General features: G+C 39.9%; 54 protein-coding genes, 1 tRNA gene and 3 rRNA genes (2 of these 58 cut by a window edge). 50 read left to right on the forward strand and 8 right to left on the reverse strand.

Features of this window, described 5'->3' with window-relative positions:
- From HII32_RS04280 to HII32_RS04325, 12 genes are all read left to right on the forward strand, one after another.
- Nucleotides 1-1,249: ribosomal RNA gene (locus tag HII32_RS04280) — 16S ribosomal RNA — on the forward strand; it begins 363 nt to the left of the window's first position.
- Nucleotides 1,250-1,490: 241 nt separating this feature from the next.
- A 23S ribosomal RNA gene (locus HII32_RS04285) occupies nt 1,491-4,408 on the forward strand.
- A 77-nt stretch (nt 4,409-4,485) separates the two neighbouring features.
- Nucleotides 4,486-4,602, forward strand: a 5S ribosomal RNA gene (gene rrf / locus HII32_RS04290).
- Together the 16S, 23S and 5S rRNA genes form the textbook arrangement of a ribosomal RNA operon.
- Nucleotides 4,603-4,738: 136 nt before the next feature.
- A complete protein-coding gene (locus HII32_RS04295) occupies nt 4,739-5,179 on the forward strand; it encodes an Rrf2 family transcriptional regulator (protein WP_172188609.1) in 441 nt (146 codons plus the stop codon).
- 1 nt (nt 5,180) lies between these two features.
- Entirely contained in the window at nt 5,181-5,321 is a 141-nt protein-coding gene (locus HII32_RS07905; RefSeq protein ID WP_343034650.1) for an SDR family oxidoreductase, read from the forward strand.
- Between the two features lie 24 nt (nt 5,322-5,345).
- The gene (locus tag HII32_RS07910; protein ID WP_343034652.1) at nt 5,346-5,702 is read left to right on the forward strand and encodes a Rossmann-fold NAD(P)-binding domain-containing protein; all 357 of its coding nucleotides are present in this window, start codon (nt 5,346-5,348) and stop codon (nt 5,700-5,702) included.
- Nucleotides 5,699-6,052, forward strand: a complete 354-nt coding sequence (locus tag HII32_RS07915; protein WP_343034653.1) for a Rossmann-fold NAD(P)-binding domain-containing protein — start codon at nt 5,699-5,701, stop codon at nt 6,050-6,052. The genes HII32_RS07910 and HII32_RS07915 overlap by 4 nt, the downstream gene beginning before the upstream one ends.
- A 21-nt stretch (nt 6,053-6,073) precedes the next feature.
- Nucleotides 6,074-7,603 carry an ABC transporter permease/substrate-binding protein gene (locus HII32_RS04305; RefSeq protein ID WP_172188610.1) on the forward strand — a complete coding sequence of 510 codons (1,530 nt, stop codon included), beginning with the start codon at nt 6,074-6,076 and terminating at the stop codon, nt 7,601-7,603.
- Nucleotides 7,604-8,569: an ABC transporter ATP-binding protein gene (locus tag HII32_RS04310; protein ID WP_172188611.1), complete on the forward strand. Its 966-nt coding sequence runs from the start codon at nt 7,604-7,606 to the stop codon at nt 8,567-8,569.
- Between the two features lie 12 nt (nt 8,570-8,581).
- Nucleotides 8,582-9,919 (forward strand): dihydrolipoyl dehydrogenase family protein, encoded by a 1,338-nt coding sequence (locus HII32_RS04315; protein WP_172188613.1) that lies wholly within the window; start codon nt 8,582-8,584, stop codon nt 9,917-9,919.
- 267 nt (nt 9,920-10,186) lie between these two features.
- A complete protein-coding gene (locus HII32_RS04320) occupies nt 10,187-11,173 on the forward strand; it encodes a GMP reductase (RefSeq protein ID WP_172188615.1) in 987 nt (328 codons plus the stop codon).
- 63 nt (nt 11,174-11,236) lie between these two features.
- Nucleotides 11,237-11,309: transfer RNA gene (locus HII32_RS04325), tRNA-Thr, on the forward strand.
- A 44-nt stretch (nt 11,310-11,353) separates the two neighbouring features.
- Here the strand turns inward: HII32_RS04325 and helD are convergent.
- The gene (gene helD / locus HII32_RS04330) at nt 11,354-13,666 is read right to left on the reverse strand and encodes an RNA polymerase recycling motor HelD (RefSeq protein ID WP_172188617.1); all 2,313 of its coding nucleotides are present in this window, start codon (nt 13,664-13,666) and stop codon (nt 11,354-11,356) included.
- A 328-nt stretch (nt 13,667-13,994) separates the two neighbouring features.
- On the opposite strand from helD, the gene trpS reads away from it, so the two are divergent.
- From trpS to HII32_RS04420, 18 genes are all read left to right on the forward strand, one after another.
- On the forward strand, nt 13,995-15,011 hold the full coding sequence (trpS, locus tag HII32_RS04335; RefSeq protein ID WP_172188619.1) for a tryptophan--tRNA ligase: 1,017 nt from the start codon (nt 13,995-13,997) through the stop codon (nt 15,009-15,011).
- 26 nt (nt 15,012-15,037) lie between these two features.
- The gene (locus HII32_RS04340) at nt 15,038-15,976 is read left to right on the forward strand and encodes a Ppx/GppA family phosphatase (protein WP_172188621.1); all 939 of its coding nucleotides are present in this window, start codon (nt 15,038-15,040) and stop codon (nt 15,974-15,976) included.
- Nucleotides 15,977-16,040: 64 nt separating this feature from the next.
- Nucleotides 16,041-17,297, forward strand: coding sequence for a hydroxymethylglutaryl-CoA reductase, degradative (locus HII32_RS04345; RefSeq protein WP_172188623.1), 1,257 nt, complete (start codon nt 16,041-16,043; stop codon nt 17,295-17,297).
- Between the two features lies 1 nt (nt 17,298).
- Nucleotides 17,299-18,267: an IpaB/EvcA family protein gene (locus HII32_RS04350; protein WP_172188625.1), complete on the forward strand. Its 969-nt coding sequence runs from the start codon at nt 17,299-17,301 to the stop codon at nt 18,265-18,267.
- A 15-nt stretch (nt 18,268-18,282) separates the two neighbouring features.
- On the forward strand, nt 18,283-19,002 hold the full coding sequence (locus tag HII32_RS04355; RefSeq protein ID WP_172188809.1) for an NAD-dependent protein deacylase: 720 nt from the start codon (nt 18,283-18,285) through the stop codon (nt 19,000-19,002).
- Between the two features lies 1 nt (nt 19,003).
- Entirely contained in the window at nt 19,004-19,852 is an 849-nt protein-coding gene (locus tag HII32_RS04360) for a DUF72 domain-containing protein (protein ID WP_172188627.1), read from the forward strand.
- Between the two features lie 87 nt (nt 19,853-19,939).
- Nucleotides 19,940-21,988: a methionine--tRNA ligase gene (gene metG, locus HII32_RS04365; protein WP_172188629.1), complete on the forward strand. Its 2,049-nt coding sequence runs from the start codon at nt 19,940-19,942 to the stop codon at nt 21,986-21,988.
- A gap of 51 nt (nt 21,989-22,039) precedes the next feature.
- Nucleotides 22,040-22,813: a TatD family hydrolase gene (locus HII32_RS04370; RefSeq protein ID WP_172188631.1), complete on the forward strand. Its 774-nt coding sequence runs from the start codon at nt 22,040-22,042 to the stop codon at nt 22,811-22,813.
- On the forward strand, nt 22,813-23,376 hold the full coding sequence (rnmV, locus tag HII32_RS04375) for a ribonuclease M5 (RefSeq protein ID WP_172188633.1): 564 nt from the start codon (nt 22,813-22,815) through the stop codon (nt 23,374-23,376). Before HII32_RS04370 ends, rnmV begins: the two co-directional genes overlap by 1 nt.
- Complete coding sequence (gene rsmA / locus HII32_RS04380; protein ID WP_172188635.1) at nt 23,369-24,259, forward strand: 16S rRNA (adenine(1518)-N(6)/adenine(1519)-N(6))-dimethyltransferase RsmA; 891 nt, start codon at nt 23,369-23,371, stop codon at nt 24,257-24,259. Before rnmV ends, rsmA begins: the two co-directional genes overlap by 8 nt.
- A 110-nt stretch (nt 24,260-24,369) precedes the next feature.
- Nucleotides 24,370-24,603: a Veg family protein gene (locus tag HII32_RS04385; RefSeq protein WP_172188637.1), complete on the forward strand. Its 234-nt coding sequence runs from the start codon at nt 24,370-24,372 to the stop codon at nt 24,601-24,603.
- Between the two features lie 127 nt (nt 24,604-24,730).
- Entirely contained in the window at nt 24,731-25,585 is an 855-nt protein-coding gene (ispE, locus tag HII32_RS04390) for a 4-(cytidine 5'-diphospho)-2-C-methyl-D-erythritol kinase (RefSeq protein WP_172188639.1), read from the forward strand.
- A 125-nt stretch (nt 25,586-25,710) separates the two neighbouring features.
- Nucleotides 25,711-26,397, forward strand: coding sequence for a metal ABC transporter ATP-binding protein (locus HII32_RS04395; RefSeq protein ID WP_246224820.1), 687 nt, complete (start codon nt 25,711-25,713; stop codon nt 26,395-26,397).
- Nucleotides 26,390-27,196 carry a metal ABC transporter permease gene (locus HII32_RS04400; RefSeq protein WP_172188641.1) on the forward strand — a complete coding sequence of 269 codons (807 nt, stop codon included), beginning with the start codon at nt 26,390-26,392 and terminating at the stop codon, nt 27,194-27,196. Before HII32_RS04395 ends, HII32_RS04400 begins: the two co-directional genes overlap by 8 nt.
- Nucleotides 27,197-27,355: 159 nt before the next feature.
- Nucleotides 27,356-28,174 (forward strand): pur operon repressor, encoded by an 819-nt coding sequence (gene purR, locus HII32_RS04405; RefSeq protein WP_343034654.1) that lies wholly within the window; start codon nt 27,356-27,358, stop codon nt 28,172-28,174.
- 27 nt (nt 28,175-28,201) lie between these two features.
- The gene (glmU, locus tag HII32_RS04410; RefSeq protein WP_172188645.1) at nt 28,202-29,578 is read left to right on the forward strand and encodes a bifunctional UDP-N-acetylglucosamine diphosphorylase/glucosamine-1-phosphate N-acetyltransferase GlmU; all 1,377 of its coding nucleotides are present in this window, start codon (nt 28,202-28,204) and stop codon (nt 29,576-29,578) included.
- Between the two features lie 61 nt (nt 29,579-29,639).
- Complete coding sequence (locus HII32_RS04415) at nt 29,640-30,629, forward strand: ribose-phosphate diphosphokinase (RefSeq protein ID WP_172188647.1); 990 nt, start codon at nt 29,640-29,642, stop codon at nt 30,627-30,629.
- 65 nt (nt 30,630-30,694) lie between these two features.
- Nucleotides 30,695-31,390: a YoaK family protein gene (locus HII32_RS04420; protein WP_246224823.1), complete on the forward strand. Its 696-nt coding sequence runs from the start codon at nt 30,695-30,697 to the stop codon at nt 31,388-31,390.
- A gap of 49 nt (nt 31,391-31,439) precedes the next feature.
- On the opposite strand, the gene yidA is transcribed toward HII32_RS04420, so the two are convergent.
- From yidA to HII32_RS04435, 3 genes are read right to left on the reverse strand one after another with little or no spacing between them, the layout of a single operon-like run.
- A complete protein-coding gene (gene yidA, locus HII32_RS04425) occupies nt 31,440-32,249 on the reverse strand; it encodes a sugar-phosphatase (protein WP_172188649.1) in 810 nt (269 codons plus the stop codon).
- A 7-nt stretch (nt 32,250-32,256) separates the two neighbouring features.
- Nucleotides 32,257-33,600, reverse strand: coding sequence for an HD domain-containing protein (locus HII32_RS04430; RefSeq protein WP_172188651.1), 1,344 nt, complete (start codon nt 33,598-33,600; stop codon nt 32,257-32,259).
- Nucleotides 33,600-34,427 (reverse strand): lipoate--protein ligase family protein, encoded by an 828-nt coding sequence (locus HII32_RS04435; RefSeq protein WP_172188653.1) that lies wholly within the window; start codon nt 34,425-34,427, stop codon nt 33,600-33,602. Before HII32_RS04435 ends, HII32_RS04430 begins: the two co-directional genes overlap by 1 nt.
- A 147-nt stretch (nt 34,428-34,574) precedes the next feature.
- On the opposite strand from HII32_RS04435, the gene HII32_RS04440 reads away from it, so the two are divergent.
- The 5 genes from HII32_RS04440 (at nt 34,575) to HII32_RS04460 (ending at nt 39,215) form a co-directional block, all read left to right on the forward strand.
- Entirely contained in the window at nt 34,575-35,012 is a 438-nt protein-coding gene (locus HII32_RS04440; protein WP_172188655.1) for a YwiB family protein, read from the forward strand.
- A 44-nt stretch (nt 35,013-35,056) separates the two neighbouring features.
- Nucleotides 35,057-35,680: a DNA-directed RNA polymerase subunit delta gene (rpoE, locus tag HII32_RS04445; protein ID WP_172188657.1), complete on the forward strand. Its 624-nt coding sequence runs from the start codon at nt 35,057-35,059 to the stop codon at nt 35,678-35,680.
- Between the two features lie 156 nt (nt 35,681-35,836).
- Entirely contained in the window at nt 35,837-37,444 is a 1,608-nt protein-coding gene (pyrG, locus tag HII32_RS04450; RefSeq protein ID WP_172188659.1) for a CTP synthase, read from the forward strand.
- 144 nt (nt 37,445-37,588) lie between these two features.
- A complete protein-coding gene (locus tag HII32_RS04455) occupies nt 37,589-38,860 on the forward strand; it encodes a UDP-N-acetylglucosamine 1-carboxyvinyltransferase (protein ID WP_172188661.1) in 1,272 nt (423 codons plus the stop codon).
- A gap of 109 nt (nt 38,861-38,969) precedes the next feature.
- Nucleotides 38,970-39,215, forward strand: coding sequence for a type B 50S ribosomal protein L31 (locus HII32_RS04460; RefSeq protein WP_172188663.1), 246 nt, complete (start codon nt 38,970-38,972; stop codon nt 39,213-39,215).
- Nucleotides 39,216-39,335: 120 nt separating this feature from the next.
- Here HII32_RS04460 and HII32_RS04465 read toward each other — a convergent pair whose 3' ends face one another.
- Nucleotides 39,336-40,556: a multidrug efflux MFS transporter gene (locus HII32_RS04465; protein ID WP_172188665.1), complete on the reverse strand. Its 1,221-nt coding sequence runs from the start codon at nt 40,554-40,556 to the stop codon at nt 39,336-39,338.
- A gap of 60 nt (nt 40,557-40,616) precedes the next feature.
- Here HII32_RS04465 and HII32_RS04470 point away from each other — a divergent pair, with 60 nt between their 5' ends.
- Complete coding sequence (locus HII32_RS04470; protein ID WP_172188667.1) at nt 40,617-41,309, forward strand: class A sortase; 693 nt, start codon at nt 40,617-40,619, stop codon at nt 41,307-41,309.
- Here the strand turns inward: HII32_RS04470 and HII32_RS04475 are convergent.
- Nucleotides 41,306-41,776 (reverse strand): low molecular weight protein-tyrosine-phosphatase, encoded by a 471-nt coding sequence (locus HII32_RS04475; RefSeq protein ID WP_172188669.1) that lies wholly within the window; start codon nt 41,774-41,776, stop codon nt 41,306-41,308. The genes HII32_RS04470 and HII32_RS04475 overlap by 4 nt on opposite strands.
- Nucleotides 41,777-41,943: 167 nt before the next feature.
- On the opposite strand from HII32_RS04475, the gene HII32_RS04480 reads away from it, so the two are divergent.
- The 7 genes from HII32_RS04480 to HII32_RS04510 all read left to right on the forward strand — a co-directional run bounded on the left by HII32_RS04480 (nt 41,944) and on the right by HII32_RS04510 (nt 48,241).
- Nucleotides 41,944-42,702 carry a hypothetical protein gene (locus tag HII32_RS04480; protein WP_172188671.1) on the forward strand — a complete coding sequence of 253 codons (759 nt, stop codon included), beginning with the start codon at nt 41,944-41,946 and terminating at the stop codon, nt 42,700-42,702.
- Nucleotides 42,703-42,744: 42 nt separating this feature from the next.
- Nucleotides 42,745-44,127, forward strand: a complete 1,383-nt coding sequence (locus HII32_RS04485) for a UDP-N-acetylmuramoyl-tripeptide--D-alanyl-D-alanine ligase (RefSeq protein WP_172188673.1) — start codon at nt 42,745-42,747, stop codon at nt 44,125-44,127.
- A gap of 211 nt (nt 44,128-44,338) precedes the next feature.
- Entirely contained in the window at nt 44,339-45,895 is a 1,557-nt protein-coding gene (gene cshA, locus HII32_RS04490; protein WP_172188675.1) for a degradosome RNA helicase CshA, read from the forward strand.
- 114 nt (nt 45,896-46,009) lie between these two features.
- The gene (gene acpS / locus HII32_RS04495; protein WP_172188677.1) at nt 46,010-46,369 is read left to right on the forward strand and encodes a holo-ACP synthase; all 360 of its coding nucleotides are present in this window, start codon (nt 46,010-46,012) and stop codon (nt 46,367-46,369) included.
- A gap of 8 nt (nt 46,370-46,377) precedes the next feature.
- Nucleotides 46,378-47,505 (forward strand): alanine racemase, encoded by a 1,128-nt coding sequence (gene alr, locus HII32_RS04500; RefSeq protein WP_172188679.1) that lies wholly within the window; start codon nt 46,378-46,380, stop codon nt 47,503-47,505.
- Nucleotides 47,506-47,562: 57 nt separating this feature from the next.
- Nucleotides 47,563-47,835: an antitoxin gene (locus HII32_RS04505; protein ID WP_172188681.1), complete on the forward strand. Its 273-nt coding sequence runs from the start codon at nt 47,563-47,565 to the stop codon at nt 47,833-47,835.
- Between the two features lie 34 nt (nt 47,836-47,869).
- The gene (locus HII32_RS04510) at nt 47,870-48,241 is read left to right on the forward strand and encodes a type II toxin-antitoxin system PemK/MazF family toxin (protein ID WP_172188683.1); all 372 of its coding nucleotides are present in this window, start codon (nt 47,870-47,872) and stop codon (nt 48,239-48,241) included.
- Nucleotides 48,242-48,342: 101 nt separating this feature from the next.
- Here the strand turns inward: HII32_RS04510 and cbpA are convergent, their stop codons facing one another.
- Together cbpA and HII32_RS04520 are read right to left on the reverse strand one after the other, a co-directional pair.
- Entirely contained in the window at nt 48,343-48,987 is a 645-nt protein-coding gene (gene cbpA / locus HII32_RS04515; protein WP_172188685.1) for a cyclic di-AMP binding protein CbpA, read from the reverse strand.
- A 180-nt stretch (nt 48,988-49,167) separates the two neighbouring features.
- The gene (locus HII32_RS04520) at nt 49,168-50,115 is read right to left on the reverse strand and encodes an L-lactate dehydrogenase (protein WP_172188687.1); all 948 of its coding nucleotides are present in this window, start codon (nt 50,113-50,115) and stop codon (nt 49,168-49,170) included.
- Between the two features lie 206 nt (nt 50,116-50,321).
- Here HII32_RS04520 and pth point away from each other — a divergent pair, with 206 nt between their 5' ends.
- From pth to tilS, 7 genes are all read left to right on the forward strand, one after another.
- On the forward strand, nt 50,322-50,879 hold the full coding sequence (pth, locus tag HII32_RS04525; protein WP_172188689.1) for an aminoacyl-tRNA hydrolase: 558 nt from the start codon (nt 50,322-50,324) through the stop codon (nt 50,877-50,879).
- A 27-nt stretch (nt 50,880-50,906) separates the two neighbouring features.
- Nucleotides 50,907-54,425 carry a transcription-repair coupling factor gene (gene mfd, locus HII32_RS04530; RefSeq protein WP_281355378.1) on the forward strand — a complete coding sequence of 1,173 codons (3,519 nt, stop codon included), beginning with the start codon at nt 50,907-50,909 and terminating at the stop codon, nt 54,423-54,425.
- A 4-nt stretch (nt 54,426-54,429) separates the two neighbouring features.
- A complete protein-coding gene (locus HII32_RS04535; RefSeq protein WP_172188691.1) occupies nt 54,430-56,001 on the forward strand; it encodes a putative polysaccharide biosynthesis protein in 1,572 nt (523 codons plus the stop codon).
- A 1-nt stretch (nt 56,002) separates the two neighbouring features.
- A complete protein-coding gene (locus HII32_RS04540; RefSeq protein WP_172188693.1) occupies nt 56,003-56,275 on the forward strand; it encodes an RNA-binding S4 domain-containing protein in 273 nt (90 codons plus the stop codon).
- Between the two features lie 113 nt (nt 56,276-56,388).
- Nucleotides 56,389-56,784 carry an FtsB family cell division protein gene (locus HII32_RS04545; protein ID WP_172188695.1) on the forward strand — a complete coding sequence of 132 codons (396 nt, stop codon included), beginning with the start codon at nt 56,389-56,391 and terminating at the stop codon, nt 56,782-56,784.
- Between the two features lie 156 nt (nt 56,785-56,940).
- Nucleotides 56,941-57,426, forward strand: a complete 486-nt coding sequence (locus HII32_RS04550) for a S1 domain-containing RNA-binding protein (RefSeq protein ID WP_172188697.1) — start codon at nt 56,941-56,943, stop codon at nt 57,424-57,426.
- A protein-coding gene (gene tilS, locus HII32_RS04555; RefSeq protein WP_172188699.1) for a tRNA lysidine(34) synthetase TilS crosses the window boundary here: on the forward strand, nt 57,401-57,671 show its 5' end (the start). Its footprint extends 1,208 nt past the window's final position; only the first 271 of its 1,479 coding nucleotides appear in the window; the start codon lies at nt 57,401-57,403; its stop codon lies off the right edge, out of view. The genes HII32_RS04550 and tilS overlap by 26 nt, the downstream gene beginning before the upstream one ends.

Genomic DNA, 57,671 nt, shown 5'->3' on the forward strand with positions numbered 1-57,671 from the left:
CTGAGAGGGTAATCGGCCACATTGGGACTGAGACACGGCCCAAACTCCTACGGGAGGCAGCAGTAGGGAATCTTCCACAATGGACGAAAGTCTGATGGAGCAACGCCGCGTGAGTGAAGAAGGGTTTCGGCTCGTAAAACTCTGTTGTTGAAGAAGAACGTGGGTGAGAGTAACTGTTCATCCAGTGACGGTATTCAACCAGAAAGCCACGGCTAACTACGTGCCAGCAGCCGCGGTAATACGTAGGTGGCAAGCGTTGTCCGGATTTATTGGGCGTAAAGAGAGCGCAGGCGGTTTCTTAAGTCTGATGTGAAAGCCTTCGGCTTAACCGGAGAAGAGCATCGGAAACTGGGGGGCTTGAGTGCAGAAAAGGACAGTGGAACTCCATGTGTAGCGGTGAAATGCGTAGATATATGGAAGAACACCAGTGGCGAAGGCGGCTGTCTGGTCTGTAACTGACGCTGAGGCTCGAAAGCATGGGTAGCGAACAGGATTAGATACCCTGGTAGTCCATGCCGTAAACGATGAGTGCTAGGTGTTGGAGGGTTTCCGCCCTTCAGTGCCGCAGCTAACGCATTAAGCACTCCGCCTGGGGAGTACGACCGCAAGGTTGAAACTCAAAGGAATTGACGGGGGCCCGCACAAGCGGTGGAGCATGTGGTTTAATTCGATGCAACGCGAAGAACCTTACCAGGTCTTGACATCTTCTGCCAATCTTAGAGATAAGACGTTCCCTTCGGGGACAGAATGACAGGTGGTGCATGGCTGTCGTCAGCTCGTGTCGTGAGATGTTGGGTTAAGTCCCGCAACGAGCGCAACCCTTATTGTTAGTTGCCAGCATTTAGTTGGGCACTCTAGCAAGACTGCCGGTGACAAACCGGAGGAAGGTGGGGATGACGTCAAGTCCTCATGCCCCTTATGACCTGGGCTACACACGTGCTACAATGGACGGTACAACGAGTCGCGAAACCGCGAGGTCAAGCTAATCTCTTAAAGCCGTTCTCAGTTCGGATTGCAGGCTGCAACTCGCCTGCATGAAGTCGGAATCGCTAGTAATCGTGGATCAGCATGCCACGGTGAATACGTTCCCGGGCCTTGTACACACCGCCCGTCACACCATGAGAGTTTGTAACACCCAAAGCCGGTGGGGTAACCTTTTAGGAGCCAGCCGTCTAAGGTGGGACAGATGATTAGGGTGAAGTCGTAACAAGGTAGCCGTAGGAGAACCTGCGGCTGGATCACCTCCTTTCTAAGGAATAAAGGAAGCCAGCACATTAATCGAAGTTTTGTTTAGTTTTGAGGGGTCTACCCTCAAACCCAAAGTACATTGGTACTTTGACTTGGTTCTTTGAAAACTAGATAATATTAATTTCTGTAGTGAATTATATTTTAAATATAATTTCAACCGAGAACACCGCGTATTAAATTGAGTTTTTTAAAAGAAGTATCGCAATACTCAATAACTTTAACGCAGCACGAAAGTGCTGTGAGGTTAAGTTATCAAGGGCGCATGGTGGATGCCTTGGCACTAGGAGCCGATGAAGGACGGGACTAACACCGATATGCTTCGGGGAGCTGTACGTAAGCTTTGATCCGGAGATTTCCGAATGGGGAAACCCAGCAATCTTAGTCGATTGTTACTTTTCAGTGAATACATAGCTGATTAGAGGTAGACGTGGGGAACTGAAACATCTCAGTACCCACAGGAAGAGAAAGAAAATTCGATTCCCTCAGTAGCGGCGAGCGAACGGGGAACAGCCCAAACCAACGAGCTTGCTTGTTGGGGTTGTAGGACTGAACATTTGAGTTACCAAAGATATTGATAATTGAATGACCTGGGAAGGTCAGCGAGACAGGGTGATAGCCCCGTAGATGAAATCGATATCTCTCAGTTCAGGATCCTGAGTACGGCGGAACACGTGAAACTCCGTCGGAATCCGGGAGGACCATCTCCCAAGGCTAAATACTCCCTAGTGACCGATAGTGAACCAGTACCGTGAGGGAAAGGTGAAAAGCACCCCGGGAGGGGAGTGAAACAGTTCCTGAAACCATGTGCCTACAAGCAGTTAGAGCCCATTAACGGGTGATAGCGTGCCTTTTGTAGAATGAACCGGCGAGTTACGGTTGCATGCAAGGTTAAGGTGAAAAGCCGGAGCCGTAGCGAAAGCGAGTCTGAAATGGGCGTTTAAGTATGTAGCTGTAGACCCGAAACCAGGTGATCTACCCATGTCCAGGTTGAAGGTGCGGTAAAACGCACTGGAGGACCGAACCCGTGTACGTTGAAAAGTGCTGGGATGAGGTGTGGGTAGCGGTGAAATTCCAAACGAACTTGGAGATAGCTGGTTCTCTCCGAAATAGCTTTAGGGCTAGCCTCGGAATTAGAATCATGGAGGTAGAGCCACTGTTTGGACAAGGGGCCCGTCATGGGTTACTAAGTTCAGATAAACTCCGAATACCATTGATTTATGTCCGGGAGTCAGACGGTGAGTGATAAGATCCATCGTCGAAAGGGGAACAGCCCAGACCACCAATTAAGGTCCCTAAATATATGCTAAGTGGAAAAGGAAGTGGAGTTGCATAGACAACTAGGATGTTGGCTCAGAAGCAGCCACCATTTAAAGAGTGCGTAATAGCTCACTAGTCGAGTGATTCTGCGCCGAAAATTTACCGGGGCTAAGCATATTACCGAGATTGTGGACTTGACCTATGGTCAAGTGATAGGAGAGCGTTCTAAGGGCGAAGAAGTCAGACCGTAAGGACTGGTGGAGCGCTTAGAAGTGAGAATGCCGGTATGAGTAGCGAAAGATCAGTGAGAATCTGATCCACCGAATGACTAAGGTTTCCTGGGGAAGGCTCGTCCTCCCAGGGTTAGTCGGGACCTAAGCCGAGGCCGAGAGGCGTAGGCGATGGATAACAGGTTGAGATTCCTGTACTAGTAGTTGATGTTTGAGTGATGGAGGGACGCAGGAGGCTAAGTTGTGCGCACGATTGGAAATGTGCGTTCAAGCTATAAGTCAGTAAGGGAGTGAAAGGCTTACTTACGTGTTGACAAGTAGTGATGAGGACCGAAATTTAGTAGGGAAGCGACTGACGTCACACTGCCGAGAAAAGCTTCTAGCGAATTAACTACTACCCGTACCGCAAACCGACACAGGTAGTCGAGGAGAGAATCCTAAGGTGAGCGAGTGAACTCTCGTTAAGGAACTCGGCAAAATGACCCCGTAACTTCGGGAGAAGGGGTGCTGATCGCAAGATCAGCCGCAGTGAAAAGGCCCAGGCGACTGTTTATCAAAAACACAGGTTTCTGCAAAATCGTAAGATGACGTATAGGGGCTGACGCCTGCCCGGTGCTGGAAGGTTAAGTGGATGAGTTAGCTTCGGCGAAGCCCAGAAATGAAGCCCCAGTAAACGGCGGCCGTAACTATAACGGTCCTAAGGTAGCGAAATTCCTTGTCGGGTAAGTTCCGACCCGCACGAAAGGCGTAACGATCTGGGCACTGTCTCAACGAGAGACTCGGTGAAATTAAGATACCTGTGAAGAAGCAGGTTACCCGCGACAGGACGGAAAGACCCCATGGAGCTTTACTGTAGCTTGATATTGGGTGTTGGCATAGCTTGTACAGAATAGGTCGGAGCCGTAGAAACCGGAACGCTAGTTTCGGTGGAGGCGTTAGTGGGATACGACCCTCGCTGTGTGAACACTCTAACCCGCGCCACTAAGCGTGGCGGGAGACAGTGTCAGGTGGGCAGTTTGACTGGGGCGGTCGCCTCCCAAATAATAACGGAGGCGCCCAAAGGTTCCCTCAGAATGGTTGGAAATCATTCGCAGAGTGTAAAGGCAGAAGGGAGCTTGACTGCGAGACAGACAGGTCGAGCAGGGACGAAAGTCGGGCTTAGTGATCCGGTGGTACCGTATGGAAGGGCCATCGCTCAACGGATAAAAGCTACCCTGGGGATAACAGGCTTATCTCCCCCAAGAGTCCACATCGACGGGGAGGTTTGGCACCTCGATGTCGGCTCATCGCATCCTGGGGCTGTAGTCGGTCCCAAGGGTTGGGCTGTTCGCCCATTAAAGCGGTACGCGAGCTGGGTTCAGAACGTCGTGAGACAGTTCGGTCCCTATCCGTCGCGGGCGCAGGAAATTTGAGAGGAGCTGTCCTTAGTACGAGAGGACCGGGATGGACATACCGCTGGTGTACCAGTTGTGCCGCCAGGCGCATCGCTGGGTAGCTATGTATGGATGAGATAAATGCTGAAAGCATCTAAGTATGAAACTCGCCTCAAGATGAGATTTCCCATTCCTATATGGAAGTAAGACCCCTGAAAGATGATCAGGTAGATAGGTTGGAAGTGGAAGCACAGTGATGTGTGGAGCGGACCAATACTAATCGGTCGAGGACTTAACCAAGTAGAAAATGGTGTTCAAAGATACAGAAATTAATATTAGCTAGTTTTGAGAGAACGAAGTTCTTTCAGTAACATAAGTGTGGTGGCGATAGCCAGAAGGATACACCTGTTCCCATGCCGAACACAGAAGTTAAGCTTCTGCACGCCAAGAGTAGTTGGGGGATCGCCCCCTGCGAGGGTAGGACGTTGCCACGCAAATATGAAAAGGTTGATGAATTATTCATCAACCTTTTTTTGTATCTACAATGAACATTTGACAAAATAATGTTAAAATAATATCACATCTGTAACTAATGCGGTTACAAATAAAACAAAAGGATTGAAAAACTATATGAAATTATCAACAAGTTTTAGTGATTCTATTCATATTTTAGCGTATTTAAAAATATATCAAAATACTAAACTATCAAGCGAAGAAATTGCTGCCAGTATTGTAACCTCTCCAGTAGTGGTTAGACGGTTAATGGGTAAATTAAAAAAAGCTGAATTAATTCAAACAGTGGCTGGAATGCCAACACCCAGATTAGCAAAAGAAACTGATCAAATTTCATTATGGGATGTTTATTTGGCAGTGGAGGAGCAGACAGATTTATTTAATATTGATCGCCAAACTAATCCAGAATGTGTTGTTGGTGTTAATATTCAGCAGGTTTTAACGGAATGCTATGATGAAGCACAATTAGCTGTTCAACAAAAATTACAATCCATTACTTTAGCCAGTATAATCAATAATATTTTGGTAAAACAATCAATCAAGGAAAGTGGGAATTAAAATGACTAAATATGCTGTGACCGGGGCTGCTGGTAACCTTGGAAAACGAGTAATTAATGAACTACTAAATTCGAATAAAGCAAGCGACATTACAGCAGCGGTTCACAGTTTAACTAAAGCTAGCTCAATGACCAAATTGTGAGTAAACATTCAAGCGATTGATTATTTGAATCCACAAACGATGGTGCCAGTGTTTGAGCCGATAGATGTTTTGGTGTATATTCCCAGTAAAACCTATAATAATGTCCAACGGGTACAGGAACTAGAAAATGTACTTAGCGCAATGAAATCAGCCAATATTAATCAAATGGTGTTTGTTAGCTTTTATGCTGATCAAGAAAATAATCCATTTACCATGTCTGGTTATTATGGCTACGCTCCACGTCGATTAGCGGCAGCCGGTATAAATTATGCCGTATTAAAAAATGCGCTGTATGCCGATCCCTTAATTCCATATCTACCAGAATTGATTAAACGGCAAGCTTTGATTTATCCAGTTGGTCATCTGGTCATCAAAAAATGAGTTTTATTAGTTATGCTGATAGTGCTAAAGCCATTGCCAAGGTAGCAACTACGCCCCAATTACGTGAGAATGGACAAATTTATACACTAACTCAAACGCAAGCATTAGATATGAATACTTTAGGGAGGTTAATGACTACTGTGACCGGTCATAAGATCGGCTATCAACCTGTAAGTGTTACGGGATTTGCTGAAATATACGCAGCAGAAGGTGATGGAGTAGAGTTAGCTTCGATGTATCGAGCAGGTGGTATGGGTTTATTTAATATTGTTACTAATGATTTTGCGACTATTACCGGACAACAACCAACAGATATGCTAACTTTTTTAAAACAGCATTACCAAGCTTAATTAAGTAAGAAGGGAGTTTCAATGAACGAATTAATAAAAACATTTATAACGCAACGACACGAACTATGGTTAGCACTAGGGCAACATTTGAAAATTTCCTTAATTGCCTTGGTGATTGCACTCGTTTTAGCTATGCCACTAGCTATTTGGGCTACGCGTCATAAACGGGTAGCTGAATTATTGCTTCAGATTAATAGTGTGTTTCAAACGATTCCCTCACTAGCTTTACTGGGACTATTAATCCCCATTGTGGGAATTGGAACCCTGCCAGCAATTATTGCGCTGACAATCTACGCGTTACTGCCCATTTTTCAAAATACATATGTGGGGATCGCTGAAATTGATCCCTCATTAGAAGAGGCTGCCGATGCTTTTGGGATGCGACCACTGCAAAAGTTGTTTAAAGTTGAACTGCCAATTGCCATGCCGGTAATCATTTCTGGTATTAGAACCGCGATGGTATTAATTGTGGGAACGGCGACCTTAGCGGCATTAATTGGAGCAGGCGGATTAGGTAACTTTATTTTATTAGGTATCAATCGAGATAATCCTTCTTTAATTTTATTAGGAGCGATTAGTTCAGCCGTATTAGCTATCATTTTAAGTAGTTTAATTAAATTAACGCAGAAATTGCCACCGAAGCAGATTGCCATTTTATTAGGAGGCCTTTTAGTCTTAGTAGCGGGTGGGGTAGGAATTAATACTTTAACCCCCAAACCAGAAAAAATTGTGGTAGCTGGCAAATTAGGGTCAGAACCGGATATTTTGATTAATATGTATAAAGATTTGATTGAACAAGAAGATTCAAATGCTCAAGTGGAATTAAAAAATAATTTTGGTGAAACTTCCTTTTTATTTAGTGCCCTAAAAAGTGGTGAGATTGATGTTTATCCTGAATTTAGCGGAACAGTTTTGACAACCTTGGTAAAAAACGGTGCTACAAACCAACCGTTAACAGAAAAACAAACCTATAATCGGGCTGCCAGTTTAGTAAAACAACAATATCAGATGAAGTATCTAGCACCTATGAAATATGAAAATACTTTTGCGGTAGCGGTAAAAACGAGCTTTGCTAAGAAATACCATCTCCAATCTATTGCAGATTTAAAACGAGTTCAGTCTAAGTTACAGGCGGGCTTTTCCCAAGAATTCGCTAATCGAGATGATGGTTGGTTAGGAATTCAAAAGAAATATCAAATTGATTTTCCGGTCAAGCAAATGCAACCATCCTTACGCTATGAAGCGATTGCTAGAAATGATATTAATATTTGTGACGTTTATACAACCGATAGTCAAATTAAACAATACCACTTGACGGTATTAAGCGATCCGAAACATGTTTTTCCACCGTACCAAGGAGCGCCATTAATGAAGGATCAGTTTGCTAAACAACATCCTCAAGTAGTCACAGCATTAAATCAATTAAGAGGTCGCATTTCAGCTGAACAAATGCGCCAAATGAATTATGAAGTTAATGTCCAAAAACAGTCTGCTGCTGATGTGGCTAAGAGATATTTACGACAACAAAAAATGATGAAAGGAAGTGACTAAATGACAACTCCAATGATTGAATTTCGGCACGTTAAAAAAGAGTTTGATAATACGCAAGCAGTTAAAGATTTGAGCTTTATTGTGCCTCGCGGAGAATTATTTGTGTTGGTAGGAACTTCTGGAAGTGGTAAAACCACCACTTTAAAAATGATTAATCAACTAATTGTTCAAACTAGTGGGGATATTTTGATCGATGATAAACGAGCCAAAGACTATGATTTACGACAACTAAGACTAAATATTGGTTACGTCCTTCAACAGATTGCCTTATTTCCGACTATGACGGTTAAGCAAAATGTAGCGGTGATTTTAGAACTTAAACATGTTGCTAAAAAAGATATTGACCAGAGAGTAGATGAATTATTAAGAGGGGTGGATTTAGATCCCGAACAATACCGAGATCGTTATCCTCGCGAGTTATCTGGCGGAGAACAGCAACGAATCGGCATTATCCGAGCAATGGCCGCTAATCCACCAGTAATTTTATTTGATGAACCATTTAGTGCTTTGGATCCGATCGTTAGAAATCAATTACAGGATTTGGTGCGGCGACTACATCAACGTTACCAAACCACGATTGTTTTTGTGACCCACGATATGGATGAAGCCTTAAAGTTGGGAGACCGAATTGGGGTAATGAGTCACGGTGAGTTATTACAAGTGGGAACGCCTACTGACATTGCCCAACATCCGGTGAATAAATTTGTGGAAGACTTCTTTGCAGCAACAGTTGGCAAAAACTTGTATGATACACCTGTGGATAAAATTATTAAGACCGGTTATCAGATTAAGCAACCAACCCAGACCGAGAATATACCGACAGTGAGTCGTGAAGCCACTTTAGAAGAGGTCTTTGCCATTTTAGCTAATGAGGCGGTAGTTGAGGTTCACGATGAATCTACTAATCCAGTCGGTTGGTTAGACCGGCAATCCATTATGCGTTATTTAAGTGAAGTAAAACATTAGTGGAGGTGCAATATGAGTCAATTTGAAACGGTGATTATCGGAGGCGGTCCAGCCGGATTAGGTCTCGCTTATCCACTACAAGCAGCCGGACAAAAGGTAGCAGTAGTGGAAGAAAATAAATGGGGTGGAACCTGTCCGAACCGCGGTTGTGATCCCAAAAAAGTTCTATTAGGACCAGTGGAGATCCTGCGACGCAATCAAGATTTACTAGGCAAAGGAATTGTTAATCAAGTGCAAATTAATTGGGCGGATTTGATGGCATTTAAAAATACCTTCACCGATCCAGTTTCAACTAATTCTAGAGCGGGCTTAGTGGCTGCTGGCATTACGGTATTTGACGGTCATGCTAGTTTTAAGGACAACCATACTCTTGATATTGATGGTGAAACTATTACGGCTGATAGATTTGTCATTGCGACCGGTCAACGCCCACGGCAATTAGCAATCACTGGTGGTGAATTATTAGGCACTAGCACTACCTTCATGCAGTTGCCCCAGTTACCCGCTGAAATTGCGTTTTTAGGTGCTGGCTTTGAAGCATTTGAATTTGCTGCCATTGCCAGTGCTGCAGGAGCTAAGGTGCACATTATTCAACATAATGATCGACCATTAAAACAATTTCCTCAAGCTGGAGTGGCTGAATTAATGCATCAATTAATTGCTCAGGGAGTAGAATTTCATTTGAATTTTGAAACGCAAACCATTCAACCTACTGAAACGGGAATTATGATTAGCGGCAGTGATGCTGGGAAATTACAGCAATTAACGGTTAATGCTGGCTTTGCTACCAGTGGCCGTATTCCTAACTGTGATACGTTAAATTTAACTGCCATTGGGGTTGCAACGGATAGTCACGGAATTAAAGTAAATGATCATTTGCAGACGAATACAGCTAATATCTATGCGATGGGGGATGTTGTTTCTAGACGGCAACCTAAATTAACGCCGGTAGCCAGTTTTGAGGCTCAATATTTAAGTCGAGAACTACTTCATAGCGGTGCAGCCATTGCCTATCCGATGATTCCATCAGTTATTTATGGAATGCCACGATTAGCTCAGGTGGGAGTTTCATTGACGGAGGCCAAAGCAAATGATGCCTATGTGGTGAAACCACTGGATATGACGCAGTGGTTTACTTATCGTCATTTAAACGAAGCCGTGGCGAAGGCCACCACGATTGTGGATAAAACTACCGATCGTATTATGGGCGCTTTTGTAATTAGTAACGAAGCCGATGAATTAATTAACTATTTGACCCAAATTATTGATCAACAGTTAACCATGAAACAAGTCCAGCAAGAAATTCTTTTATATCCAACGGTGGCTAGTGATTTAGGCTACTTGGGATAGAATTAGTAAAAGCAATCTACTAAAATAATAAAAAGCATTCCTAATCATTGGTTAGGAATGCTTTTTATTTAAAGTTCGTAATTTGCCAATCAATAGCAATGTAAAAGAATTGAAAAATGTGATTCGTTCAATACGACGAACGATTTCAAAACGTATCCATTTTATCATTCGTATATTTCCTTGACGAAATCAATGAGCTTTGTTATTCTTAAGCAGTAGATGAGACCAATTGGTTGCTACAAATTGTAATTATTGAGGAGATTAACCATGAATAATACCCCAGTATTTGACTATGATGATATTCAACTAATTCCGAACAAAGGAATTTTGAAAAGCCGAAGCGAGGCCGATACTAGTATTGAATTTGGACCACGGACCTTTAAGTTACCGGTGGTACCAGCTAATATGGAAACGGTAATCGATGAAACGTTGGCAGCTGAATTAGCTCGCCGTGGATACTTTTATGTGATGCATCGTTTTAAACCGGAACGACGCTTGGCTTTTGTAGAACAAATGCATGACAATGATTTATATGCTTCCATCAGTGTCGGGGTCAAACCAAGTGAACAAGATCTTATTTTAAAACTCAAAGAAATTCAACAAACCCCTGAATACATTACTATTGACGTTGCTCATGGTCATTGTGACGCTGTGATTGAAATGATTCAGTTTATCAAAAACAATTTACCAGGAGCCTTTGTAATCGCCGGTAATGTGGCTACTCCTGCTGGTGTTCGTGATTTGGAAAATGCGGGTGCTGACGCGGTTAAAGTGGGGGTTGGTCCTGGTAAGGCATGTATTACTAAACTAAAAACTGGTTTTGGAACTGGTGGTTGGCAATTAGCGGCATTGCGTCTTTGCTCTAAAGCGGCTAGCAAACCATTAATTGCCGATGGTGGTATTCGCTACAATGGCGATATTGCAAAATCAATTCGGTTTGGAGCATCAATGGTTATGGTCGGTTCCATGTTGGCTGGTCACGAAGAAACTCCCGGTAATTCCATTTCTATTGATGGTAAAGTTTATAAGCAATACTGGGGTTCCGCTTCTGAAAAGCAAAAAGGAGCCTACCGTAATGTTGAAGGTAAACAAATGTTAGTACCTTTTAGGGGATCATTATTTGACACTTATCAAGAAATGAAAGAGGATTTACAATCTGCTATTTCCTACTCTGGCGGTAAAGATTTAGCTGGCTTGAAAACCGTTGATTACGTGGTGGTTAAAAATTCCATCATGAATGGTGATAATTATTAAAAATATTGCAGAACCGCTGACTATTGCGGTTCTTTTTTTGTATAATAAGAAACGAGTTACACTGCCGTTTTAGCTCAGAAGGTAGAGCGTTGCCATGGTAAGGCAGAGGTCCCGGGTTCAAATCCCGGAAACGGCTAAATATTAATAAAAAAGTCTTCGCCAATATTGACGAAGACTTTTTTATTTTAGATTTAAGGAGCGGGCAATTTTTAATTGATCTAAAGCTAAATGATTATTCGCAATTAGCGGGGTTAATTTTCCTACACTAATTAAGGTCAATGAATGCATGGCTCGCGAAATAATTGTATAAATGGTCCCCAGTAACTTATCGTCAGGATAGTTTTGAGCTGAGACATTCCAAGCCACTACGGCGTCAAATTCTAAGCCCTTGGCTAAATAAATCGGTAAAATAACGCAGCCAGTAGGTAAAGTTCGATCAGCATCTTGGAGCAAAGTACTATGCAACTGATGGGAAACAGCTCGTTGAAGAGCCTGCGCCTCTGGCATATTTTTCGTTAAAATAGCTACCGTGCCGGATGTTGTTAATGCCGTTTTAACGCTAGCTATAACTGCTTGAATTGCTTCTGGTTCATCTGGAGTTAAAATGATTTCGGGTAAATCCCCCGGCCGATTGAAGGCCTCGATATCTTTTCCATTAGGTAAAATAGATTTAGCAAAAGTGGTAATCGGATACGTAGAACGATAAGAACGCATTAAACTAATTAAGCGGGCGCGCTTGGCCTGAAAGGCATTTTTGAACTTATTTAGTAGTTCAGCAGGTGTTTCTACTTCTTTAAATAAAGCCTGTTCACTATCTCCCAGTAATGTCCATTTGGTTTTAGGAAAAGCATAACGAAGGTATTTCAGTTGGGCCAAAGAGTAATCTTGCATTTCATCAACAAATAAATATTTCATCGTCTGATTTTGAGCACCACCACAAGTATAATCACGAAGATAAAGAAGTGGAGCTACATCAGTTAAATTAATTTGATGTAATTCAAGGCGTTGGTTAAAATCTGTCACTAATTGCTTAACCTGATCGGCACCAAGTTGAGTAAATAAGGGACATTGACGAAGATATTGACTGTATTGAACGTACGGGTCAAAGAAATTATTATTGAAAATACCATCATAAACTTGGTTAAGACGTTGGGAAACGATTTGAACGGCAATATAATTTCTTTCAGTAGTTTCATCTTGAAAATCACCTAAACGTTTAGAACCCATCAAATCATGATAGCGTTCGTCGCTTAACTCATCGATGGCATCATTAACCCAATCAGCGGTAATTTCTTGGTGAATACGGTGTTTCAAACGTTTAATTAATTCGTTTTTCGTTTTTAGCATTTTGTCACTAAGTTTTAAGGCCTTAGGCCAACTAGCAAAAATATCTTTAATTTCCTGTTTGTTAAAGAAAATTTCGCCATTAAACATTAAGTGATCAAAGGCTATATGCTCGCTATCTAAGTGGTCACAATAATTAGTAATATCATCCATGTAGGTAGCACTTTCTTTAATAGTACGAATATTGAGTTCTTGCTTAGTTAAATCACTATCTGCTTCGTAGCGTTCAAATAGGGTTTGGACTTTTAAGCCTTTCAATCGATTATCAAAGAACTCAGCTAGGGTTACTTGACGCATATTGCGTTCTCCTAAACTGGGTAAAACATCCGCGATATAGTGGCTAAATAATTTATTCGGTGAAAATAAAATAATCTGATCCGCTTCGAGCGTATCGCGACTATGGTAAAGCAAAAAGGCAATTCGTTGTAAGATGGCCGAAGTTTTCCCTGAACCAGCTACCCCTTGAACTACTAATAAATCACTTGTAGTATCGCGGATAATATCGTTTTGTTCGCGCTGGATGGTAGCAACAATGTTTTGCATTTGTTCATCATTTTGTTGACCTAACACGGTTTGCAACATTTCGTCACCCACGGTTTCATTGGTGTCGAACATATTAATGATTTGTCCATCGTTAATTTGAAATTGGCGCTTTTTTTGTAGATCAGTGGTTTGCTTACCAGCGGGCGTTTCGTAACTGACCTGACCTAGAGTCCCATTGTAATAAATACTAGAGATGGGGGCCCGCCAATCGTAAATTAAAAATTCCCCATTTTCATCGACAAAGGATGCTGTTCCAATATAAAGAGATTCCACCTCACTACTATCATCGTCTAAAATATCAATGCGGCCAAAGTAAGGTGATTTTTTTAATTGTTTATAAGTGCTTAATTGTCGTTTTAAAATAGTTTCATTTTCAGTTAAACGAGTCACCAGACCTCTTTGTTGTTGCAATTCAGCACTGGTTTCAATTCGGTCATCCACTTCAAAATAGTTAACGGAAGTGTTGGTAGAATAGTTTTCCTGTACTCGCTTGGTTTCGGCATGAGACCGATTAAACTCAGCCTGGGTACGTTCTACTTGGTCGGTGAGTTTATCGACCACCAAATCAACACGTTTTTGTTCCTTGATTTCTTCGTTTGATTTCAAAAGGGACCTCCTTAGTCGAACTTATCATCAAATAATACTAGCCAATTTTAGTTGCAAATTTTCTGAGTGTCAATTCCCTCAACCTTTGACTTTTGCCTAGTAAATCAGTAAAATTAAAAATGTTAATAATATGAAAAGTAGCAACCAATAATCAGAGAAAATTGCCATGGCTGAAAGCAATTTAGCGTTGCGAAATGGGTAAAAAAGATTGGGTAACGCCTTATTGTTTAGAGTGGCAGTCTATTTTGGGCTGCAATTTAGGTGGTACCACGTTAAGACGTCCTATTGGTTTATTCAATAGGGCGTTTTTTGAAAGGGAGAAATAAAAATGGGAAAGAAAGTTATTTTAACAGGTGATCGACCAACTGGCAAGCTTCACATTGGTCATTACGTGGGTTCATTGAAAAACCGGGTAGAACTTCAAAATTCCGGCAAATACGATACTTATATTATGATTGCGGATATGCAAGCATTAACTGATAATGCTCGTGATCCAGAAAAAATTCGTAACAGTCTGTTAGAAGTTACTCTAGATTATTTAGCAGTTGGAATCGATCCCCAAAAATCCACAATTTTAGTTCAATCACAAATTCCAGCACTAAGTGAATTAACCCAACATTATTCTAACTTAGTTTCATTGGCGCGGTTGGAAAGAAACCCAACTGTTAAAAATGAAATCAAACAAAAGAAATTCGGCCAAAGTGTTCCAGCTGGTTTTGTCATGTATCCAGTGAGTCAAGCAGCTGATATCACGGCCTTTAAGGCGACTACGGTGCCAGTTGGTGATGACCAAGAACCTATGTTAGAACAAACGCGAGAAATCGTGCGGACATTTAACTCCGTTTATAACCAAGACGTATTGGTGGAACCAGAAGGCTATTTCCCAGTCAAAGGTCAAGGACGAATTCCGGGATTAGATGGTAATGCTAAGATGAGCAAGTCTTTAGGTAATGCGATTTATCTTTCTGATGATGCAGATACGGTTACTAAAAAAGTCATGTCGATGTACACTGATCCAAATCATATTCACGTTGAAGATCCTGGTCAAGTTGAGGGCAACGTCGTCTTTACTTATTTAGATATTTTTGATCCAGATAAGCAACAAGTGGCCAATTTAAAGGAACAATACCAACATGGTGGCCTTGGTGACGTTAAAATCAAACGTTACTTAAATGATGTTTTACAAGCTGAATTAGCGCCAATTAGAGAACGACGTGAACAATATGCTAAAGATGTTGCGGGATTATATGATATTTTGAAACAAGGTAGTGCAGCAGCCAATGTCGTTGCTAATCAAACCTTGCAAGAAGTTCGTGACGCAATTGGAATCAATTATTTTGACTAAATTAAGAGTCAGAAAGGGTGGCTGGGATGGAAAACCTAGTAATCTTGGATATTGGTTCTAATTCCGTGCGAATGGCGATTAACCAGATTCAAGCTGATGGAAGTTATCGGGAAGTTAAACGTATGAAAAATGCTAGTCGACTTTCTGAAAAGATGGGTCAGCAAAAAGTCCTTCAAAAAAAAGCAATTGAGCGAACCATTGATGCGTTAGCAGATTTTCAAGCGGTTTATACGCAATTTACCCATACTAGTGTGATAGCTATTGCCACGGCTGCCGTGCGTCAGGCTAAAAATCAAAGTGCATTTCTTCAAGAAGTTAAACAACGAATTGGGGTCGATGTAAAAGTTTTAACCGGTCAACAAGAAGCCTATTACGATTATTTAGGGGTAATGAACCGGTTAGGAATTCAAAATTGTTTGATTTTAGATATAGGCGGAGCGAGCTGTGAATTAATTCAAGTGGATAATGGCCAAGCTGTTCATTTAACGAGTGTTCCGGTGGGGGCAGTTAACATTACCGAAAAATACCGGTTAAATGGCACCATTAGTGGAGCCAATCTTTTTAATGCTGAGTTTGGGTTACGCAAATTATTTGGTCGCATTAAATGGCTTCATAGAGCTCATCATGAACCATTGGTACTTTTAGGTGGCGCTAGTCGTACATTGGCCCGAATCAATCGGCGACGGCAACATATGAGTCGAGTAGATGCGATTCATGGGTACCATTTGTCAGCAGAACAAGTGAATCGAACTTTTTTAAATTTATTACGCGGTAATGAGCACCGTCGCAAAGAAATCCCAGGTCTAGAAGCCGATCGAGCTGATATCATTGTTGGCGGAATGTTACCATTAATTACCGTAATGGGATTAACTGATGTTAAAAAGATGTATTTTTCCGAAAGTGGTGTTAGAGAAGGTATCATTACCGAATATTTAAACAACCATTATAGTAAAAAACATAAATAATTGATTAAAGGCCGGCTAGGCAAGGCTTAGTCGGTCTTCATCTTTTTGAAACGGGGGGGGACTAATGAAACCTGATAGTAAACATTTTTACCAGCTGAGTTACGAAGAACGGTTAGAAAAGCTAAAGCAACAGACGGGGTTAAGCTTAGACCAGGTTGATTTACTGAAATCGCACTTTGATGAAACCGGAGCGGTCTTAATTGAAAATTATTTAACTAATTACCAATTGCCTGAAGGAATCGTACCCAACTTACGGGTCAATGGTAAAAATTATTGGTTGCCGTTGGTGACAGAAGAACCCTCTGTGATTGCAGCTGCTAGTCACGGCGCTAAGTTGTTGTCAGCGGACAATGGTATTGAGGCGCAAGCGGGACAAAGGTTGGTGGAAGGACAAGTTATTGTTCAAACAACCGCCTTTACCCAGCTTGATCAATTAATTAGGCAACAACAAATAAGTATCTTGGCGGTGGCTGATCAAAGTCATCCCAGTCTGAAAAAATATGGTGGTGGCGCTAAAAAAGTAGTTTGTCGACAATTAGATGAAAGCCTAAGTAGCGTTGAAATCCAAGTGGCCGTTGGTGAAGCAATGGGTGCCAACATTGTTAATACAATGGCGGAAGCTGTGGCAAACTGGCTGGAACAACATAAGTACCAAGTGGTAATGAGTATTTTGTCGAATGCCGGCACGTACCAGATGGTTACGGTAACTGGTCAAGTGGCCGTTACCAAGTTAGCCAAAAAAGGGTTAAGTGGTTCTCAAGTGGCAAATAAAATTGCCACCGCTAGCCACATTGCTCAAATTGATAGTAAACGGGCAGTTACGCATAATAAAGGCATCATGAATGGCATTGATGCTTTGGTTATGGCATTAGGCAACGATTGGCGGGCGGTCGAAAGTGCTATTCATTTAGCGGCTGTAGTGGATAATCAGTATCGCGGACTTAGTCAGTGGCAAGTTCAAGGTGACAAATTAGTAGGGACGATGACTATCCCTTTGCCACTAGGCATGGTTGGCGGGGCCACCAAGGTGTTGCCTCTGGCTAGAATTAATCGTCAAATCGCTAATGTAACTACGGTTAACGAGGCCATGCAAGTAGGGGCCGCCTTGGGTCTAGCTCAAAATTTAGCCGCCTTAGTGGCGTTAGTAACTGAAGGAATTCAACGGGGTCATATGAGTTTACAAGTAAAGTCGCTCGCATTAGCTAATGGGGCGACTCCAGCTGAAATTCCGGTTATTTTAACCAAGATAGGTAGCCAACAACCCGATGCTACTGAAATCAAAATGATAATTACAGCAATTAGAAATTCTAAAGGAGAATAATATGCCTGAAAACTACATCGAATTAAATGACAATGTTCAAGATTTAATTAACACTGTAAATGCTTTTTATCCAGGAACGGTCAAGGTAACTTTTATTGGCCAAATTCAAGCGGGCTACGTGCGTCACGATCAAGCACAAGTGGTTCAAACTGGAAAAGACGTTGATATTCAAATTGCCGACCTATCTGCGCCAGATTACACGGCCTCTCACGAATTAATTCATTTATTAATGATTTTACGTGGTTTTCCACAAATCTTTTTCTCTTTGACTACTGATAATGACCAAGTTGATGAACAAATTAAAATTATGGCAACTGAATTATATGATATTGTTAGCCATTTTGTAGTGGTGGCTGAACAGCGTAAACATCACTTGATTGATGATGAAATCGAAGCTAAATACTTCAAAGGTATTTACGCTACCATTAAGCCAGAGCCCACTGATGGTGACAGCCAAATGACTTTGCGGTTGTTGACGTTACTAGATGCATTGGTCTTTTATGGTGATCGCATTGTGGCCGTTAAGGATCAATTGACTACTGATTTTCCAGTGGCAATGGCAGCTGCCGAAAAGTTGTATGCACTAATTACCGCTAAACCAACCGATTCACCGTTTAATTTACGACGGAATGTCGTGAAGTTATTTAAAGCCTTTGATGCTCAATTAACTGATTGGCATTTATCAGCACTTCATAGTACCGAGTTTGTAACGATGACTTCAGTTTTATCAGAACGTCAATTAGGTTTGAAAGTAAACCAAATGTTTGAAATTTTCCATTCTGATATGAAGGAAGTTAACACTGGTAAACGAGGGTACGTTGGCTTTAGCAAAGTAGATGATCAAAATTCATTTGTGACTACTACGCAATCTAATACCGAAGACGATCCCGTGTTCTTTAAGGAAATGTATCAAAAAACGGTTAAAGAATTGTTTGATTACTTAGAAATGCCATACATTATTCGAAAGTAGGCGAATTGAGTGAACATGCAAATTGATGAATTACAAACGGCCGTTACAAATGCTCAAAAAATTGTGTTTTTGACGGGTGCTGGAGTATCGACACCGTCGGGCATTCCGGATTATCGCTCCAAAAACGGGCTGTATACTAATGATAATAGTCAGCATTCAGCAGAATATTATTTAAGTATTGATTGCTTGCGGGATGAGCCTGCTTTGTTTTATGAATATATGATGAAAAACATGTACTATCCGAAGGCTATTCCCAACGTAATTCATGAAAAACAGGCCGCACTAACACGAATGAACAAGGCTAAAGTGATCACTCAAAATATTGATGGGTTATATGAAAAGGCCCAAACTAAGGACTTATTATCGTTTCATGGTACTTTGTATGATGTTTATTGCTTAAAATGTGGGCAACACGTTGACTATCATCAATATCTAACCAGTTCCATTCATAATAATTGTGGAGGTACTTTACGGCCTAATATCGTGTTATATGGGGAAGGGTTAAACCAATCCGTGGTGAGTCAAAGTATTGCGGCAGTGAATACAGCTGATTTGGTTGTGATTGTTGGGACCTCCATGCGGGTTTATCCGTTTGCGAGCTTGGTTGATTACCTTAATGCTGCAGCCAAATTAGTGGTGATTAACCAAGAACCGTTAGATTTACCACTGAATTACACCATGTTACAAGCCGATGCTAGTCAGGTATTTGCGTCATTAATGGTAGGAAGTGAGTAGTATGATTTCAATTGGCTTGACTACTTTTTCTGATCATCCCGCATTAATTGAAGATGCTAAGCGAAAAGTCCGGCTATCTGAATATAGTGGTTATTTTCCAGTGGTAGAGTTGGACACGCCTTTTTACGCTTTACCTACGATCGAAACAATTACTAATTGGCAAGCACAAGTACCAGCTGAATTTCAATTTATTTTAAAGGCCAATCGTTTAATGACGCTACATGATCAAGTGGTTGGTCAACCAGCTAGTGGTGCAGAACGTAAGCAAATGTTTCGCGATTACCGTAAATTAATTAAACCACTAGTGGTCACTAATCAGCTCAAAGGAGTTTTGTTTCAGTTTCCACCATCGTTTCGATGCCAAGTGGAATCATTGAATTATTTGCAGCGGGTTCGTCACTTATTACCGGACGTGACCATTTTTGTCGAATTTCGGGATCCTAGTTGGTATGCACCGGTGATGGTTCCGGAAATGACGCAATTTATGCGTGAATTGAATTTATCGTTAGTCGTTGTTGACGAACCCCGCACGGCTAATTTAGGGGTGCCGTTATTAGCTACTGCAACTAATTCTAAACGGGTGATGATGCGTTTGCACGGTAGAAATTTGGCTGGTTGGAGCAAAGTGGGCAAAGATGCTCGCAGTGTTCGAACGCTATACGATTATTCACCGGCTGAATTACAAGAGTTGGCCGAAGTGGCTAAACAACTAGACCAACAAGTAGCGGATCTAGTGATTATTTTTAACAATAATGCCGGCCATGATGCGGCCAGTAATGCCCTTTTATTACGAGATTTGTTGGGGCTAGAATTCAATCATTTGTCCCCGACACAACTGGATTTGTTTTAAGTTTACTAAGCAGACCAGGTTAAATTTTGCTATACTTATTCTGATTATTAAAATTACTCGAAAGAACCATGAGAAGAGAGGTTGCTTATGGATACAGATAAACCAACATTTTATATTACTACTCCGATTTATTACCCATCAGGCCGACTACACATCGGTAATTCATACACTACTATTTTGGCGGATGCAATTGCGCGATATAAACGGTCCATGGACTTTGATGTTTTCTTCCTAACTGGAACGGATGAACACGGTCAAAAAATCGAACAAAAAGCCGCAGAATTAAATACCACGCCGCAAGCATATGTGGACGGAATGGCTGCTAACATCAAGGAATTGTGGCAAAAACTTGATATTTCTAACGACAAATTTATTCGCACAACCGATAAGCAACACGAAGAGGCCGTCGAAAAGATTTTCCAAAAACTATTAGACCAAGGCGATATTTACTTAGGTGAATATACGGGATGGTACTCAGTTTCTGATGAAGAGTATTTTACCGAAAGCCAATTGGCTGAAGTTTATCGAGATGAAAATGGTAATGTCACTGGTGGTAAGGCTCCTAGTGGTCATGAAGTGCAATTGGTACAAGAAGAATCTTACTTCTTTAAAATGAGTAAGTACGCTGATTGGTTGCTGCAATATTATCAAGATCATCCAACTTTTATTCAACCAGCTACTCGAATGAATGAAATGATCAAAAACTTTATTGAACCCGGACTAGAAGATCTTGCGGTTTCTCGAACTACTTTTAGCTGGGGAGTGCCAGTGAAGTCTGATCCTAAGCACGTGGTATATGTATGGATTGATGCTTTAACCAACTATATTACGGCCTTGGGTTATGCCAGTGATAACGATGAATTATTCAACAAATTCTGGCCGGCTGACGTTCAGCTCGTTGGTAAGGAAATAGTACGTTTCCATACGATTTACTGGCCCATCTTGTTACATGCTTTGGGCCTACCCTTACCCAAGGAAGTCTATGGTCACGGTTGGTTGTTGATGAAGGACGGTAAAATGTCTAAATCTAAGGGTAACGTTGTTTACCCAGAAGAATTAGCGGAACGTTATGGCTTAGATGCAGTCCGTTATTACTTAATTCGTTCAATGCCTTATGGTAATGACGGGGTCTTTACACCTGAAGATTTTATTAATCGAATTAACTATGATTTAGCTAATGATTTAGGTAATCTCTTGAATCGAACTATCTCTATGATTAATAAGTATGAAGCCGGCGTCATTCCTACTTTGACAACCGGGGTAACTGAATTCGATACGGCCTTAGAACAAGCGGCAGCAACGGCAATTGCCGAATATAAAGCTGCTATGGATGACTACCATACGGCGGATGCATTACAAGCGGTCTGGAAATTTATTGGTTTGACGAATAAATATATTGACCAAACAGCCCCTTGGGTATTGGCCAAAGATGAAGCTTTGAGTGATCAATTGGCCTCAGTCATGGCCCATTTGGCGGCATCATTACGGGTAATTGCTGAATTAATTAGCCCGGTAATGACTAACGCACCGGTAGAAATCTTTAACCAATTAGGATTAGCGGAAGAAATTAATCTTAACCAATTAGATTTCTTTGACCTAACTACCGGCAATAAAGTGGTTGCTAAGGGAACTCCAATTTTCCCACGCCTTGACGTTGAAGAAGAGGTAGCATTTGTTCAAGCACAAATGACCAAATCAGAAAAAGTTAAGGGCCGAGCTGCCATGAAAGCTAAGGCTGATGCAGTCGCTAGCGATGCTGATTTTGATCCTAGTAAGACGGAGCTTAAATTAAGCGAAGATAAAAAAGAAATTCGATTTGATGCGTTTGAAAAAGTTGAATTAAAAGTGGCCCAAGTGAAGGCTGTCCAACCGGTAGAAGGCGCTGATAAACTACTACAATTCCGCTTAGATGCAGGAGATGATGGCGATCGTCAAATCTTGTCTGGTATTGCTAAGTGGTATCCTGACTATGAAAAATTAGTGGGTAAAAAAGTAATCGCGGTAACTAACTTGAAACCACGTAAAATGCGAGGGCAATTAAGTCAAGGAATGTTACTATCCGTAGAACATGATGATGGCACTGTTGAATTAGTAACGGTTCCTGAAAACATGGAAAATGGAGCAACCCTAGAATAAAAATAAAGGCTGGTGACGGAAGTCCCAGCCTTTTTGCGGAGGAAAGAGTTTATGAAAATTTTTGATTCGCATACCCATTTAAATGATGATCAATTAATGCCAGATGCAGCTAAATATAATCAACATGCTCAGCAATTAGGCGTGGTTAAATTAGCTAATGTTGGCTCCAATACTAAACTAAACAATGCTAGTTTGGCATTGGCTCATCAATTTGATAATATGTATTCAATTATTGGCTGGCATCCAGAAGATTCCATCTACTTTCATCAAAAAGAAGCAGATGAATTGATACAACAACTAGCCGACGATAAAGTGGTCGCATTGGGCGAAATTGGGATGGACTTTTACCAACAACAATCACCTAAAAGAATCCAGGAACGGGTGTTTCGCGAACAAATCGAAATTGCCAAACAGCTTAAATTGCCGATTTCGGTGCATAATCGAGATGCGTTTGAAGATACCTATCGCATTTTAAAAGAGGCGCATATAGAGCAAGTTGGTGGCATTTTGCATAGCTTTAATGGTGACGTAGAGTGGTTGGATAAATTCCTGGAGTTAGGGATGCACGTATCTTATAGTGGTGTGGCTAGTTTTAAGAAGACTAAAGAAGTTCACGAAGCAGTAAAACATACCCCCCTTGAACGCCTACTAGTAGAAACAGATGCACCTTATTTGGCTCCAGAACCATTTAGAGGAAAGCAAAATGAACCAGCTTATACCCTATATACGGTAGAAGCGGTGGCTCGTTTTCGTGATACTAACCCGGACGAAATCGCGGCAGCAACTTATCAAAATACGTTACGTTTATTTGGAATAGAGGAATAATGAAAAGAATTAAAGAAGTCATTGTCGTAGAAGGCAAGGATGATACTAAACGCATTCAACAAGCGGTCGACGCTGATACAATTGAAACTAGAGGCTCAGCGGTTCCAGAAGAAACTCTTGATTTAATCGAACGAGTAGCAGCTCAGCGGGGAATTATTATTTTTACTGATCCGGACTTTTCCGGTGAAAAAATCCGTAAAACAGTGGCTGAAGTAGTGCCCAATGCGAAACATGCTTTTATTAGAAAAGATCAAGGAGTACCAGATCATAAGGGATCTTTGGGAGTGGAGCATGCTAGTCCAGCTTCCATTCGAGAGGCATTATCTCATGTATACACAGAAGACCAGAGTAGTCCTGAATTGATTTCGCAAGCTGAATTAATTGCTGCTGGTTTAATTGGCACCGCTACTGCTAAAAAAAGGCGTCAAGCTCTTGGTGAACGACTAAACATTGGTTACGTAAATGGCAAGCAATTGCAACATCGTTTACGGATGTTTGGTATATCGCAAACCGAATTTGAACGGACAATGAAAGATATCATTAGAGAGGAACAACATGAATAATAATCCAGCAATTGCAACGCCAGCCAGAACCCAGGCCATTTTAAATCGGTACAATTTATCGGCTAAAAAAAGTTTGGGGCAAAACTTTTTAACTGATCTCAATATTTTGACACAAATTACTGAAGCGGCAGAGTTAACCAGTAACGATAACGTTATCGAAATTGGTCCCGGAATTGGGGGATTAACTGAACAACTTGCCCAACGTGCTGGGCATGTATTAGCATTTGAAATCGATCAAAATTTGATTCCGGTATTAGCTGAAACCTTGGCACCATACGATAACGTAACGGTTTTAAACCAAGATATTTTACAAGCTAATTTACCGGATACCACCAAAGAAATTTTTGGAACAGATGAAGGCCTTAAAGTGGTAGCCAACTTGCCGTACTACATTACCACTCCCATTGTGATGGATTTAATTCAAAATCCGGTTCAATTTGCTAACATTGTCGTAATGATGCAAAAAGAAGTGGCTGAACGTCTAACGGCTACGCCGCGGCAAAAGGCTTATGGTTCACTATCAGTTATTGTGCAACAATTGACGGTTCCAGAAATTGCCTTTACGGTACCAAATACGGCTTTTATTCCTTCACCAAAAGTAGATTCGGCTATTGTCCGGTTATTGCCAGCAGATCCTAGCAAACCACAACCATATAGTCAAAAACGGTTTATTGGATTTGTTCGGGGCTGTTTTATGCATCGACGTAAAAGTATTTGGAATAATTTACAAGGAGTTTTTGGAAAAGACGCTACGACTAAGGCAGTCATCAAACAAGGTTTAGAACAGCTCAATATTGATGCTGGTGTTCGACCAGAAGAACTTACTGTGGCTCAGTTTGTGGCCTTAACTGATAAGTACCATGAACTAGGTTTATTAAAATAATTTCACCTAACAAAATTGCTTGCATTTGAAATTGACTTATGATAAAATTTAAAATTTTATAGCTTTTTATTACCAAACATGGTATAATCATTTATCGTGAGGTGAATAGCATGCCAGTTAGTTTGTCAGTAATAAAAAACAAGTTAGATGATCATATTGGTCAATCTGTTTTGGTGACAGCCCAAGCAGGTCGACGAAAGGTCACCGAACGTCGTGGAATTTTGCGTGAAACATATCCGGCTGTGTTTGTTGTTGAGCTTGAAGGGGAAACTGCTAAGTTTGATCGCGTATCTTACAGTTATACGGATATTTTAACGGAAAATATTGCAGTTGATTTTGAATAATTGAAAATTGTGGGGGGCTACCAATCGTAGCCCTTTTTTGTTTGGCTTTTTTAGTTGTTAAATTCTATTTTGCAACCATTTTGGGGTATAATTTTATTAAATATACCTATAAGTGGAGGGAGGATAAATGAAACATTTAGAAAAAGCCCCAGCTAAATTGAATTTAGGCTTGGACACCCCCTTTATCCATGCAGATGGATCCTTAGAGTGGGACATGGTAATGACTTCCATCGGGCTTATGGATTACGTTCAAATTGAAACGACTACCACTAACCGACAATTAGAAATTATTACGGATGGTGGATCATTGCCAGAAAATCATCATAATTTGGCTTATAAAGCGGCTAATGTTTTTCGCCAAACCACTGGTATTCAAACAGGATTAAGTATTAGTATTCAAAAACATATTCCGGTTGCCGCAGGTTTAGGGGGGGGCTCTTCGGATGCCGCAGCGGTATTACGGGGATTGAATCAGATGTTTGACACTCACCTTTCATTGGCACAATTAGGGCAATTAGGATTAGAAATTGATGCTGATGTACCATATTGTGTTTATGGCAAAACCGCAGCAGTCAGTGGACGTGGTGAAATTATTACGCCTTTAAAGCCACTCCCAAAATGTTGGTTAGTAGTGGCTAAGCCGCGAGTAAGTGTTTCTACTCCTAAAATTTTAGCGTTAATTAAGCACGAAAAACTCCAACATCAAAATATGGCGCCTTTAATTCAAGCGGTTAACCACCAGAATTATTTGCAAATCGTAGCTAATTTGGGCAATACTTTAGAACCAGTTACGGCCAATCTTTATCCTCAAATCACTATTTTAAAGGAACGCATGTTAAAATACGGTGCTGATGGGGCCCAAATGAGTGGCACGGGACCAACGGTATTTGGCATTTGTCAGCAAGCTTCAAAGGCTAAACGTATTTTCAACAGTTTATCAGGATTTTGCCGCGAGGTTTACTTGGTAAGACCCCTTGATTAATAATTAGGGAAAACAGTTTATGAAAAATTTCATGGACTGTTTTTTTACTTGCCTAGTTGACAAGTTGAAAATATTCGGTAAACTAAAACAGTAATCATTACTTTTTACATAAAGAGGTATTTAATTTGAGCAAAGAAATGATCAAGGTTAATGACTTAAGCGTTGCTTTTGGCAAACAACCAGTGTTTCAAAATTTAAATGTCACCATTAATCAGGGTGAGTTTTTGGCCGTTGTGGGGATGAATGGCGCGGGAAAAACAACATTAATTCGAACTATTTTAGGGCAGTTAAAACCTAAGCACGGGACGATTATTACGGACTCTGACTTAAAAATCGGCTATGTTCCCCAATTTAGAAACATTGATAGTGACTATCCGTTGTCGGTTAGTGATTTTATTGGACTGAACTTTACTGGCTTGAAATGGCCTTGGATGTCTAAAACAGAGAAACAACGAATTCAAGAAGTGATTGCTGAGGTCGGTTTAAGCAAAATTGCTAATCGACCTCTAGGCAAAGCTTCCGGTGGTGAAAAGCAAAAAACCTATTTGGCGCAAGCGTTAGTTGATCGACCTAATTTATTAATTTTAGATGAATCAACAGCTAGTTTAGATCCCAATACGAAAGAGGAATTACTGAAGGTGGTTAAGAAAATTAATCAAGAGCAACATTTAACGGTAATTTTTGTTTCTCACGATATGGAATTAGTTACGCAATACCCTGATCATTACTTATGGCTGCAACCAGATGCTTCCACTAGTGGTCCTATTAATGAATTAGCGGCACAAATGAAGGAGGGCATCGTCAATGTTTAGTTTTGAATTTATGCGTAACGCGTACTTAGCAGGAACGTTGATTGCCATTGTTAGTGGTATTATGGGTGTTTTTGTAATTGCCCGGAATATGTCTTTTATGACGCATACCTTGTCAGAAATTGGGTTTGCGGGAGCTTCGTTTGGTATGTTCATTGGTTGGACGCCGTTAAACGGGATGCTTTCATTTACGATTATTAGCTCGGTATTAGTGGGGCGGTTAAGTGGTCAAAATGAATCTAGACGAGAATCGGTCATTAGTGCCATTTCGGGACTCTTTATCGGATTGGGAATTTTATTTTTAGCTTTATCTGACAAGAGTTCTAGTTACGCTACCAGTATTTTATTTGGGAGTGTGATTGGGATCAGTCATAATGACGTGATTCAAATGTCGGTATTATCGCTAGCGGTCCTATTAGTAATTGCTTTAATTTATCGAAACTTAAAAGATGCATCTTTTGATCCCATTGGAGCTAAGGCCAAAGGATTAGCAGTTAATTGGTACGGCGTTATTTTTTTGGTATTACTAGCGTTAAGTGTTAGTGTTGCCGCCCAAATCGTGGGATCGTTGTTAATTTTTATTTTATTAACCTTACCAGCAGCTAGTGCCAAATATTTTGCACATTCTGTAGCTTCAATGATGTTTGTGGCAGTTGCTTTTTCGCTACTTGGAGTTTGGTTAGGACTTTACTTAGGTTACGTCACTAATTTGCCAGTAACGTTTTTTATTGCAACCATTGAAGCCTTGATTTATATTGGAGCGCTCTTGAAGGATCATTATCAATCTCAAACTACTAATTAATTAGTCTTTCACTGATGGTGAAGGGCTTTTTTATTATCAATTTAGGAAAAGAAACTATTTTCTTAAAATTTTAGTAGTTGTTCGCCAATTGATATACTAAAAGACGAACATTTATGGTAGAATTTGAAAGGATATTACATGAAACTAGAGGTGAAACCCGTGAAAGCTAGGAGAAGCGACAGGTTAGTTGACATGACGCGTTATTTATTGGAACGACCACATACTCTCGTTCCGTTGACTTTTTTTGCTGATCGTTATGATTCAGCAAAATCGTCAATCAGTGAAGATTTAACAATTTTAAAAAGAACGTTTCAAGACCGGGGAACTGGACTATTAGAAACCATTCCTGGTGCTGCAGGGGGAACACGGTTCTTACCTTACATGCTAAAAGAAGAGGCTGATGAAGTGGTTGCTGATTTAGTTCAACAAATGACTTCTGCTGATCGTTATTTACCAGGTGGCTACGTTTATATGTCTGATTTGTTAGGCAATCCTGCCGTTTTACGAGAAATCGGTCGAATTTTTGCTACCCAATACTTAAATCAACAAGTGGATGCAGTGATGACGATTGCCACTAAAGGGGTTCCCATTGCCCAAAGCGTGGCGCAAATGCTCAACGTGCCGTTTGTCATCGTTCGCCACGATACTGAAATTACCGAAGGTTCTACGGTTAACGTTAATTATGCTTCCGGTTCTTCAACAAGAATTGAGAAGATGTCATTATCAAAACGTAGTTTAAAAGCCGGTGCTAACGTCTTAATCGTTGATGATTACATGCGTGGCGGAGGCACTATCGGCGGTATGATGTCGATGGTCAAAGAATTTGATGCTAACTTAGTTGGTATCGGGGTAGTTGCCGAAAGTTCCGATCATCCTAATCGTCGGGTTGGTGAATATACTTCATTAATGCGTGTTGATGCTGAAGATGACATGATTAAAGCCCGCCCAGGCAATTATTCTGAGCAAATTTATCAATAGAATTAGATAAAATAAGGAGTAACTTAGATGGCAACTAGAAATACAATTATTTTAGCAGCCGGGAAAGGCACCCGGATGAAATCTAAACTATATAAAGTTTTGCATCGTCTTTGTGGTAAAACTATGGTGGACCACGTTTTGACGCAAGTAGAACAAACCAAAATGGACAATATTGTGACCGTAGTTGGTTACGGTGCTGAGGCCGTGGAAAAAGAGTTAGGCGATCGGACCAAATATGTAGTTCAAGGCGAACAATTAGGAACTGGACATGCGGTCTTACAAGCTGAAGATTTATTAGCTGATCTAGATGGAATGACTATGGTAGTGAGTGGTGATACGCCGCTATTTACGGCGCAAACTTTTGATAATTTATTTAAATATCATGAGGATAAAAAAGCCAAAGTAACTATTTTGACTTCCAAAGCACCAGATCCAACCGGCTATGGTCGCATAGTTCGTAATGAATTAGGAATTGTGACCAAGATCGTGGAACAAAAAGATGCTACGCCAGCAGAAGCCGAAATTCACGAAATTAATACTGGGGTTTATGTTTTTGATAATCGTGCTTTGTTCACGGCACTTCATCAAACTAACAATCAAAATGCCCAGGGCGAATATTACCTCACAGATGTGATTGAAATCTTGAAGAATCAAGGCGAAACGGTCGCTGCTTACCAAATGGCTGATTTCTATGAATCAATGGGAGTCAATGATCGAGTGGCATTAGCTAAAGCTACTAAGATTATGCAAGCTCGCATTAACGAAGGTCATATGAGAAATGGTGTCTCAATGGTTAACCCTGATGATACTTATATCGATGTCGACGTTAAAATTGGTTCAGATACAATTATTGAACCAGGAGTTCAACTAAAAGGGCAAACGGTTATTGGTGATGATTGTTATTTAGGTGCACATTCTGAAATCCGCAATTCTATTTTGCATGATCATGTCACGGTTACTTCTTCTATGATTGAAGATTCCGAAATGAAGAGTGGCTCAAACATTGGTCCTAATAGTCATTTACGGCCAGAATCAGTTATCGAAGAAAATGTGCATTTAGGTAACTTTGTTGAAATTAAAAAGGCCACGATTGGTGCTGGAACCAAGGTAGGGCATTTAACCTATGTTGGTAACGCTAAGTTAGGTAAAAATATCAATGTTGGTTGTGGCGTGGTTTTTGTTAATTATGATGGTGCTAATAAGCATGAAACAGTCGTTGGCGATGATTCATTTATTGGTAGTAATTCCAATCTGGTAGCGCCACTAAATGTCGCTGATCATACCTTTATTGCGGCTGGTTCAACGATTACTGATGACGTTCACCAATATGATATGGCTATTGCCCGGCAACGCCAAACAAATAAACCAGGTTACTTTAAAAAACTTTCTTATAAAGTAGATTAATTATATAATTAGGGTAGTTAGATGACTGCATGCTAAACACTTAATACAAACGGAGGAACGTATGTCTCAGCAATATTTTGATCCCAAATTAAAAATCTTTGCACTTAACTCAAATAAACCCTTAGCAGAAAAAATTGCTGCTGTTGTCGGGGTACCACTTGGTCAAACTTCGGTTGATCGTTTTAGTGACGGTGAAATCCGAATTAACATTGAAGAAAGTATTCGGGGGGATAATATTTATATCATCCAATCGACTTCTGCACCGGTTAACGATAATTTGATGGAATTATTGATTATGATTGATGCATTACGTCGTGCTAGTGCGGGGACTATTAATGTGGTAATTCCATATTATGGATACGCTCGACAAGATCGAAAGGCGCGTTCTCGCGAACCAATCACGGCTAAATTAGTAGCTAATATGCTTCAAATTGATGGTGCTGATCGAGTTATTACTATGGACCTCCATGCGGCTCAAATCCAAGGATTCTTTGATATTCCGGTGGATCATTTAACCGGAGCACCTCTATTAGCTGATTTCTTCTTGAACGAAGGCTTTAATGGCGATAATACCGTTGTTGTGTCACCTGATCATGGTGGGGTTACTCGAGCTCGCGCATTGGCTAACTTCTTAAAGGCGCCAATTGCCATTATTGATAAGCGTCGTCCTCGAGCTAACGTGGCTGAAATTATGAACATCATTGGTGATGTGAAAGGTAAACGTTGTTTGATGATTGATGATATGATTGATACTGCTGGGACCTTGACATTAGGTGCCAAAGCCCTTGTAGATGCCGGAGCCACTGAAGTATATGCTTGTGGAACTCATCCGGTCTTATCAGGCCCAGCTATTAAGCGTATCGAAGAATCACCAATTAAAGAATTAGTGGTAACTGATACTATTCAATTACCTAGAGACAAACAAATTGATAAGATTCATCAAATCTCAGTTGGTCCTTTGATTGGGGCCGCTATTAAACGGATTAACGAAAATAGAGCTCTTAGCCCATTATTTAGTACTCGTTTCAATAGTGAGATGAACGAAGATTAGTAATTAAGTCCACCTGGTGATGAATTTTACCAGGTGGCTTTTTATTTTGAAATGGAGAGAATAGATTGATTAGAGACGAAGCAGATGAGAACCTGCCCCGCATTCATTCGACCAAATTTATGGCGGTGGCATTGATGGCAGTGGGGGGCTTTGTTAACGCCTATACTTTTATTCAACGTGGTGGCGTTTTAGCTGCTGGCCAGACCGGAAATATCATTTTCATGAGTGTTAACGTAGTCAATCATGATTTTTTAGGTGTAAAAACTAAGTTAGCAACGATGTTGGCGTTTGCTTTAGGTTGTTTTATTGAACAAATTTTAAAAGAAACGCATCGTTATCATTACTGGCGTATTTCCGCTTTGCTAGTGGAAATGTTGGTCTTTTTCGTAGTGGGTTGGTTGCCTAAATCTACCCCTAATATGATTGTGGGACCAGCACTTGCTTTTGTGATGGCGATGCAAACAACAGCTTTTAGCGATATTCAAGGTATGGGGTATAACAACGTATTTACCACCGGTAATATTAAAAAATCGATGGTAACTTTAGCCACTTACCTAGTGACCGGTCGACGGAAACAATTGCGAACTAGCCTAACGTATTTAGAACTAGTATTAGGATTTGCCTTTGGGGCCATGATTTCGGCGTTGTTGCAAAATATTTATGCTGAAGCTACGATTTGGTGGGCTAGTGCTTTAGTGGCCTTGATTGCAGTTGGCTATGGTATCGCTATTTATCAGCGTAATAAAAATTATTATCAATAAAAAATGATGGAAAAGTCAGTCGACTTCTTCCATCATTTTTTAGTATTAATTAAGCTAAAACGTATTTTTGAATCGCATAGGCGACGCCGTCTTCTTTGTTAGTTTTAGTAACAAATTGAGCAGCCTTTTTAACATCATCCATGCCGTTACCCATTGCTACGCCAGTACCAGCATATTTAATCATGGTTAAATCATTATTGTTATCGCCGATAGCCATGACCTGATCAGCGGTGAGGTGTAATGATTCTGCCAGGCCTTTTAATGCGTTCCCTTTACTAGCGGCCTTATTCATGATTTCAATGAAGTAAGGTTCACTTTGAACGACGTAGAGGGAATCTTTTAAGGTGGCCGGAATTTGTTCCTTAATTCGTTCAATAACCTCTGGATAGTCAACATACATGGCCTTAGACATTAACATTTGCTCGTTAAATTCTTCCGGGGTTTTATATTCGATTGGTAGTCTCACTAGATAACCTTCAGCTGTGGTATAGGGACTTTGGTCTTTATTAGTAACGTAAATTTTATCGGTGGTTTCGATTTGGTAGTGAACTTTTAACTTTCTAGATAACATTTCGGTTTGCAAAAAGTCATCAAAGCTCAGGGTATGGTTTAAAATTACTTTGCCATTTAAGGTTTGAACCATAGCACCATTAAAAGTAATAGCATATTCTTCGTTGCCACTGATATTTAATTGCTTTAAATAGGGACTCACACCACTTAAAGGTCGGCCCGTAGTTAAGACGACTTTAACTCCTTTATTTCTGGCAGCAGTAATCGCCTCAATGGTAGCTGGTGCTAGTTGGTGTTTTTCATTTAATAGGGTGCCGTCAATATCAATAGCGATTAATTTAATAGTCATAGTTTAGTTACTCCTTGGGATGAATTAATTGATTATTTTTAATATAGTGGTTGAACTCGTCGTACTCTGGTTGAAATAAATCAACGTTAGCAGATGATTGTAAAATTTCACGGGGGAAAAAGAAACGGTTATCACCACTAAATCTATCAGCAATCGCCCGCACGATCGGACTGACATCGGCTAATCCTTGTAAACTACCATCAGGATTAATAAGTTGAATTTGTTTCTCATTTGGTTTTTCGGCATCGTAAGGCATGTCAAAACTATTATCAGTGGCGGTATAATAACGCGGATTGAAACCGGATTGTTCAACCAGTCCCCTTAATTTAGGCAATAAGTCCTGGGTGTTGTCATCAAATTTAACTGATTTCAAGGGTTTACGGTCGATAAATCGGTGAGCTAGGTCACTTAAATCGCTATCACCGTGTTGTTTCCAGTGAATGAAATAAGTATTTAAGACCCCATCATCTAATTGTAAGTAATCAGCTAAATTAAATTCATGATTAAGAAATGGTAATAAGAGGTAGGGGGTATCTGGGGTAGTTTCAGTTTGCTTGGCAAAAATTTCTTGGGCCCGTAATAATAACCGATCCAAAATAACTTCCATAGAACGCGATACAGGATGAAAATAAACTTGTTGATACATTTGAAACCGGCTCATCACATAATCTTCTACGGCGTGCATACCGTTCATTTCAAACCCAATACCATCTTCAATAGGGCGCATTACTTCCAAAATACGGTTTAAATCAAAAGTACCGTATTTGACGCCGGTATAGTATGCATCCCGTAATAAATAATCCATGCGATCAGCATCTAATTGACTAGAAATCATGGCAACAACTTGTTTATTGGGATAAGTTTTATTAATTACGCTAGCGACTTTTGCCGGAAAGTCTGGCGCTACTTGAGTTAATACCTGATTCACTTCGGTAGTAGGAGAAGTGATAATTTCTTGGGTAATTTGTTCATGATTGGTATGAAAGATATGTTCAAATGTGTGTGAATAAGCACCATGACCCACGTCATGCAGTAATGCTGCCGCTAAAGCGACTGGTTCTTCAGCGGGATTCCAAAGTCCATCACCCGTTGCCTTGGTAGCATAACTTCTAGTAAAACGTTCACTAATTCGGCGAGCAATTTCGTAAACACCTAATGAATGAGAAAAACGAGAATGTTCGGCACCGTGAAAGGTAAATGAAGTCGTTCCTAACTGCTTAATCCGACGTAATCGTTGAAATTCAGTGGTATTAATTAAGTCTAAAATAAATTGGTATTTAACGTAGACGTAATTATGAACCGGATCGCGAAAGACTTTTTCTTTATTCAGTGAAACGATATTATTAACCACTATTTTACCTCCTTTAACGTCGGCAATACTTCGTTACGCCGCTGCATATTTTTTAAAGCTTTTTGCTGGATAGCTTGGTAACTGGCCGTTTTCATGACGGAATGATCAATGTTAGCAGTGGTTAAATCTAATACGCCTAAAATGCGTTGCTTAATTAAATTAATATCTGCTAATTTGGGATTTAACGCCGCTAAAGTGGTCATGGAATCGGCATGCACTAGTGGAAAATCATCAACCTGGTAGTCGGCCTTACCATGATCATAAAATTGGCGAATAACTTGCCCCCGATGATTTTGATCGCCATTAATACTAATATAAATCATTAAAGCAATAGCGTCTTTATGTCGTCTTTGAGCAATTCCGGCGATCTTTTTACCGTTAACACTCAAATCATAACTACCAGGACAGTAAGAATGTTTAATTTCATAGTTCTGAATGGCTAATTCTGGTAGTGCACTAGCAATCAATAATTTCATAATTTCATAGGCTTCACTGGTATTTAATTGTTGTCCTTGACCAGGTAAAAAGTAAGATACATTTAAAATACCTGGGTCGCTAATAACCGCTAATCCACCAGAATTACGAAGAAAATAATGATAATCTTGGGCGATTACTGCCTGTAATCCGGCCGTTAAATCTGGTAGTCGTTTATCATTAAGTCCTAAAATGACCGTCGGTTCACTGGTTGTCCAAAATTGTAGAAAACTTTGCTGATTTTGGTCACTTAATTCTAGTAATGCATTGGTATCAGCAAATGATAATAGTTGCTTGGCCGGTGCATAAGTTGAATCAAGTGGAATAACAGTTTCATAATTATTTGTCATCATATCATTTCCTCTTTAAATTAAAGTCGGAATCATTTTTTATTATACCAGACAACGCTTTGAGGGAAAATTGCTTGGTTTAGATAGGTGCAACAAACTGCGTTTGGCTTTATAATGTAAAATAATATGTGAAGGAAAAGAGGGGAAATTATGCCAGGATTAACCGATAGTGTGCCGGTCCAGATTCATTTAACCACCGCCATTGATCAAGAAGATCAACACGACGATTTTGTTTTTGATATTGAAGGACAATTGGTTCAAATGGGGAAGACACTTTATCTTCGCTACATTGAAGAAACGGTAGAGCAAGGACGAGTACCGGTTACAATTAAAATTATGCCGAACGGGGATGTAAAATTAACTCGTTCTGGTCAGAATCGCTTACAATTAAATTTTAGACGTGGTCATCGGTTGTCAGCTCAATACAAGACCCCTTATGGTTTGATGAATATTGATACCGTGACGCCGTTGTTAAATGTTAAAATTGCCGAACGCCCCCTTAGAGGCGAACTGAAAATTGACTACTTGTTGTACGGTGGTGATCAGTTACTTGGTAAATATAATATTAGATTGCAATTTACAATTTAGACGAGTATAGTTATCCTTAGACTGTTGAAAGGACGTGTACCAGTTTGGAATTAGAAGTCTTTGAAGGCCAAAATAAAAGTGAATTGTCAATGATTGAAGTGGCACATGCGATTCTCGCAAAACGCGGGGATACTATGCCCTTCGCTGATTTGGCTAATGACGTACAAGAATATTTGGGTGATAGCAATAAAGAAATTAGAGAACGTCTTGCCCAATTTTATACTGATTTAAACGTTGATGGCAGTTTCATTTCGCTGGGAGATAATACCTGGGGCTTAAGAACTTGGTACCCATACGAATCGATCGATGAAGCCACTGTGCATACAGATGACGAAGAAGACGATCGACCAAAGAAGAAAAAGCGTCGGAAGGTTAATGCCTTCTTGGCGGATGCTTCTGACGATGATGATGTTATCGATTACGATGATGATGATCCTGAAGATCAAGAAGATGAAGAGTTCGTTGACAACGAAGGGGTTGCTGAAGACAATCCTGATGACCTTGGTAAGTATGGCAAGGACATGGAAGATGTTGATACTGATACCGATGATGATGATGATGAAGACGAAATGCCAGATGGTATTGAAGGTGAATTATCTGAATTAAGTGATGATGATTTAGCTGACGATGATTCTGACGACTTTAACGTCAACGGTAACAACGAATAATAAAACAAATGCTTGACGTATGGTTAGAAAGTATGTAGTATAGCATTTGGGCTCTTTGAGCGAATTTTTAAAAGTGGTTCCCTATTCGATTTGAATAGGGAGCTTTTTGTTTTTTTAAGCGACTACCCCGGAATTTAACAGAGGAGTGGATAAATAATGACCAAATATATTTTTGTTACTGGTGGCGTTGTATCTTCACTAGGTAAAGGAATCGTGGCTGCATCTTTAGGCCGTTTATTGAAAAATCGGGGGTTAAACGTAACTATTCAAAAATTTGATCCATATATTAACGTGGATCCCGGTACAATGAGTCCTTACCAACATGGTGAGGTCTTTGTAACCGATGATGGTACAGAGACTGACTTGGATCTTGGCCATTATGAACGCTTTATTGATAATAATTTGAACCAGTATTCTAACGTAACGACTGGCAAAATTTATAATGAAGTCATCACTAAGGAACGCCATGGTGACTACCTTGGTTCTACTGTTCAAGTGATCCCCCACATCACTGGTATGATTAAGGAAAAAATTACTCGAGCAGCTAAAACATTAAATGCTGACATCGTTATTACTGAAATTGGTGGAACAGTTGGTGATATTGAATCACTACCATTTCTTGAAGCAATTCGCCAAATGAAATCTGAATATGGTGATGAGAATACTTTCTATATTCACACTACTTTAATTCCATATTTGCGAGCTGCTGGTGAAATGAAGACTAAGCCAACTCAACACAGTGTTAAAGAACTTCGTGGTTTAGGAATTCAACCAAACATGTTGGTAGTCCGTTCTGAACAACCAGTTACTAAAGCCATGAGAAATAAAATCGCGCTATTTTGTGACGTGGAACCACAAGCAGTTGTGGAATCATTGGATGCACCAACTCTTTACACTATCCCATTGCGTTTACAAGAACAAGGTATGGACCAACAAGTAGTAGATCACTTTGGTTTGGATGTACCTGCTGCCGATATGAATGAATGGCGTCAATTAGAAGAGCACGTGCAAAATCTTAGCCATACTACTAAGATTGCTTTGGTTGGTAAATATGTTGCCTTACAAGATGCTTACATTTCGGTTACTGAAGCACTTAAAGCTGCTGGTTATGTAGTCGACTCTGATATTGATTTGGTAAAAATTGATTCTGAAAAGGTAACTGAAGAAAATGCAGCTGAAATCTTCAAAGACATTGATGGCATCATTGTTCCTGGTGGTTTTGGTGATCGTGGTATCGAAGGGATGATTCAATCAATTCGTTATGCTCGAGAAAACAACGTACCATTCCTAGGAATTTGTTTAGGAATGCAAATGGCATCAGTTGAATTTGCTCGTGATGTTTTAGGTTACACAGATGCTAACTCAACTGAAATGAACCCAACTACTGAACACAATATTATTGATCTAATGGCTGATCAAGAAGACGTTCATGATTTAGGTGGAACTCAACGACTTGGTGCTTATCCTTGTGTCTTGAAGCCAGGTACTAAGGCTGCTGCCGCATATGACAATCAAGTTGAAATTTCAGAACGTCACCGTCATCGTTACGAATTTAACAATGCTTATCGAGAAGAATTCGAAGCTAATGGTATGACTATTTCAGGAACATCACCTGATAATCATTTGGTAGAAATTGTAGAAGTACCAGCTAACGATTTCTTTGTTGCCGCACAATATCATCCTGAATTTATCTCTCGTCCTAACCGACCTGAAGGTTTGTTTAGAGATTTCGTAGCAGCAGCTGAACAAAAGAGCGAAAAATAGTTCATTTAATTAAACTTTGAGACAAATGTTACAAATTATAGTGAATTATCAGCAAAGTGTTGTATTTTGGCCCTATATTCTTTAATATATCTAGTGACACGGTTAATATAGTTAACGAATGTAGTGAAGTGAGGAAAGTTATCGATGAGTAAACTAATAGTTAAGGGAGGAAATCGGCTTTCCGGTGAAATTACAATTGGTGGCGCCAAGAATAGTACGGTTGCCCTAATTCCTGCTGCCATTTTGGCAGATACACCGGTCCGGTTCGATTCAGTGCCGGATATTTTAGATGTTCATAACTTGATGCTAATTTTAGAATCAATGAACGTCAAATCCGATTTTAATGGCAATGTTTTAACGATTGATCCTTCAAATATTGTTGAAGGAGCGCTACCAAGTAAAGCAATTAAAAGCTTGCGAGCATCATATTATTTCATGGGTGCCTTGTTAGGTCGTTTTCATCGAGCCACGGTAACCTTCCCGGGGGGAGACAATATTGGCCCTCGACCAATTGATCAACATATTAAAGCGTTTAGAGCACTAGGGGCAGAAGTTACAGAAGAAAATGGGACCGTTAGAATGCGAACATCAGAAAATGGTTTGCATGGAGCTCAAATCTTTTTGGATATGGTTTCGGTGGGAGCTACTATCAACACCATTTTGGCTGCGGTAAAAGCACCCGGAACTACTATTATTGGTAACGCCGCTAAGGAACCGGAAATTATTGATATTGCTACCTTCTTAAATAATATGGGTGGTAATATTCGTGGCGCCGGGACAGATGTGATTCGTATTGAAGGAGTTTCGCGTTTAGAGGCTAAAAATACTCACACTATTATTCCGGATAGAATTGAAGCCGGCACGTATTTGAGTTTGGCCGCTGCTGCAGGGGACGGTATTCGCATTAATAACATTATTCCAGAACATTTGGAATCATTTACCGCTAAGCTTGAAGAAATGGGTTGTGACTTGACGATGTATGAAGACAGCGTCTATGTTGGACCATCAAAGATGCTTTCACCGGTAGATATTAAAGTAATGCCATTTCCAGGCTTTGCGACTGACTTGCAACAACCAATTACGCCGTTACTATTAAAGACGACGGGGCGTAGTACGATTGTTGATACCATTTATCCTCAACGGGTAAAACATATTGCTGAACTTAATAAAATGGGAGCCAAAGTTAAGTCCGAAGATATTGAAGAGGGCTTGATTGTAGTTGATCCTTCCTCTGATTTGCATGGCGCGGTTGTTGATGCCGGTGAAATTAGAGCTGGTGCGTCACTTCTGATCACAGGCTTAATGACGCAAGGTACTACGGAGATTCAAGGTGCCGATAACATTTTACGAGGTTACGGTAGTATTATCGATAAATTGCGAGGAATTGGCGCTGATGTCGAATTGATTCAAGACTAATCTCAATAATCCAACTTGTCAGCACCAATTTGGTGTGATAGACTAATAAAGTTGACTAAACGATAATCTCTGGGTCAGCAAATGATTCAGGGCAAAGGAGCGATATATAATGAAAAAAGGAATTCATCCAGATTACCACGAAGTTGTATTTCAAGATTCAAGTACTGGTTTCAAGTTTTTAGCTGGTTCAACTAAGAACTCTGACGAAACTACTGAATATGAAGGTAAGACTTACCCATTGATTCGGGTTGAAATCACATCAGATTCTCACCCATTCTACACTGGTAAGCAAAAGTTCACTCAAGCCGATGGTGCAGTGGACCGTTTCAACAAGAAATACGGTTTCAACAAATAATTTTAAAAAAAACGGATCTCATTCAATTGAGGTCCGTTTTTTTGTTGGGTTAAATTTAAAAATGGGTAATAAAAAAGTTTCCATTCGTTAAACTAGACCGAAAATGGAAACTATAATATATTATGAACGAGTTGATTTACGTAATTCATGGGTTTCGCCGGTAACTAATACTAGGTTTAAGATAACTAACAGTGACGTAGAAATAAAGACGCCAGAATAACCAAATTGAGTTGAAACCATTGAACCAATTAGGGGACCGATAACATTTCCCATTGATTGAAATGATTGATTCCAACTGAAAATTCGCCCAGTAACTTCTGGCGGAGTGTTTTTGGCTAGTAGGGATTGAACGGAAGGTAACATAGCGGCATTACCGATTCCCATAATGAATCGTAAGGCGATTAACTGCCAAACGTTAGTAACAAAGGCCATCGGAATATAGATGACTACTGCTAAACAAAAGCCCGCCATTAATAATTTTTCGGCACCAATACGATCTCCGAGTTTTCCTAAACGAGGAGCGGCAATTAAGGTAGAAATACCAGGAATGGAGGCCACAACCCCACTGAAGAAAGTAGCTTGAGCGCTGTTATGCATGATTTGTCGAACGTATAATGATAAAATAGGTGAAATCGAGTTATTGGATGCTTGAATAATCATAGTGGTAATAAACATGCCAAATACTAATTTGGGAGCTTTTAAATCAGCAATCACGCCTTTTGTGTCAAGCATTTCGGCTTTTTTAACAGGAGTGAAATCTTCGTGAATGAAAAAGAGAGTTAAAATGAAGACCAACAATAAAATGGCACCGGTAATAAAGAAAGTGACCCGATAAGTGAAAACAGAAGCCAAAGTCCCACCTAACAACGGTCCTAACAAAGTACCGGAAACAATGCCGGTTGTTAAAGTGCCTAAGGCCTGCCCACTTTTTTGTTTAGGAACTTGAGTAGCAATTAAGGCATTAGCATTACTGATGTAACCGGAAAAGACTCCTTGAATTAAACGAGCAATGATTAATTGCCAGACGTTAGTGACTAGACCCATGGAAGCAAATACGAAGGCCATTCCCAGGGAGGCTCGTAACAACATGGCTTTGCGGCCAGTCCGATCAGCTAATTGGCCCCATAGTGGTGAAACCACAGCGGAAACTAGGTAAGTGGCTGAAAAAGCAAGCCCACTGTACAAACTCAATTGAGCGTGGGTAAAATGACCTAAAGTATCAACGTAAAGGGAGAGAAAGGGCATAACTTCACTAAAGCCAATCCCGGTCATGAAGGTACCAAACCAAAGAATGGCTAAATTTTCCCGCCAACTATTAGCGGAATTTGAATCTTTTGACAAAATAAACGACTTCCTTTGCTTAAAAGCTAAGTGACAAAAATAAGAAACGGGGCAAAATAATTGAACAAAAAATGGTTAAAAGCGATTAAAATCATCGGCTTCACGTTATTATTAGCACTTTCGTTAACTTTGATTTTTAATCGACAAATTAAAGATACGGTAATTGAATCCTACAAGCCTAAGGTTACCCAAAAAACGGTTAAAAAAGCGAATACTAAAAAAGCTAACTATGATTTTAAACAGGTGAAAAGTTTAGACTTACAGTCAGCCATGAAGGCCCGTTTTTCTAGTGATGACATTCAGTTAGGTGGCCAAATATTAATACCAAGCGCGGGCCTACATCTTCCTATTGGGCTGGGAGTTTCTAACGAAACTTTAGCTTTAGCGGCTGGTACTATGAGAGCTGATCAAAAAATGGGCGAAGGTAATTACCCTCTAGCAGGTCACCATATGGTTGCTAAAGATGTGTTATTTGGTCCTCTTTATTATAAGACTGCGGTTGGTGCCAAGGTCTATTTAACTGATATGAAAAAAGTCTATGTCTACAAAGTATACCAGCGTAAATTCATTGCGGCGACAGATGTTAAAGTAGTCGATCAAACTAAACAAAAAATTGTTACCTTAATTACTTGTGACGCTACTGGAGCTGGTAGATTAATGGTTCGGGGGGCTTTAGTAGATCAGTACGCACTTAATCAGGCTGATTCAAAAATAAAACGAGCCTTTAACGGGCCCGTTAATAGTGCAGCTTAAAGCTGATATTGTGCTTTAATGGCATCTAACCAGGCTGGCAGTGTTTCGCTTAGTTGCCGGTAAGTGCGGTCAAAGCGGTGATCATACCAAGGATCAGGAATTTCTTCACCTTGATGACCTGGTAAAATGTCATATGCTAATTTGATTTTTGCTGTATCATCGGCAGGAGCCATGCGCTTTAAATTCCGAACGTTTTGAGCATCCATGGTGATGATTAGATCAGCATTATCAAAATCGGCTCTAGTAATTGGGGTGGAAATTAATTGACTAGGATCTAAGCCGTGTTTTCTCATTTCGGCTTGAGCGCCAGGATGAGCAGGATTTCCTTGCTCTTCGGTACTAGTGGCCGCTGAAGCAACGGTAATTTGACTACTTAAGCCAGCATCAGCTACCATCTTGGTAAACATGGCTTCGGCCATTGGGGAGCGACAAATATTTCCTAGACAAACAAATAATACTTTTACCATTTTTTCATCCTCAAAATCCATTAATAAAAACATGCTATCAGTTATTTAGTAAAAGGGCAAATTTAGTTATAAACAAATGGGACTAATAATTATAGGTAAGTACGGACAATTTGGTCGATTAAGAGTACAATGAAGATTAGAAAATATTTAGGTTGGGGGAAGTTTTTATGCCGGCTAGTTACGTTTTTATAAATACAAATCCACTTACAAACATGGTTTTGTCGGCGGGAATCTCAGCGGCAGATTATGTGAACGGCTTGGAACAATTACCAGAGGACATTATTTTATTGCAAAATAACGTTGAGGCAGCTAACGGCTATAATTCACACTCACGGTTTAGCATGATCCGGGGAACTAATGAAGTGAGACGTTATCTACTCAACCGCAATTTAGCAACCAAAAAGTTCATCGATTATCGCAATGACGATAGTTTAAATAGTTTAATGGCAAATGAAATTGCCGATTTACTTTATTTGGCGCATATGGGAAATCCCATTGGGCGCCCATTTTCTTCTAAATTACTTAATCAATATATTTATTTGGAACAAGATGATGGCACCTTACGGACTTTTTATCGTCGTTTTTCATCATTTAACCATATTTTAGAAATCAGTATTAAACGTAATTTGCGAGAAAATCATAATTACCGCCGGGTCTTTTTACGACCATTAGCCATCACCGACATTGATAGACCGATATTGATTGATTTGATTACGAGGGGCAATGATGGTTTATTTATTTTATTTGATTCGTTAGTAGAACGGCATAAAGTTTATCAAATTCCACTACTGGTTCCCAAAAAACCAGAACAAGCTAGTATCATTTTAAAAACTAATTCGGTAACAGAAAATGCTGAAATTGTGGGTTATTTGATGTATAATATTCAAACATCGAAATGGGACTTGAAATGGAACGATTCTCATTAAAAAGGCTGAATCAAAAATAAGAATTATTGGAGCGATTAGACAATGAAGATGACTGTCGCAGAAATTGCGAAAGCAGTTAACGCTGATCAAACGTATTTAAATTCAAAATATTTAGACACTACCGTTACTGGTACTAATTTTGATAGTCGCCAGTTAGAAGTGGGTGATTTGTTTATCCCGTTAGCAGGGGCCCACGATGGTCATACATACGTCCAAAGTGCCATTGACCACGGCGCAGTTGCTACTTTTTGGGCTAGAGATCATGTTGATAGTGTTCCTAGTGAGATTGCAGTGTTAGTGGTAGAAGATCCTCTAGAAGCTTATCAAGAACTTAGTAAGCATTATTTAGATAAAATTAATCCCCGGGTGGTAGCAGTTACTGGTAGTAACGGTAAAACCACTACGAAGGATATGATTGCGGCTATTTTAGGCCAAAACTTCAACGTTACTAAAACGTTTGATAATTTTAATAACGAAATTGGGGTACCATACACGGTTCTTCAAATGGAAGCCAATACTGAATTTTTAGTAATTGAGTTAGGCATGGATCGTCCGGGACAACTAGATTTCTTAAGTAAATTAGTCTCACCCGATGTGGCGGTTATTACAATGATTGGTGAAGCTCATATTGAATTTTTTGAAACACGAGATAAAATTGCTGACGCCAAAATGGAAATTACGCATGGCTTAAAATCAGACGGTTATTTTGTATATAATGGGGATGAACCATTATTAAAAGAACGGGCTACTGATGTTGATGCTATGAAGCGTACATTTGGTAAAAATACGGACAACGATATTTACTCATTGGCTATTTATCCAAGTCGTGATAAGACTGAATTCAAGATTAATGTGGATCCAGAGCGTACTTACGCAATCCCATTATTAGGGGAATATAACGTTAACAATGCGCTAGCAGCTATTGAAGTGGGCCGTTTATTCCAGATTCCGGATCAAGTGATTAATAGCGCTTTGAAGGACTTTGAAGTTACCAAAAATCGGACCGAATGGTTGACTGGTAATCAAGGAGAAGCGATTCTTTCTGATGTTTATAATTCTAATCCCACGGCGTCTAAAGAAGTTTTACGAGCCTTTTTGGCTACACCAACCGAGGGACGTAAGCTAGTTGTGTTAGGTGACATGCTGGAATTAGGGAAGCAATCCAAATCAATGCATGCAGGATTAGCTACGGAACTGCCAGCTGCTCAAATTGATCAACTTTATTTAATTGGTGAAGACATTGAGGCACTAGCTAAAAAAGTTCAACCAGCCTTCGGTCAACGAGTTCATTATTACCATCGAGACCAATTAACTGAGCTGACCAATGATTTAAAAAATAATTTATTAGCAACAGATGCAATCATGCTAAAGGCGAGTCATGGAATTCACCTAGAGCAAGTGGTAGCAGCTCTTACAGCTGAATAAAATAGTTGGCGGTGTAACCATTTACATAGGTTATATCGTTTTTTATTGGCGAAGCAATTGCTTGCCAAAGTATCGTTAAAGTAGTACATTAATAAGGTTATTTAAATGGCATAATTATTTGATCAAGCTGTTAACGCTTCCCGGCAAAACGGATTTTTTGCTAGTTAGCAACGGAATCACTGATTGTTTCATATTTTAGGAGGAAACATTTTTGAAGTTTAACGAATTAGGACTATCAGACAGCCTTTTATCAGCTGTTGAATCAAGTGGTTTTGAAGAAGCCACTCCCATCCAAGCAGAAACAATTCCAATGGTGTTAGCAGGTAAAGACGTCATTGGTCAAGCCCAAACAGGTACTGGTAAGACCGCAGCATTTGGTCTACCTATTTTACAAAATATTGACCTGAAGAACCCAAACGTTCAGGCTTTAATCATTTCACCAACTCGAGAACTTGCTATTCAAACGCAAGAAGAAATTTATCGTCTTGGTAAAGATGAACATGCTAAGGTACAAGTAGTTTATGGTGGTGCAGATATTCGCCGTCAGATCAACTCATTAAAGAGCCATCCACAAATCGTGGTAGGAACTCCTGGTCGTATTTTGGACCATATTCGCCGGCATACATTAAAGTTAGAACATTTGAAGTTCTTAGTGCTTGATGAAGCTGACGAAATGCTTAACATGGGCTTTTTAGATGATATTGAATCTATCATCAAGGAAACACCAGAAGAACGCCAAACATTGTTGTTCTCTGCAACAATGCCACCTGAAATTAAACGGGTTGGGGTTCAATTTATGAAAGAACCACATCATGTTAAAATCAAAGCCAAAGAATTGACCACTGATTTAATTGATCAATACTACGTTAAGATTAAAGAACATGAAAAATTTGACGTAATGACTCGCTTCTTCGATGTTCAATCACCAGAAGTTACCATCGTCTTTGGTCGGACTAAACGTCGAGTTGATGAAGTGTCTAAGGGATTAGTTGCCCGTGGTTACAAAGCAGCTGGCTTGCACGGTGACTTAACTCAATCACGTCGGACTCAAATTATGCGTGAATTTAAACAAGGTAAGATTGATATTTTAGTAGCAACAGATGTGGCTGCTCGTGGTATTGATATTACTGGTGTTACTCACGTTTATAACTATGATATTCCTCAAGATCCAGAAAGTTATGTTCACCGGGTAGGCCGAACAGGTCGGGCCGGCAAGCATGGTGTTTCTATTACCTTTGCAACACCAAATGAAATGGATTACTTGCGTGAAATTGAAAAGTTAACCAAAGTACGGATGTTACCATTGAAGCCACCTTCGGAAGAAGAAGCTTTCAAGGGCCAACTATCAGTTGCTGAAATTCAAATTGGTAAATTAATTAGTCAAACCAAGACAGAACGTTTTGCTGATATGGCTAATAAGTTACTTAGTGAATATGATGCTACTGATTTGGTAGCCGCTTTGCTAAACGATACTACTCGAGACAACGTGAAGGTTAAGATTACACCAGAACGTCCACTTCCTCGTCATGGCCATGGTGGTCGTGGTCGTAATAATGGTCGTGGTGGTAATCGTCACTATGATCGTAATCGTCGTAGCGGTGGTGGTCATGGTCGCAATGGCGGTGGCCGTGGTAACGGTCATGGTGGTCACAGTCGTGATCGAGACCGCGATCGCGATCGTCGTCGTAACAATAAAGATAACAATAGTAGCCACAATAAAAATAATGGCGGTAGTAAACGTCGTTTCACCATTAAAAATGGTGACTAGTTATTAAAAAACGTCCACTAGGTGGGCGTTTTTTTGTGGTATTTTTTTGATGAAAAAGATATACCATGGTATGATATAGATTAATACTTTTACGGTTTGAGGAGCGCTAACGTGATGGTAACGGGAATTGGAATCGATATTACTGAAATAAATAGAATTGAGACGTTGATTGCCACGCACCAACATTTTTTGTCAAAGGTTTTGACACCAGAAGAGTTAGCTAGTTACCAAAAACGAACGGGGCAGCATCGACTAGAATTTGCAGCTGGTCGTTTTTCTGCTAAGGAAGCATACAGTAAAGCGTTTGGGACCGGAATCGGTCGCGCGGTTAATTTTTTAGATATTTGTATTTTAAATAACGAAAACGGGCAGCCATATTTTTTGTATCAACCATATGAAGGAACGGCATTGATTTCCATTTCTCATACGGATACTTTGGTTATGACGCAAGTTTTGTTGGAAGAGAAAGGATAATTGTTCAAATGGTAGTTGCTAATCATCGAAATGCTCAACTAATAATCAACCAAAAACATCTCTACCACAATATTAAGATGGCCACTGAAAGGTTAAATGCTGGAACTGAATTATTTATGGTAGTCAAAGCAGATGGCTATGGCCATGGGGCTGTTCAAGTAGCCCAAGTAGCTATTAAAGCAGGAGCAAGTGGCTTTTGTGTGGCAGTTTTAGACGAAGCGCTGGAATTACGAGCTGCTGGTATTGTTGATTATCCCATTTTGGTATTAGGATTAACTGATCCGGCTGATGCCGCCGTGGCTGCTGAAAATAACATCTCATTAACGGTTTCATCAGCTCAATGGTTAACTCAAGTGGCCGTTATGTTTAATGATTTGGCGGAGATTAAACCACTAAGTGTTCATTTTGGATTGGATACTGGTATGGGGCGAATTGGTTTTCAAAATAAAATGGAGTTAACTCAGGCACTGACAACATTACAAGCTAATGCTAATTATTTTAATTTTGATGGAATTTTCACTCATTTTTCCACGGCGGATAGTGCTGATGATGCATATTTTCAATATCAATTAACTAATTTTAAAAACTTAATGACGGTAGTTAACCCCCAACCCAAATACGTCCACGTGGCTAATTCTGCAACAAGTTTGTGGCATGATTATACTGGTAGCAATATGGTTCGCTATGGTATTTCCGGTTATGGTTATAATCCTTCGGGTCGAGAAATTGAACAATTACCTTATTCACTTGAACCTGCAATGAGTTTGGAGACACAGATTAGTTATTGCAAACAAGTGACAGCTGGCAAATCTATCGGGTATGGCGCTACTTATACCACTACACAGCCGGAATGGATTGGGACAGTTCCAATTGGTTACGCGGACGGAATTCCTCGTAATTTACAGGGATTTTATGTTTTAATTGATGGCCAAAAATGCGAAATTGTTGGTCGGGTTTGTATGGATCAGTTTATGATTAAGTTACCGCACGAGCTTCCAGTTGGAACTAAAGTGACGGTTATGGGGCAGTCTGGAGATAAAATGATTTCCGCAGACGACATTGCGGAGTATACTGGAACTATCAGTTATGAAATATTATGTGGTTTTAGTCAACGACTACCTAGAAAATACATTTAGGAATAATCTAACGTTGGTAAGAAATAAAAAAGTTAGTGATAAAGTGGGGAAATCACAATGACAACACATTTTACGCGGTCTTATTCCGTAGCAATTAGTGCTGAAAAAGTACAACGAATGAAGCGAGTTTGTAAAGAAGTCAGCTTAGCTCAAACCAAACTGGCGTCTATTGCAATTGATAAGTTTGTGAAGGATCCCAATGTAGCCCAACAATTAATGGAAGGCTATGTTGAAATGGCGCGCTTAAATCGGGAGATTACCAGTGAATTTACTTGTTGTGAAGAAGATGCTGAGACGGTCTTAACTAGGGCCCGCACCAAGATTTTATGAAAACTGATTAATAATTAAATAGGAGGGATGTTTAATGAGTGATAAGAAGACATTCAAACGTGGTGATGTCTTTTTTGCTGATTTATCCCCGGTGGTGGGTTCCGAACAAGGCGGGATGCGACCGGTGTTAATTATTCAAAATGATGTGGGAAATCATTACAGTCCCACGGTGATTGTGGCAGCTATTACTGCTAGAATCTCTAAGCCCAAAATGCCTACGCATGTCGGTATAACCACAAAGGATGGGGTAGATCGAGATTCAGTTATTTTATTAGAACAAATTCGCACTATTGATAAACAACGCTTAAAGGATCAAGTAACTCATCTACGCAGTTCTATCATGAAGCGAGTCGACAAAGCGTTACAAATCAGCTTAGAAATTCCTGTTGAGGTTGCGGCTCGCTGAGTAGTACATAATTTGGCAACTATCATGCTGCTTTTATTAGCGGTAATAACTTAATAAAAAAACCAGCTGCTTACTTAGCAACTGGTTTTTTTATGTTTAAATTATTGATTTTCTGATTTTAAGTCTTCTACTTCTGGAACCTTAAATTCTTTTCGTTCAAGAGCGGCAATAATACGGTTAACCCGGTCTTTATCCACTGATGCTGGTAAAGTAAACATGATGCGGTGAATTTCGTCGCCTTCTTGATCATCTAAAGTGATAACACTAGCGATGCCAGTGTATTTAGTGATAATCTTAGTAACGTCTTCTAAATCACCACGACCACCAGGAACGATAACCGTTAAAACGTAACTACCCACATTAACGTTCCAAGATTGAGACAACATATCTAATAAACGAGTATGTGTCAAAATACCATAGAAGTTGTTTTGTTCATCTAAAACTGCAATGTATGGTAAGTCTTTAATAGAGAAGAAAACATGGAAAAAGGCTGAATTGATATTAATGAATTTGGTCGCATTTCTCAACAGAGTTGTAACGGGAAGAGACATGTCGCCACCGTTCGCTTTGTGTTGATAAATGTGCATTCGATAAATGTTACCTCGAAAAATAGTTCCAGTTTCGTCTAAAATAGGAACACAACGGAAATTAGAATTTTCCAAAACTTTTAATGCATCTTCAATGGTGGTGCTTTCAGAAACAGTGGTGAGCCGGTCTTTGGGCTTAATCAATGATTTCATTAACATAACCAATTCCTCCAATCAAACTGTGATAGATACTACCTATATAATAACATATCATCATCTAAAAAGATTATTCTGATCAACTTGAATAGCTTTTACCAATGATTAAAATTATTTTACCATTGAATTTTTACTATGGGTACAAAAAAACGGCCATGATGGCCGTTTTTTTATTGCTAGGAATTAAAGTTTGCTCATTCCATCAGCAGTAGTTTTCTTAAGTGTTTCAGCTGAAGCTTGCATTTTCTTCATTTCATCATCACTCAATGGAACTTCCAAGACATTAGCAACACCAGAAGCGTTGATAATAGCTGGAGTACCGATGTAAATGTCATCTAAACCATATTGGCCATCAAGTGGAGCACCAACAGGTAACACAGCATTTTCATCGTTTAAGATAGCCTTAGTGATGCGCATCAAGGCAGTACCGATACCGTAGAAAGTAGCTCCCTTACGGTTAATGATTTCGTAAGCTTTGTTACGAGTATCATCTTCGATTTGAAGTAAGTCATCTTTTGAAAGACCAGCTTTTTCAGCAAGAGAAACCAATGGTACAGAACCAACTGTAGCTTCATCCAAAGCAGCAAATTCTGAATCCCCATGTTCACCCATAATGTAAGCATCGATTGAACGAGGGTCAATGTTTAATTTCTTACCCAAAGCAACTTGTAGACGGGTAGTATCAAGTGAAGTACCACTACCGAAGACACGGTTCTTAGGGAAGCCAGAGAATTTTTGAGCAGCGTAAGTCAAAATATCAACTGGGTTAGCTGCAACTACGATAATGCCATCAAAACCTGATGCTACAATAGGCTTGATGATTGATTGCATAATCTTCAAGTTCTTGTTAACAAGGTCAAGACGAGTTTCGCCGGGCTTTTGTGGGGCACCAGCAGTAATTACTACAACGTCTGCATCGGAGCAGTCGTCGTAATCACCTGAATAAACGTGTTTTGGTGAAGTGTATACTTGAGCATCTTCAAGATCTAACGCGTCTCCTTCAGTTCGTTCTTTGACAACATCGATAATTACGAATTCTTCAGCGATTCCTTGTTGCATCATTGCAAAAGCGTATGATGAACCAACCGCACCGTCACCTACAAGGGCAACTTTTTGACGACCTAATGCCATATAAAAATATCCTTTCAAATGTGATCTTTACGACCTTAATTTATTGAACAAACCTAGTATAGCATGGGAGCAGTAGGGAAGCATGGATTTAGTGAAAAAATTGTTAAATATTGTATGGTATAATGAACCGATAAAAATTGTGCCAATTAGCTGAACGCAAAGCCCGTTCGGCTGTTTGTGTTGGCAGTCAGTGAGGAAGCTTTAAAATGAAAATGATTGTTGGATTAGGAAATATCGGTCCCCAATATGACCGTACGCGTCATAATACTGGTTTTATGGCCGTAGAAGCGTTTGCTAGTGAGCATGGTATTTTGATTAATACCCGTAAAATGGATGCTAAATATGGTACTGGTGTAGTCAACGGCACCAAAGTTATGGTTGTTGAGCCAACCACTTTTATGAATGAATCCGGTCGGGCAGTCCATCCCTTGATGAAATACTTTGATGTTTCTATTGATGACGTCATCATTGTTCATGATGATATGGATTTACCAGTGGGTAAAGTGCGTTTTCGTGACAAGGGTTCTGCCGGGGGTCATAATGGTATCAAGAGTATTATTGAGCATTTAGGTACTAAAGAATTTGCCCGCTTAAAAGTGGGGATTGAACATCCTAAGCAAACTAAAGTAGTAGATTACGTTTTAGGTCGATTTACGGCCGATCAACAACCCATGATTAACCAAGCACTCGATACGGCAGTCGCTGGTTTAGATGATTGGATTACTGGAATGAGTATGACTGAATTAGAAAATAAATATAATTAGTAATTTGAATTAGTAGGAGGAGTTGCGTTGGAATTTGATCAGTTACTGACCCAGATTCCGCAGTATCAAACTTTAATGCGGAATGTGGCATCTAATAGTCGACAATTAGTTACGGGTAGTAATGGCTCAGCAACGACGCTGCTGTTAGCTACAATTGTTAAAAATCAGCACCAACCCATCATCGTGATTTGTGATACTTTATATCACGCTGACCAATTGGTAAGTGATTTAGTGAACGTTTTACCACCAGATATGGTGTATGAATTTCCGGTGGAAGAAATGATTGCTGCCGAACTAGCCACTAGTTCACCAGCTTTTCGTTCTCAACGAGTCTTAGCGTTGAATCAATTATTAAGTGGTCAGCCTGCAGTTATCGTGACGGCAGTGTCAGGATTAAGACGGCTGTTACCATCGCCGGAACAGTTTAAGGCAGCTAAGTTGAAGTTAACCATTGGTGATGAAGTGGATTTAACTCAATTACGTTTAAACTTACACCAAATGGGTTACGTTAACCAAAAAATGGTTGCGGCACCTGGGGAATATTCGATTCGCGGTTCCATCGTGGACGTTTATCCGTTAAACAATGATTATCCAGTCAGACTGGATTTTTTTGATACAGAAGTCGATTCCATGCGAATTTTCGATTCAGCCGATCAACGCAGTATCGAAAATATTGCTGAAGTAGAAATCCTACCAGCCTCCGATATTTTAATTACGGATGTTCAACGACAAATATTAGTTAAAAAACTAACGGATGTTTTAAAAAAAGAAACTAGCCAGGCTAATGCTGAACAAGCGGCTTTATTAACTGATCATGTTGAGTCCCAAATCACCGATATTCAGGCTGGGTTAGCCGATACTTCACTGGTGTTATATAGTCAGTGGTTATATGAGCAACCCACTACTTTATTGGATTATTTAAGCACGGATGGTATTACGATTTTTGATGATTATTCACGGCTACAAGATGCTGATCGGGACTTGGCTGGTAGCCAACAAAATTGGTTAGCCGATGAAGTTAAAGCTGGTAAGGCCTTTCAAGCAACACATTACACTACCGATTTAGCGACAGTTTTTAAAGCCGATCAACACGCTCAGATATTATTGTCACTTTTTCAAAAGGGACTAGGCAAAATGAGATTAGATGACGTGGTTGATTTAACCACTCGTCCCATGCAACAATTCTTTTCGCAAATGCCGATGTTAAAAACTGAGGTCGGTCGGTGGCAGAAACAAAAACAAACCGTCATTATGTTAGTTGACGATGAACTCAGGGTTCAAAAGGTCGCCAAAACCATGGCTGATTTTGAAATTGCTGTGACGCAAACGACGGCGGATAATATTATTCCGGAAACGGTTCAAATCATTTCTGGTCAATTGCACAATGGATTTGAATTGCCGGAAGCTAATTTAGCTATCATCACTGAAAAAGAATTATTTGGTCAAGTAACTAAGAAACGACCTAGCCACCAAACTTTTAACAATGCCGAAAGAATTAAAAGCTATACTGACTTAAAGCCTGGTGACTACGTGGTGCACGTTAATCACGGAATTGGTCGCTATGAAGGCATGAAGACGATGGAAGTAGACGGTAAGCACCAAGATTACTTAACGATTACTTACCGGGATAATGCCCAAATCTTTATTCCCGTCACTCAACTTAATTTAATTCAAAAGTACGTCTCAGCTGATGATAAAACGCCCAAAATCAATAAATTAGGTGGTAGTGAGTGGGCTAAAACTAAACAAAAAGTGGCGGCTAAAATTGAAGATATCGCCGATGATTTAATTGAATTATATGCGGCCAGAAGCGCGGAAAAAGGTTACGCTTATCCTAAAGATGATGCGTTACAAAATGAATTTGAAGCAGCCTTTCCATATTCCGAAACCGGTGATCAATTAAGAAGTACTGCCGAAATTAAGCATGATATGGAACAATCCCGGCCCATGGATCGTTTATTAGTGGGGGATGTGGGCTACGGTAAGACTGAGGTCGCATTACGAGCTGCTTTTAAGGCTATCGAAGTGGGCAAACAAGTCGCCTTTTTGGTACCTACCACTATTTTGGCACAACAACACTATGAAACTATGGTGAGTCGGTTCAATAATTTTGCGGTGGAAGTACGGGTATTATCCCGATTCCAAACGCGAGCAGAAGTAAAGGACACCTTAGCGGGATTAGCTGATGGTAGTGTAGATATCGTGGTCGGAACTCACCGCTTATTGTCTAAAGACGTGAAGTTTAAAGATCTAGGAATGTTAATTATCGATGAAGAACAACGTTTTGGGGTCAAACATAAAGAACGAATTAAGCAACTACGTTCAGATGTAGATGTTTTAACCTTAACAGCCACCCCAATTCCTAGAACATTAAATATGTCAATGATGGGGGTTCGAGATTTATCGTTGATTGAAACACCGCCAGCTAATCGTTATCCTATCCAAACCTATGTTATGGAACAAAATCCGGGAGCCATTATTGATGGTATTCAACGGGAAATGCAGCGAGGTGGTCAAGTATTTTACTTGCACAATCGAGTAGAAGATATTGAACAAGTTGTGGCGAATCTAGAAGAACTAGTTCCAGATGCTCGGGTGGGATACATCCATGGTCAAATGACGGAAGTTCAGATGGAAAATATTCTCTATGATTTTGTTAATGGTGAATATGATGTTTTGGTTACCACTACAATTATCGAAACCGGAGTGGATATCCCCAACGTCAATACATTATTTGTGGAAAATGCGGACAAGATGGGATTATCTCAACTTTATCAATTACGTGGTCGAATTGGTCGCAGCAGTCGAGTGGCTTATGCTTACTTTATGTACCAACCTAATAAGGTATTAACCGAAGTGGGTGAGAAACGATTAGAAGCCATTCGAGATTTTACGGAATTAGGTTCAGGCTTTAAAATTGCGATGCGTGATTTATCTATTCGTGGTGCCGGTAACTTACTAGGTAAGCAACAACATGGATTTGTTGATTCAGTTGGTTATGATTTATATACCCAAATGTTGTCAGATGCTGTTGCCAAAAAACAAGGGAAAAAGGTGGTTCATAACACGGACGCCGCCCTGGAATTAGCAGTGGAAGCTTATTTACCAGATGAATATATTGAAGATAAGCAACACAAAATTGAGTTGTATAAACGAATTAGACAGGTGCAAAATCAGGAACAACTAGACGAAGTGGTAGACGATTTGATTGATCGGTTTGGAGAATACCCGCCGGCAGTAGCTAACTTGTTAGCAGTCGAAAAATTAAAGTTAAGTGCCGATGCAGCTTTAGTCACTAATATTCGGCAACGAGATAAACAACTGACCATTAATTTTGATAAGCGGGCTAACACCGTTTATGATGGCGAAGAATTGTTTAAGGCCATTAGCATGACCGACTTTCGCCCCAAAGCTAGTAAAGTAGACGATCACTACGTTATTTCTTTGATTATTCAGCCTAAGTTAACGGATTGGTTTGAACAATTGACCAAACTAATGACCATTTTGGCAGATTATCGACGGGAAAAGTTGACTGACGGGGATTAAGAACATGAGTAAATCTAGTATTAAAATGGTCCAAGGAACGACTATTTTGGCGGTTACTGGCATTATTGCTAAAATTTTAAGTGCCGTTTATAGAATTCCGTTTCAAAATTTAGTGGGGAACGTTGGTTTTTATGTTTACCAACAGGTCTATCCACTCTATGGGATTGCCATGACTATTGCTTTAAACGGGCTACCGGTATTTATTTCTCGCCTTATGGCTGAACACGATGATGATGCTGTTCGTTGGCGCTTATTGCGTTCTCTTTGGCAGTGGTTAACTGTTTTATCACTAATCTTTTTTGTCTTTTTACAATGGAAGGCCAATTGGTTAGCGACAATGATGGGGGATCCGCGATTAGCACCGGAAATTAAAGTGGTTAGTTGGTTATTTTTACTATCGCCATCTTTGGCAGTAGGTCGTGGTTATTTTCAAGGAATTGGGGATATGCGGCCGACGGCTTACTCGCAGGTTATTGAACAGTTGGTGCGAGTAACCCTGATTATCTTAGTAGCGGTCTGGGCCTATAATAATCATATTAATGCATATGTGATGGGAAAATGGGCTATGGCTGCCGCTCCGGTAGCTGGAGTGGCATCTCTGTTAATTATTGGGGGAGCTTTTTATCATCGTTCAATTTGGCGAGTACAATTACAACATAAATCTGTGGCATTGCGATCTAATCATTTACTGCGTCAAATTATTTTAGAGGGTGGCGCTGTTTGCCTTGTTACCGCGGTGATGATTTTAATGCAATTGGTGGATTCATTTACGGTAACCAAAGGATTAGTTGACTATGGCTTTTTAGCTAGCGATGCCGTGAATTTAAAAGGAATTTTTGATCGGGGGCAGACGTTAGTTCAATTTGGATTAGTTATCGGTACGGCAATGACTACCGCAGTGCTACCACGTTTAACGGCGGTTCATAGAAAACAAGAATTGGTGAACTTCCATCGATTGAGTAAGACTAGTGCGCACGTTAATTTGGTTTTGGCAGTAGCTATTAGTGCTGGCTTAGCTGCCTTAATGCCTGAAATTAATACGGTATTATTTTCCAGTACTCAACTAGATGGCACTTTAGCAACTTATTGTTTTAGCATTGTTTTTGCAACCATCTTGTTAAGTGAAAATAGTATTTTACAAAGTACCGGGAGCTATTTACCAGTGATTATCACGATTTTAGTTGGTATCGTAGTTAAGATATTCATTACACAACCGTTAGTGGCGTATACAAGTACCTTAGGGGCTAGTATTAGTACGGTATTGAGTTTGATTGTTATGGTGGGATTGTTACCACTAATGGCTAGACAGCTAGTGCCAATTTGGCATGCTAAACCAGTTCGTCAAACCCTAATGGCAGCAGTGATTATGGCAGTAGTAGTGCGCATTACGTCAATCATTATTACAGAACTGATTGGCTTTTCACGAATTAAAGCCATTTTAATTTTAATAGTAACCATTCCACTGGGAGCGATAACTTTTTTGCGATTGATCAACCGTTGGCACGTTTTAACGGTTCGCGAATGGTTTAGTATTCCGTTTATGAAGCGAATAATGAAACGAATGAGGAGAAACTAATATGCGATTAGATAAATTTTTAAAGGTTTCACGAATTGTTAAGCGACGAGCAGTCGCCAAAGAAATTGCTGATAAAGGACGAATTACTATTAATGATCGTCCAGCGAAATCATCTTCTGAAGTGCATGTTGGGGATAAGCTAGTAATTAGTTTTGGAAACAAGACCTTAACGGTGCAAGTAAAACAGTTACTAGATACCACTAAAAAAGATGATGCAGCCATGATGTACGAAATTATTAGTGAAGATTATGCCAAAAATTTTGATCAAGAATAAATTTAATGTTTTTGTAAAGGCATTCAAATCACCTAGACAAGGCTATTGATAGTTGATATACTCCACTTATAGAGCTTTTTACTTGCAATATTTTGGCATTAGTGAGGGGAATAATGGTGGACAAACAGCAAAACAAGATTCATCGACTAAATAATAGTTATGTTAAAGAACAAGGACAACTAGCTGCTCAAGCAGCCGTAGTTAAACAAAAACGCCGTAATCGAGCAATGGTGATTTTAGGGGTCTTTGCCGCGTTTGTGCTGTTATTTACTTATCAAATTATTCATGCTAAAGCTAACTTGGCTCAAACTCAGGTTCAAGTTACCAAACAAAAAAGTAAGATTAAGCAAAAAACCACAAAACAAAAACAGCTTAACACTAAAGTTAAGCAATTAAATGATCCCGATTATTGTGAAAAAATTATTCGTAATCGTTATTACTACACTAAATCTGGCGAAACAGTTTATACTTTTCCAAGTGATGTTTCTAAAGACGTTAATGACAAGTAAGCAGTTGGTTAAACCAACTGCTTTTTTTTGTTGGAGTCATTGAAACCGTTTGCTAAAAAAGTCAAATCAGCGATTTATCTTGGAAAGACCCCTTTAAGTCTAAAACTAAAGTATGATATACTGATGACATTATATTTAGGAGGAAAACTTGGTTAAATGGCAATTGAAGTTGGGGAAAAAGTAACCGGCAAAGTTTCGGGCATTACTAATTTTGGTGCGTTCATTGACTTAGGGAACCACCAAACCGGATTAGTTCATATCAGTGAAATATCTGACAGCTATGTGAAGGATATTCATGATATATTGAAAGTTGGCGATGAAGTCACCGTCAAGGTTCTCAAGATTGATGAAAATCATAAAATTGGGCTCTCAATCAGAAAAGCGGTTGATAAACCGCAATCTAGCGAACATTCAGACCGAGACCGTAACCATTCACAGCATCACGATCATCATGAACATTCAAGCTATGGGCAACACAACAGTCGTGGTGGTCATAGTAATAGCTCTCATGCACCTAAGAAAAAAGCAATGAGCTTTGATGACATGATGTCAGGATTCTTGAAGGAAAGCGAAGACCGACTAGCAACCTTAAAGCATAACACTGAAGGTAAGCGTGGTGGTCGTGGCGGTCGCCGAAGTTAATATTGCCAGTAAAGTCGGGATGAGAACTCCCGTCTTTTTTATTTTAAACATAGATATTGAAATTACAGGTGATAATGTGAATTTAGTGAATCGATTAGAAAAATTAAATCAACAATTTCAGTGGTGGCAAGAGCAAGAACCACTATTAGTAGCCGTTTCTACGGGAGTAGACTCGATGGTATTACTCGATGTGTTACAAAAAGTTATCCCCCGTCCCAAACTAACGGTTCTACACGTTAATCATG

Source organism: Lentilactobacillus kribbianus (assembly GCF_013184075.1).
GTDB classification, from domain to species: Bacteria; Bacillota; Bacilli; order Lactobacillales; family Lactobacillaceae; genus Lentilactobacillus; species Lentilactobacillus kribbianus.

What these genes read in the sequence shown, in the direction of transcription:
- glmU (WP_172188645.1), top strand. Translation starts at nt 28,202, where the DNA reads ATGGCAACTAGAAATACAATTATTTTAGCAGCCGGGAAAGGCACCCGG.
- HII32_RS07915 (WP_343034653.1), top strand. Translation starts at nt 5,699, where the DNA reads ATGAGTTTTATTAGTTATGCTGATAGTGCTAAAGCCATTGCCAAGGTA.
- HII32_RS04535 (WP_172188691.1), top strand. Translation starts at nt 54,430, where the DNA reads ATGAGTAAATCTAGTATTAAAATGGTCCAAGGAACGACTATTTTGGCG.
- HII32_RS04480 (WP_172188671.1), top strand. Translation starts at nt 41,944, where the DNA reads ATGCCGGCTAGTTACGTTTTTATAAATACAAATCCACTTACAAACATG.
- HII32_RS04510 (WP_172188683.1), top strand. Translation starts at nt 47,870, where the DNA reads ATGAGTGATAAGAAGACATTCAAACGTGGTGATGTCTTTTTTGCTGAT.
- HII32_RS04305 (WP_172188610.1), top strand. Translation starts at nt 6,074, where the DNA reads ATGAACGAATTAATAAAAACATTTATAACGCAACGACACGAACTATGG.
- HII32_RS07905 (WP_343034650.1), top strand. Translation starts at nt 5,181, where the DNA reads ATGACTAAATATGCTGTGACCGGGGCTGCTGGTAACCTTGGAAAACGA.
- HII32_RS04320 (WP_172188615.1), top strand. Translation starts at nt 10,187, where the DNA reads ATGAATAATACCCCAGTATTTGACTATGATGATATTCAACTAATTCCG.
- cbpA (WP_172188685.1), bottom strand. Translation starts at nt 48,987, where the DNA reads ATGTTAATGAAATCATTGATTAAGCCCAAAGACCGGCTCACCACTGTT.
- HII32_RS04540 (WP_172188693.1), top strand. Translation starts at nt 56,003, where the DNA reads ATGCGATTAGATAAATTTTTAAAGGTTTCACGAATTGTTAAGCGACGA.
- pth (WP_172188689.1), top strand. Translation starts at nt 50,322, where the DNA reads ATGAAAATGATTGTTGGATTAGGAAATATCGGTCCCCAATATGACCGT.
- HII32_RS04505 (WP_172188681.1), top strand. Translation starts at nt 47,563, where the DNA reads ATGACAACACATTTTACGCGGTCTTATTCCGTAGCAATTAGTGCTGAA.
- HII32_RS04460 (WP_172188663.1), top strand. Translation starts at nt 38,970, where the DNA reads ATGAAAAAAGGAATTCATCCAGATTACCACGAAGTTGTATTTCAAGAT.
- HII32_RS04485 (WP_172188673.1), top strand. Translation starts at nt 42,745, where the DNA reads ATGAAGATGACTGTCGCAGAAATTGCGAAAGCAGTTAACGCTGATCAA.
- HII32_RS04415 (WP_172188647.1), top strand. Translation starts at nt 29,640, where the DNA reads ATGTCTCAGCAATATTTTGATCCCAAATTAAAAATCTTTGCACTTAAC.
- HII32_RS04435 (WP_172188653.1), bottom strand. Translation starts at nt 34,427, where the DNA reads ATGATGACAAATAATTATGAAACTGTTATTCCACTTGATTCAACTTAT.
- HII32_RS04345 (WP_172188623.1), top strand. Translation starts at nt 16,041, where the DNA reads ATGAAACCTGATAGTAAACATTTTTACCAGCTGAGTTACGAAGAACGG.
- HII32_RS04475 (WP_172188669.1), bottom strand. Translation starts at nt 41,776, where the DNA reads ATGGTAAAAGTATTATTTGTTTGTCTAGGAAATATTTGTCGCTCCCCA.
- HII32_RS04350 (WP_172188625.1), top strand. Translation starts at nt 17,299, where the DNA reads ATGCCTGAAAACTACATCGAATTAAATGACAATGTTCAAGATTTAATT.
- rsmA (WP_172188635.1), top strand. Translation starts at nt 23,369, where the DNA reads ATGAATAATAATCCAGCAATTGCAACGCCAGCCAGAACCCAGGCCATT.
- alr (WP_172188679.1), top strand. Translation starts at nt 46,378, where the DNA reads ATGGTAGTTGCTAATCATCGAAATGCTCAACTAATAATCAACCAAAAA.
- HII32_RS04385 (WP_172188637.1), top strand. Translation starts at nt 24,370, where the DNA reads ATGCCAGTTAGTTTGTCAGTAATAAAAAACAAGTTAGATGATCATATT.
- metG (WP_172188629.1), top strand. Translation starts at nt 19,940, where the DNA reads ATGGATACAGATAAACCAACATTTTATATTACTACTCCGATTTATTAC.
- HII32_RS04355 (WP_172188809.1), top strand. Translation starts at nt 18,283, where the DNA reads ATGCAAATTGATGAATTACAAACGGCCGTTACAAATGCTCAAAAAATT.
- yidA (WP_172188649.1), bottom strand. Translation starts at nt 32,249, where the DNA reads ATGACTATTAAATTAATCGCTATTGATATTGACGGCACCCTATTAAAT.
- HII32_RS04360 (WP_172188627.1), top strand. Translation starts at nt 19,004, where the DNA reads ATGATTTCAATTGGCTTGACTACTTTTTCTGATCATCCCGCATTAATT.
- HII32_RS04400 (WP_172188641.1), top strand. Translation starts at nt 26,390, where the DNA reads ATGTTTAGTTTTGAATTTATGCGTAACGCGTACTTAGCAGGAACGTTG.
- HII32_RS04455 (WP_172188661.1), top strand. Translation starts at nt 37,589, where the DNA reads ATGAGTAAACTAATAGTTAAGGGAGGAAATCGGCTTTCCGGTGAAATT.
- HII32_RS04545 (WP_172188695.1), top strand. Translation starts at nt 56,389, where the DNA reads ATGGTGGACAAACAGCAAAACAAGATTCATCGACTAAATAATAGTTAT.
- pyrG (WP_172188659.1), top strand. Translation starts at nt 35,837, where the DNA reads ATGACCAAATATATTTTTGTTACTGGTGGCGTTGTATCTTCACTAGGT.
- HII32_RS04520 (WP_172188687.1), bottom strand. Translation starts at nt 50,115, where the DNA reads ATGGCATTAGGTCGTCAAAAAGTTGCCCTTGTAGGTGACGGTGCGGTT.
- HII32_RS04295 (WP_172188609.1), top strand. Translation starts at nt 4,739, where the DNA reads ATGAAATTATCAACAAGTTTTAGTGATTCTATTCATATTTTAGCGTAT.
- trpS (WP_172188619.1), top strand. Translation starts at nt 13,995, where the DNA reads ATGGGAAAGAAAGTTATTTTAACAGGTGATCGACCAACTGGCAAGCTT.
- acpS (WP_172188677.1), top strand. Translation starts at nt 46,010, where the DNA reads ATGGTAACGGGAATTGGAATCGATATTACTGAAATAAATAGAATTGAG.
- ispE (WP_172188639.1), top strand. Translation starts at nt 24,731, where the DNA reads ATGAAACATTTAGAAAAAGCCCCAGCTAAATTGAATTTAGGCTTGGAC.
- HII32_RS04550 (WP_172188697.1), top strand. Translation starts at nt 56,941, where the DNA reads ATGGCAATTGAAGTTGGGGAAAAAGTAACCGGCAAAGTTTCGGGCATT.
- HII32_RS04310 (WP_172188611.1), top strand. Translation starts at nt 7,604, where the DNA reads ATGACAACTCCAATGATTGAATTTCGGCACGTTAAAAAAGAGTTTGAT.
- rnmV (WP_172188633.1), top strand. Translation starts at nt 22,813, where the DNA reads ATGAAAAGAATTAAAGAAGTCATTGTCGTAGAAGGCAAGGATGATACT.
- HII32_RS04340 (WP_172188621.1), top strand. Translation starts at nt 15,038, where the DNA reads ATGGAAAACCTAGTAATCTTGGATATTGGTTCTAATTCCGTGCGAATG.
- HII32_RS04440 (WP_172188655.1), top strand. Translation starts at nt 34,575, where the DNA reads ATGCCAGGATTAACCGATAGTGTGCCGGTCCAGATTCATTTAACCACC.
- HII32_RS04370 (WP_172188631.1), top strand. Translation starts at nt 22,040, where the DNA reads ATGAAAATTTTTGATTCGCATACCCATTTAAATGATGATCAATTAATG.
- HII32_RS04315 (WP_172188613.1), top strand. Translation starts at nt 8,582, where the DNA reads ATGAGTCAATTTGAAACGGTGATTATCGGAGGCGGTCCAGCCGGATTA.